This window comes from Streptomyces griseicoloratus (assembly GCF_014534645.1).
GTDB lineage: Bacteria > Actinomycetota > Actinomycetes > Streptomycetales > Streptomycetaceae > Streptomyces > Streptomyces griseicoloratus.
Genome location: NZ_JACVQF010000217.1, coordinates 1 through 56338, shown reverse-complemented (window position 1 = coordinate 56338; position 56338 = coordinate 1). Strand labels below are relative to the sequence as shown.

The window sequence follows — 56338 nt, the reverse complement described above, 5'->3', positions numbered from 1 at the left end:
CGCCGCCTGGAGGCGCCGGGCGAGGAGGACTATGTCGAAGATGTTGTGGCGGTTCACTTGCTCCTCCTCGGCCAGCAGGTCGAGGAGCAGAGTGCCCAGGCCGGCGCGGTGGAGTCCCGCAGCGACGGCCTCGCTGCGGAGGCTGTGCCGGCCACAGCCGCCGTGCGCGAAGACCACCACGGCCTCGGCCGAGTCGGGCAGCGCCAGCCGGGCGTCCAGCCCTGCCGGACCGGCTGCCACCTCGACCTCCTCGTCCCGCGGCCTCCTGCCCGGGCCGGTCGGCCGGGCGACCGTCCGGGGGGCCGAAGCCCAGGAAAGCCTCGGCTGTTCGATGCCACGGCCCAGGCGCTGTCCGGCGTCCGTGCGGTTCTCGGAGCACATGTGCCACCTCCTGGATCGATGGTCCGGCGGCGCAGGGGCCGCACACCGCCTCACTGCCAGTGCAGCTCATGCACGTCGCACCGGACAGGGGCCTGCGGCCCTTCTCAAGGGCCGTTCGGGCCTTCCGCGGACTGTGCAGAACGCGGCCCCGGTGTTGCGCGTGCGCTGAGACCGGCTCGGAGATGTCCGGGCACGCCCCTACTGGGGCCGACCGGCCCAAGCGGGTTCCCGGCCACACCGGACATGGTGGAAGTACAGGCAATGTCCGCCGAGAGGGCGAGGTCTGAGATGAAGGGTTATGTGTTCCACGGGCCCGGGCAGGCCGCCTGGGAAGAAGTCTCCGACCCGGACCTCAAGGAGCGCACCGACGCGGTGGTGCGGGTCGATGCCGTCACGATCTGCGGCACGGACTTGCACATCCTGAAAGGCGATGTGCCCGAGGTGCGTCCGGGCACAGTCCTCGGCCACGAGGCGGTCGGCGAGGTGGTCGAGGTCGGCGGCGACGTACGCACCGTACGTCCGGGAGACCGGGTTCTGGTCTCCTGCATCACCGCCTGCGGCCGGTGCCGCTACTGCCGGGAGGGCGCCTACGGCCAGTGCCTCGGCGGAGGCGGCTGGATCCTCGGGCACCTGATCGACGGGACGCAGGCGGAGTACGTCCGGGTTCCCCACGCCGACCTCTCCGTGCATGCCCTGCCCGGCGCGGTCACCAACGAGGACGCCGTGCTGCTGGCCGACATTTTCCCGACGGCCTACGAGGTCGGCGTCCTCAACGGGCGCGTACGTCCCGGAGACACGGTCGTCGTGGTGGGCGCCGGTCCCATCGGGTTGGCCGCCATCGCCACGGCCCGGCTGTTCGCGCCCGAGCGGATCGTGGCCGTGGACATGGCCGCCGCCCGGCTGGAGGCCGCGCGAAAACTCGGCGCCGAGGCCGTGGCCGACGCCCGTGAGGAGCCCGGCCAACTGGTCTCGGACCTCACTGAGGGCCTCGGCGCGGACGTCGTCATCGAGGCCGTGGGCGTGCCGGAGACCTTCGAGATGTGTACGCGCATGGTCCGCCCCGGAGGTCACGTCGCCAACGTAGGCGTGCACGGCAAGCCGGCCACGCTGCACCTGGAAGACCTGTGGATCAAGAACCTGACCATCACCACCGGTCTGGTCGACACCCACTCCACACCCACACTGCTGCGGATGGTGGCGGCCGGCCGGCTGCCCACGACTCAGCTTGTGACCCACACCTTCCCGCTCGACCACATGGCGGAGGCGTATGACGTCTTCGCCCGTGCCGCCGATACCGGAGCGCTGAAGATCGTACTCGGCGGGCCTCAACGCGAGGTCGTCGCCGTCGGCGCGGCCTGACGTGACACGGCCCGACGGGCAGGACGGCGACGGGTCGTGTCAGAAGTACCATGCCGGGCCCCGGCCGCCCCGGGCCGTTCTCCGACAGGTCCGGGACGGATGGGCCTGGCCCATGGCCACCGTCGCGACAAGCATGGAAAGCGGCACGAGGACGACACCCGAAAGACAGCCCGCTGATGTATCGCAACGACGGATTCCGCGAACTGGAGCGACAGGAGTGCCTGCGTCTGCTGGAACAGGCGGCCGTGGGCCGCATCGTCCACACCCGCGAGGCCCTCCCCGCTGTGCTGCCGGTCAACTTCCTCCTGGAGCAGGACGGCGCCGTACTGCTGCGTACCTCGGCGGCCTCCGAGCTGGTCCGCGCCATCGACGGGGCCGTCGTCGCCTTCGAGGCCGACGAATTCGACGCAGCCGCCCATTCGGGCTGGAGTGTCGTCGTCATAGGTCCCGCCTCTGTGGTGACCGACCCGGCCGAGCATGAGCGTCTGGTCCGGACCGGCCCGCGCTCCTGGGTCCGCTGGCCCGTGGAGGTCTTCGTCCGCATCAAGGCGGAACTGGTCACCGGGCGAGAGCTCGCGGGAGGCCGCACCATGTACGGGATGGACCTGGCATCCCGGCCCGTCACGTGAGCCCGCCGCCTCTGTCCTCGTGCTTCTTGACCGCAGCGGGTCGAGTGGCCAGAAGGGGGGCTCACCATTGGCTTCCGCTGCCGTAGGGGGCGAAGAGGTCGAGCAGCCGCCTCCGGGCCGCGTGCAGCCGGTCGGCGACCACGTTGCCGACCCAGACGGCGACCGCACGGCCGAACTCCGGGTCGTCGGCGCACATGGCGCGCACGGTGGCCGCGTCGAACTCCCAGGCCCTGACGGGGCTCATCGCTTCACAGCCCAGATGCCACTGGTAGGGAGGGAAGTGCCAGGACCAGCCGACCAGTTCACCGGGCCCCAGGGACTCGATGACGGCGGCGCGACGGCCGGGGACGCGAAGGTCGAGGGTGACAGTTCCGGTCCGGACGATCCAGAAACGGTCGGCCCTGCTGCCCTCTTCGAACAGACGCGTGCCCGCGTCGATGGACACCTCGCGGGCGATCCGCATGAGTCGCTCGCGGTGGTCGGCCGGCAGGGCCCTGGCCAGTGTGGTGGTGGAGGTCATCGCTCCGGTTCCCTTCGTTCCTGTTGTTCGCCCCGATCAGTCGGGTCGGCGCTCCTGAGGCTTCGGTGCCATCGCTGCCTTCAGGCGCCGCAAGGGTCGCTGATTGCAGCCTGACGCCGAGTGGGACGGGAGACCACGGGCCACTCAGACCCGACCGAGGGCCGTTCGGCCCTCTTCGCCCGCCGGTCGGCGCGGTTCACCCGGAAGCCGTCGGGAGCAGCTCCCCGGCGACCGTGTTGCTCGAGGCCGAAACATCCACCCGGCTGGGGCCCAAAGGCCCCTCCTGCTGCCGGGGCCCCGGTGAGACCTTGGACAGGGGAACCCACTGCTGCACGACGTGGCAGCCTCGCGAAGGCGGTGAGGACCCATGGAACTGCCCCTGGTGGTGGGCGTCGACGGATCGAACGGCAGCCTGCTCGCGGTCGACTGGGCGGTCGACGAGGCCGCCCGGTACGGTCTGCCGCTGCGGCTCGTGTACGCCTCCCTCTGGGAACGCCACGAAGGTGCCGTACCGAGCAACAGCCCCGAGCGCCCTGGCGAGCGCGTGCGGGCGGACCATGTCCTCGCCTCCGCGGCGGAGCGCGCGCGGCGGCGCAACCCCGATCTCGAGGTCTGCACCGAGGCAGTTCTCGCGGAAGCGGTCTCAGCACTCCTGAGCGAAAGTCACCACGCCTTCGCCCTCGTCACCGGATCGCGAGGCCGGGGTGAGCTGAAAGGGATGCTCCTCGGATCGGTCGGTCTCGCTGTCACTGCCCGTGCGCACTGCCCGGTCGTCGTGGTCCGCGGGGACGGTCCCGGTCTGGCCGGCGCCCACAACCGCGTACTCCTCGGTGCCGGTGACCCGGGCACGTGCGGCGAAGCGGTGCGCTTCGCCTTCCGGGAGGCCGGCGTACGCGGGTGCGTCCTCGACGTCGTGCGCACCGGTCGCTGGCCCGCGCGTGAGGCTCTGGAGCATCCGGAACGGGCCCGCGAATCCGACCACCGGCATGAGCAACAGGCTTCCGCCGTACTCGACGCACTGATCGCGGAGGAGGCGGTCGCCCGTCCGGACGTGCGGGTGCAACGTGCGACGGTCGAGGGACCGGCCCGCAAGGTGCTCGTCCACCGATCGGCCGCCGCGGACCTCGTCGTGGTCGGGGCACGGCGCAGGACCGGTCCTTTCGGCCTGCAGCTCGGACGCGTGAGTCACACCCTGCTTCACCACGCTGCCTGCCCGGTGGCGGTCGTGCCCGAACGCGACTGATCGGCTGTCGTGCGTGAAGAGTGGCGACAGGTGGCACCTACGACGGTGGTCATCGGGTGCCCGAGGCGGCGTCGGCATGGGCGAGGCCCCATCGTCGGTGCCTGCCGCGAACCGGCACCGGGATGAGCCGCCCCGGCGCCCCCGGCCATCATGCGCTCTGCCGCTCCCAAGGCCGGACAGAGCGGGACAGTGACCGCAGTCTGCTCCCAAAGCGGACTGTACGGCCGGCCAGTTCCGCGTTCGTACGGTCGGAGTCAGGCTTTGGGGGGAGGGCCGGTGCGCAGCGTGTTCAGGCGGCGCTGGTACTCCTCCTCGTCGATCTCCCCGCGGGCGAACCGCTCACCGAGGATCTCTTGAGGTGTCGGTGCGGCGGGAGTGTGGGTGTGTGCGTGGGGCTGGTTGACGGCACGGAGGACCAGCACGAGGGCTGCGATGATCAGCGCCCAGAACAGGACCATGCCGACCGACATCCCGAACCAGGCCCACCCGCCCATGCCGTGGGCGTACCAGAACATCATCGCCACTCACCTGCTTCGGCTTATCGGCGACCGGGCGCCGGAAGAGCTCCCCGTGGGTCCTCGCCTTCACGTCCATCGTCGCTCTGCCCCGTGAGGCGGTCTGGGGCCGGACGGCCCAGGACCAGCGGGCCGTTCAGCCCCTACCCGGCGGGGGTACCCGGGCGCAGGCTGGTGAGTGACCCGCCAAGGAGGCGAGAAGCCCATGGCTGCCATCGATCTCGTTGTGGTCCTGACGTCTGCCGCGCTGGTCTCCATGCTGGGGTGGTACTTCTTCGGGCCGCGCCGGGCCGGTGCGGCCCGGCTGGAAGGCGGCGTACAGCGGGTGGAAGTGACGGTACGGGGCGGCTACAGCCCCGACGTGATCAAGGTCCGCCAGGGCACGCCGGTGGAGCTGGTCTTCGACCGGCAGGAGGCCGGCGAATGCACCTCCCGCGTGGTTTTCCCCGATCTCGAAGTCGGCGCGGGCCTGCCCGCCCACAGCCGCACCACCGTTCGGCTCAATCCTGACCGGCCGGGCTCCTTCGGCTTCGCCTGCGGCATGAACATGATCCACGGCACGCTGCTTGTCGAACCCGCGGAAGGGATGGCACCGCCCGCCCCGGACGGCGACGGTGCCACGGCCGCCTCCCCTCCGGCGGACGGTGGGCCGCCGTCGGCGGGTGAGGAACGGACGGCGGCCGAGGCGGAGGCCGTGGACACCGCCGAGCGGCAGGTGGAGATCAGGGACCTCACCCGCCGAGTGCTGACGGGCGCGGTGCTCACCGCTCCGGTGCTCTTCGCCGTGATGGCCCATGAACTGTTCGGTGCGGGCTGGGTGCCGGGCTGGATGCTGAACCACTGGCTGCAGCTGGCGCTGATCACGCCGGTGATGTTCTACACCGGGTGGCCGATTCATGTGACGGGCTGGCTGACCCTGCGCCACCGGGCCGCCGACATGAACTCCCTGATCACCCTGGGTACGAGTGCTGCCTACGGCTACAGCCTGCTGGTCACGCTCGCCCCAGGTCTGCTGCCCGAGGACGTGCGGGAGGTCTACTTCGAGGCCGTCGGCGTGATTCTGACTCTCATCCTTCTCGGACGGTTGCTGGAGGCGCGGGCGAAGGCCGGCACCGGTGAGGCCATCCGTGCCCTGCTGGGCCTGCGGGCCCGCACCGCTCGAGTGGTGCGCGACGGCACCGAGTCCGAGATCCCCGTCGAGGACGTCGTGGTCGGCGACGAACTGGTCATCCGTCCCGGAGAGAAGATCCCCGTGGACGCCGACGTGCTCTCGGGTTCCTCCCCGGTCGACGAGTCGATGGTCACGGGCGAGCCGATGCCGGTGACGAAGAACGCTGGGGACACGGTCATCGGCGCCACCGTCAACGGCACTGGGTCCTTGCGCGTCCGGGCGGCCAAGGTCGGTGCGGAGACGGTGCTCGCCCAGATCATCCGTCTCGTCCAGCAGGCCCAGGCATCGAAGGCCCCCATCCAGCGGCTGGCGGACGCGGTGTCGGCGTACTTCGTGCCCGCGGTGATCGCCATCGCGATCGGCACCTTCGCGGTCTGGTTCACCCTCGGGCCGTCGCCCGCGCTGACCTTGTCCCTGGTATCGGCGGTGGCCGTACTGATCATCGCCTGTCCGTGTGCCTTGGGCCTTGCCACTCCGCTGTCGGTGATGGTCGGTACGGGTAAAGGGGCCCGGGCGGGCATCCTGATCCGCTCCGCCGAAGCCCTGGAGACGGCGCACAAGCTGGACACGGTGGTCCTGGACAAGACCGGCACGGTCACCGAGGGCAAGCCCGTCCTGACCGACGTCCGTCCCGCCGAGGGATTTGACGCGACGCTGCTGCTGCGGCTGGTCGCGGGGGCCGAGGCCGACAGCGAGCACCCGCTCGCCCAAGCCATCGTCACCGGTGCCCGCGCCCGCAGCCCAGGCCCGCCGACGGCAACGGGCTTCGACTCGGTCACCGGCAAGGGCGTCCAGGCCACCGTCGACGGACGCGCCGTCCTGGTCGGCACCACCCGGCTCCTCGGCGACGCCGGCATCGACACTGCCGCCTTGGCCCCGGTCGCGGCCAGCCTCTCAGTCGAGGGCAAGACCCCCGTGCTCGCGGCCGTCGACGGACGCCCCGCAGGCGTGCTCGCCGTCGCCGACACCGTCAAGGACGACTCCGCCGCAGCCATCGCCGCCCTCAAACGCCTCGGCATCGAGGTCGTCATCATCACCGGCGACAACGCCCGCACGGCTGCGGCCATCGCCGCCCAGGTGGGCGTGGGCCGGGTGCTGGCCGAGGTGCTGCCCGAACACAAGGCGGACGAGATCCGCCGCCTGCAGGGCGAGGGCCGGACCGTGGGCATGGTCGGCGACGGCATCAACGACGCCCCTGCCCTGGCCGCCGCCGACGTCGGCCTGGCCATCGGCACCGGCACCGACGTGGCCATCGAAGCCGCCGACATCACCCTCATCTCGGGCTCCCTCAGCGGAGTCGTCACCGCGATCCGTCTGTCGCGGGCCACCATGCGCAATATCCGCCAGAACCTGTTCTTCGCACTGGCCTACAACGCCGTCGGTGTCCCGCTCGCCGCAGGCGCCCTGTACCCGCTGTGGGGACTGCACCTGAGCCCGGTCATCGCTGCCGCCGCCATGGCGCTCAGCTCGCTGTCGGTCGTCACCAACGCATCCCGGCTGCGTCGCTGGCGCACTCAGCGGCTCCCCGAGGCCCGGCCCGCCCGCGTCCAGCCCCGTGTGGAGTCCGCAGCCGAGCGAGCCCAGGCCGGCACCACGGCCGCCACAGCGGACTCCGGGTACCACCCACCCGCCTCCCACGGCGGCGACAGCGTGGCCAAGGACCCGGTGTGCGGCATGCAGGTGGACAGGACCACCGCCGCCGAACACCGCGAAACCGAGAACGGCACCTACTGCTTCTGCTCCGGTCACTGCGCCGCCACATTCGACGCCGCTCCTGACCGCTACATGGACCCCACGTCCGGCAGTGCACAGGAGGGAGGTGAACACCGATGACCACCGCCTCATCCTCCCCGGGCGACGTTCGAAGGCAGCACGCACGGTCCAACGAACGGCACACCAAGGCACCCGGTTATGCCGACCACGAGACCGGCCACGTGGCCCGACCGGAGAAGATCGGGAGCCGAGGAACTGGCGCGCGACGGATCCGGAGAGCTGCTCTCAAGCGTGCTGAGGCAGGGCCGGAACCGTGCAGGCCACCCGGTTCGGCCGTCGGCTCCGTCTGCCAAGCCGCGAGCAGACGCGCTGCCCTCACGTCGCTCCCGGCCCCACTACTGACGATCACCGCACCCGCTGGCCGGTCGTCGGTCATGGTCTCCTGGCATGGCGGCGGACTGCCTGGTCCGCCGAAGCGGCCGGAACTGGGCCTGGGCGTCGACGAGGCGGGACGCCGTGGCCTGCCGCCGCGGCTCGTCCACGCCGAAGGCGTACCGACCCGCGGATACCGGCCGGGGGAGGCAATGCCGCCCTGGGCGGAGTGGAACCGGGCGCTGCACGGCTTGGCGACCAGGTCCTCAGGAATGCGGTCGCCCTTGTGGAGTTCCGGCAGCCGACGGTGGAGGTGTCGACGCTGCCGGCGGAGGGCGAGCCGGCGTGGGTCGTGCGCGAGGAAGGCGCGCAGAGCTTGCCTGGTGGTGGGCTCCCGGCACCTGAGCAGGCGGCGCGAGATGTGCACCTGCGCCTCGGGGCGCTCCCGCTGAGCGCCCATTGGGTGGCAAGATCGGCCACTCCCCATGACTGGAGTCCTGCCGCACCCGGCTACCCGCCACTGGCGCCCTCAGTCGTCCCTTGCCCCTCCCCGCACCACCACGACCGGACAGGCCGCGTGGTGCAGCAGGGCCTGGCTCACTGACCCCAGAAGCAGCCCGGCGAAACCACCGCGCCCCCGCGCACCGACCACCACCAGTTGCGCGGACCGACTCGCCTCGATCAACGCTTCCCGTGTCCTGCCGTGCACCACCCGCTGTTCCACCACGACGCCCGGGTATTGCTCCTGCCGACCGGCGAGCGCCTCGGACAACAGCCGCTCCTCCTCGTCGGCCAGTGCTCCCGGCGGGTTCGTGTACGGCATCGACGCATCCGGCGGTGCGGGCATCGGCGCGTTCCACGTGGTCCAGGCGTGCAGCGCCACCAACGGCGCCTGCCGCAGGGAAGCCTCGGCGAAGGCGAAATCCACTGCCTTCGCCCCCGCAGCCGAGCCGTCGACGCCCAGGACGATCGGACCGTCGGAGTGTGGCTGCTCGCGCACCACGAGAACGGGACACCGGCCGTACGCCGCCAGATGCACCGCCGACGACCCCACCAGCAGTCCGACGAATCCGCCCATGCCCCGGGACCCGACCACCACCAGCTCCGCGGCGCGTGACTGCGCCCCTCCAGAACCGTCAACGGCTCGCCCGTCACCACGACATGACTGACATCGACCTCCGGCGCCACCGCCCGTGCCCGCTCCAGGGCCTCGGCCACGAGGCGATCGACCATGTTCTGCAGGCCGCCCTCCGGCGGTCCCAGCGGTGACGGCCCCAAGGGCACATGCATCGCGGGCCAGACAAACGCATGCACCACCCGTAGCCCCGCCCCGCGCAACCACGCCTCCCGCGCGGCCACCTCCACTGCGGCAAGACTCGACGCCGAACCGTCCACCCCTACGACCACGAGACCACTCACCATGCCTCCCACGCACAGATGCTTTGCCACTCACCTCCAGCTTCACCCTGGTACCCGTCCACCGTGTGGTCGTGAAGCCGGCGGCGTGAGTCTCAGCTGGCTGTGGGGGAGAGGTGCCTACTTCGGGGCAGTGACGGCAGTGAACCCCGATCGCCGAGGCCTGACCGGACTGCCTGGCCCTCTGGGCGCGGCAGGGCCGGCAGCGCGCATGGCGTCGTACACGTGCGGGGCCTTACCTGCGCGTTCCTCCGCTATGTCGACGCGAGATCGGAGGATCGTCGCTGGTGGCGAAACCCCCATACGCCCTCTCCAGATAGAGACGTGAATGCTTGCGTGCGACGTGATGATGGGCGCATGGACGTGAACGAAGTGCTGCTGCCCGGGGTGGGGATGCGTTACGAGTTCGTCAACCACGAGGGGGACCGGATGGGGGTCGTCGCCCGTCGGTCGGGCGATTTCGAGCTGATGGTCTATGAGAGCGTGGATCCGGACGAGGCGCGGCTCGTGTTCCGGCTGACCGGCGAGGAGGCGGACGCTCTCGCCGAGATTCTGGGCGCTCCACGCATTGCGGAGCGTTTCGCGGACCTGGCCAAGGAGGTGCCCGGGCTCAGTGCCGGGCAGGTCGAGGTGCGGGCGGGCGGGCCTTTCGTCGACCGTCCGCTGGGGGAGACCAGAGCACGGACCAGGACCGGCGCGTCGATCGTGGCGGTCGTGCGCGGCGGGGAAGTGATCGCCTCCCCGGGGCCGGGCCAGGTGTTGTCCGCGGGGGACGTGCTCGTGGTGATCGGAACCCACGACGGGATCGCCGCGGTGGAGCAGATCATCCAGGCTGACCGGTGAAGGTCTCGGTCGCCCTGCTGCTGGAGCTGGGAGTCATCCTGGCCGCGCTGAGCCTGCTCGGGGCGCTGGCCCGGCGCTTCGCACTCTCGCCCATTCCGCTCTACCTCTTGGCGGGGCTGGCTCTGGGCGAGGGGGGCATCGCCCCGGTTCCGGCCGCCGGCCCGTTCGTGGAGACCGGGGCGGGCATCGGGGTGGTCCTGTTGCTGCTGGTGCTCGGTCTTGAGTTCACCGTGCCGGAGTTCACCGTCAGCTTGCGCCGCCATCTGCCCTCCGCGGCGGTCGATCTCGTGTTGAACGCGGCCCCTGGAGCCGTGGTGGGATGGCTGCTGGATCTGGACGCCGCCGGGATCCTGGCACTTGCGGGAGTGACCTACATCTCCTCCTCGGGCATCATCGCCCGGCTCCTGAGCGACCTGGGACGGCTGGGCAACCGGGAGACTCCGGCCGTGCTGTCCGTGCTGGTCCTGGAGGACTTCGCGATGGCCGCGTACCTTCCGCTGCTCGCCGTCGTCGCCGCCGGCGGCACCTGGCGGCAGGCACTGCTGGGAGTCCTGCTGGCCCTCGGCGCGGTCCTGGCCGCGTTCGCCGTGTCGTATTGGTGGGGACACCATCTCGGGAGGGTGCTGCTGCGTCTGCGTCCCGACGCCGAGCAACTGCTGCTCCGGGTGCTCGGCGTCACCCTGATCGTCGCGGCGCTCGCCGAGGCTGTGCACATCTCCGCCGCGGTCGGCGCCTTCATCGTGGGACTGGCGCTCACCGGTGAGGCGGCCGACCGGGCACGGCAGGTGCTGAGCCCGCTGAGGGACCTGTTTGCGGCCGTCTTCTTCCTCGCCATCGGCCTGTCCGTCAGGCCGGAGACGCTGCTGCCGGTGCTTCCCGTCGCCCTGCTGCTGGGGGTGGTCACGGCGCTGACGAAGGTGGCGGCCGGCTGGTACGCCGCGCGGCGGGAGGGCGTGGGACGCCGGGGTCGGCTGCGGGCCGGTACGGCACTCATCGCACGCGGCGAGTTCTCCCTCGTCATGATCGGTCTGGTCGGCGTGCGCCAGGACCGGCTCGGCGCCCTGGTGTCCGCCTACGTTCTCCTGATCGCCGTGGCCGGACCAGTGGTCACCCGCTTCGCCGGCACTCGCCCGGCCCTCCGTGCCGAGGCGGCTCGGAAGGGGGACACCCGCGTCGCGGCCGAGCAGGGGCAAGGAAGTGGCACGGCCGGGTAGAGCCGCTGGGGACACAGGAGGTCGTCGTTGGCGATGACGAGCGCGATGAGCGCGGCGATGCCGAGGAGGCGCAGCCACGCCTGGCCTGCGATCGCCGTCGGCCGTCTCCGGGACCATGACCTCCTTGGCCAGGTCATCTCGCCCGCGGGGTCGTGGGCTGGGGGCTTTGGCCATGGCCTTTTCGAGCTGGCGGTCGACGCGGAGTCTCTCCAGGGCCGCGTCCTGTACCCCGCAGGAGGCGTTCCCTGCGCGGAGCGCTCCTGAGTGCTGACGGGTGCGCACCGTTCAGCCCGCAGCGGTGCAGGGTCGACCATGGGACGGGTTTGCCGGGCAAGGGCAGGCAGGCGCTGTGCATTGCCCACATTGAGAAGCGCCAAGGAGATTGATCACTGCGGGGTCTGGGGCGGGGCGGGGAAGGCGCGGGCGGCGCCGCGTACGCGCAAGCCGACTTCGCCGCCCATGACGTGGGGGAGCGAGGCCGGGTCGAAGATGCGGGCGACCACCGGTGTCCCGTCCGCCAGCCGCAGGGCGAGCAGGGCATCGTGGCCCTGGAAGTCATGGCCGACGACGGTTGCTGTGACCGCTGCCCGGGCGACGGGTACGACGACCTCGATCTGCTCGGGCCGCAGCAGCACCTGCCCTGCCATGGCCGGCGGACGGTCGCCGGTGGCGACGACGGGCACCGGACCGAGCGGCGTGTGGGCCCGGTCACCGGTCATCTCGGCGGGCAGCCACACCGCTTCACCGACGAAGCCGGCCACCCAAGGGTCGGCAGGGGCGCTGTAGACGAGGTCCGGCGGTCCGCTCTGCACGATCCGCCCGTCGTGCATGACGGCGACCTCGTCGGCTACCGACAGGGCCTCGGCCTGGTCGTGGGTGACGAGGACGGCCGTCGCGCCGTCGGCGCGCAGGGCGCGGCGTACATCCTGGCGTACCGCGGTGCGCAGTGCGGCGTCCAGGGCGCTGAACGGCTCGTCCAGCAGGACGACCCGCGGGTGCGGGGCGAGGGCCCGGGCGACGGCGACGCGTTGTTGTTGGCCGCCGGAGAGGTGGTGCGGCATCCGGTCCTCGAATCCGGCGAGGCCCACCAGCGCCAGTACGGATTCGACCCGTCCGGTCCGCCGACTGTGCCGGTCGAGCCCGTAGGCGACGTTGCCACGCACCGGGAGGTGGGGGAAGAGGGCGCCTTCCTGCGGGACCACCGCGATCCGCCGCCGCTCGGGCCGCACCGTGCGGCCGGAGGCGGCGATCTGCTGACCGTCGAGCCGGATCTCTCCGGCGTCCACGGGTTCGAATCCGGCGATGCAGCGCAGCAGCGTGGTCTTGCCGCTGCCCGAGGGCCCGAGCACGGCCATCAGCGTCCCGGAGCGGACCGTCAGGTCCGCCCCGCGCAATGCCCGCACGGGGCCGAAGGACTTGTGCACCGCGGTAACGCGCAGCTCGGCCATGTCAGCTGCCTCCTCCAGCGAGGACGCCGGTGCGGGCCGACAGCCACCAGGTCGGTGCCGCGGCCAGCAGCACCAGCAGCGCGGCGTAGGGCGCGGCGGCCGCGTAGGCGGAGACCGATGTCTGGCTCCACAGCTCGGTGGCGAGTGTGTCCATCCCCGTCGGCCGCAGCAGCAGGGTCGCGGGCAGCTCCTTCATACACGTGAGGAAGACCAGGACCGCCCCGGCCCCGATACCCGGCGCTGCCAGAGGCACGGTGACCGTGCGAAGTACGTGGAATCTGCGACGTCCGAGCGAACGGGCCACCTCCTCCAGCGCCGGCGGGGCCTGCAGCACGGCGGCACCGACCGCTGCGACGGCCAGCGGCAGGAACAGCGCCGCGTAGGCCAGCGCGAGCAGCCAGACGCTCTGGTAGAGCGGGTAGGCCACGTTGATGCCGAAGAACACCAACGAGAGGCCGATGACCAGCCCGGGCAGCGCGTGCGAGAGATAGGCCAGGCGGTCGAGGACGACGGCGACGGGGCCGGGTGTGCGGGCGCCGAGCAGGCCCAGTGGCAGGGCGAGCAGTATGGTCAGGCCCGCTCCGGCGGCGGAGAGGGTGAACGAGTTCCCCGCCGCCGTGGCCAGTCCGGTCAGTGAACCGGGCCGGGAGACGCCCTCGCCGAACCATCGCGCGAGACTCGCTGCTGGAAGGCCGAGCGCCAGCGCTCCCATGCCGGCGAGGCCGGAGGCGGCAAGCCACCGCAGGCGGCCCAGGCGCAGCCGTGTCGGTGGGCGGCCCGCGCCCCCGAGCCGGGCGTAGTGGGCGGCACGCCGTCGGGTCAACTGCTCGCCGGAGACGATGAGCAGGGTGATGACGACCAGCACAGTGGCCAGTACCAGCGCGCCGGTGCGGTCGAAACCGAGGCTGACGGAGGTGAAGACGGCCCGGGTGAAGACATCCGTCCGCAGGACGGAGACCGCCCCGAAGTCGGACAGCACATAGAGCGCCACCAGGAGCGCCCCCGCTCCCATCGCGGGGCGGACCTGGCGCAGCGTCACTGCGCTGAAGGTGTGCCACGGGCCGCTCCCCAGTGACCGGGCCACTTCCTCCTGCGCCGGGTCGGCCCTCGTGAGCGCGGCGGCGACGGGGAGGAAGACGTACGGGTACGACACCAGCGTCAGCACCAGCGCGGCTGCCCAGAAGCCCTCGAACCCGTCCACCGTGGAGACCCATGCGAAGGCCGCCACGTAGCTGGGCACCGCCAGCGGTAGCGCGGCGAGCACCCCGAACAGCCGACGCGCCGGCAGGTCGGTGCGTGTGACGAGGAACGCCGACGTCACGCCGAACACCGTACTCGCCGCGGTCACCAACCCCGCCAGCGCAACGCTTCGGGCGGTGAGCTGCCCGGTCCGGGAAGTGAAGACCTCCGAGCTGATGCGGGGCCAGCCCGCGTCACCGACCCGGACGCTCAAATAGACGAGGGGTAGCAGCGCGACACCGACGGCTGCCGTCGCCGCAGCCGCCAGTGCCGGGCGCGGCAGCATCCGCCGTACCCGGCGGCGTACGCCAGCCGCCGGCGCCATCGTCAGGCCAGCCCCGATTCCTTGATCATGGCGATTGTGGTCTGCAGGTCGTCCAGGTCGCCGAGGTCGATATCCGGTGTCTTCAGCGAGGGCAGCTTCGGCAGGCCGGGCGCACTGGCCACGCCGGCCACCAGCGGATACTCGTACGTTTCCTGGGCGAAGTAGGTCTGTGCCTGCGTGCCCAGCAGGTAGTCGGCGAACGCCCGCACGTCGGGATCGTCGCCGGAGTCCTTCAGCACGCCGACGCCTGAGACGTTGACCAGGCCGCCGATGTCGCCGTTCGCGAAGAAGTGGTTCTTCGCCTTGAGCGTGTCGACGGATGTGCCCTTCTCCTTGGCCAGCTCGTACACGTAGTAGTGGTTGACCAGTCCGGTGGCGAGCGTGCCGTTCTCGACGTCGGCGACTATGGCCCCGTTGCCCTCCCTGATCGGAGCGTCGTTGGCCTTCAGCCCGTGCAGGAAGTCCTGGGTCCGCTCCTCGCCGTGCTCCACCCGCATCGCGGTGACGAACGCCTGGAACGAGCCGTTGGTCGGCGCGACGCCCACCTTGCCCTTCCACTCCGGCTCGGTCAGATCGAACACCGACTCAGGCAGATCCTTCTCGGCGACCTGGTCGATGTTGTAGACCATGGTGCGCGAACGGCCGGTCACCCCGACCCACTCCCCGCCTTCGTCCCGATAGGCGGCCGGCACTTTGTCCAGCAGCACATCCGGCAGTGCGGCGAACAGATCCTTCCCGGCGACCGCTCCCAGAGCCCCGGCATCCTGGGCGAGGAAGACGTCCGCCGGAGTCCGGCTGCCCTCTTCCTGCAGCTGGGCCGCGATGGCTGCGGTCTCGCCGTAGCGTGCCTCGACGGTGATGCCGCTGGTCTCCTGGAAATCCTCCAGCAGCGGCTTGACCAGGGATTCGCTGCGGCCGCTGTACACCGTGATCTTCTTGTCGGAAGCCTTCGGAGTTCCTTCGCTCCCGCCACCACAAGCCGCGGGGCCCAGAGTCAGCAGAGTGACTAGGGCAACCGATGCGGCACCTCCTGGACGGGTTGTACGCATGGGCGCTCCCAGGTCGCCTGGCTGACTTAGGACAGCCTAACTTTACATGCCTTATGGGTGTATATCAGCGTCTGTCTGTGCCCAGCGCCGCCGGATGTTGTCCTCGTGCTCGTTCTGCTCCAGGGCCAGGTCGCTCCGGTTCAGGGCCTCCCGCAGGCGGGGGATCCAGTGGCGCCGCAGGGCACGGGCCCGGTGCCGTGTGCCGACGACTTCCGCGCCCACCAGCTCTACGGCGGCGTGGGCTGCCGCGTACTCGGCGGCGTGCCGCACGGCACGGCCGTAGGCGGCCTCGGCGTGCGCGAGGGCCGTGTTGGCCGGCGCGGCGGCGGTGGCCGGACGGGAGGGTATGGACGTGGAGACCGCTGCCGGATGGCGCACCCCCATGGAGGTGGTCCAGTGAACCGTGATCTCGGCGGAGCCGATGCCTGCGGTGGCCGAGTCGAGGGCCTGTTCACCGCCCAGGAGCAGTCCGCGCAGCAGCCAGCCGTCGGCCTCGGACAGCAGGTCCCGCCAGGCCCGCGCGGCTTCCTCCTCCGTGCGCAGCAGCCGCTGGTGCTCGGAGCGGAGGATGCGCAGCTTCTGTTCCAGCAGGTCGGCCCCACGCTCGGCGACATCGAGGCTGTGCCGCAGCCTCAGGCGGCCCGCACGGCCGGGCGGTGTACGGCGGGCGCCGGTCATCAGGGCGCCTCCCGAACGTCGGGTGCGTCGAATTCCTTCGCCCCGTGGGCGTCGAGGAGCTGGGCGGGGAGCATGGACAGCTGGCTGCGGGGCAGGGTGAGCAGGGCCTGCCAGCCGCGTTCCAGCGAGGTGTCGAGCTCGCGTGGTTCGTCGCTGCGCTGGTCGGCGAAGTCCCGCAGGAATGCCTCCTCGAAGTCCAGGTAGCGGCGGTCGGTGGGGCTCAGCGCCGCCTGGCCGACCAGGTCCGCGAGATCGCGGACCTGCCGTGCGTGTGCCAGGGCGGCCAGCAGTTGGGCCGCGACGTGGAGGTGGTCGTCACGGGTGCGACCGGGACCCGCTCCCTTGCGCATCAGCCGGGAGAGGGAGGACAGGGCGTCCAGCGGCGGGTACGCGCCCCGCGCGTGCGTCTCGGGAGAGAGGACGATCTGGCCCTCGGTGATGTAACCGGTCAAGTCCGGCACGGGGTGGGTGATGTCGCCCGCGGGCATGGTGAGCACCGGCAGCACGGTGACCGAGCCGGGACGGCCCTTGATGCGTCCGCAGCGTTCGTACAGGGAGGCCAGGTCGCTGTAGAGGTAGCCGGGGTAGGCACGGCGCGCGGGGATCTCCCCGCGCGCCGCGGAGACCTCGCGCAGGGCTTCGGCGTACGTGGTCATGTCGGTCATCACCACCAGGACGTGCCGTCCCTCGTTGAAGGCGAGGTTTTCGGCGACGGTGAGCGCGATGCGCGGGGTGAGGATCCGCTCGATCACCGGGTCGTCGGCGGTGTTCAGCAGCAGGACCAGTTCTCCGGCGGCGGACCGTTCCTCCAGGGCGTCGCGGACGAAGGAGGCGTCGGCGTGGGTGAGGCCCATGCCCGCGAAGACGACGCTGAACGCCTCTCCCGCGGCGGTAGCCTGCGCGGCGATCTGGGCGGCCAGTTCCAGGTGCGGCAGCCCGGCCACGGAGAACACCGGCAGCTTCTGCCCCCGCACCAGTGTGGTCAGGACGTCGACGGCCCCGACTCCGGTGAGCACGGGCTCGGACGGCGGCTCGCGCCGCACCGGGTTGATGGGTGCGCCACCCACCTCGGCGGTGTGGGAGCCGAGCACGGGCGGGCCGCCGTCGAGGGGCTCGCCCCGGCCGTTGCAGACCCGGCCGAGCCAGTCCGTCCCGACGGGGACGCGCAGGGGGCTGCCCGAGAAGGCTGCGCGGATTCCCTCCGGGTCCATGCCCGCGGTGCCCTCCAGCACCTGGACGACCGCCAGGTCGCGGTCGGCATCCAGGACGACGCCGTGGCGCCGTTCGCCCGAGGCGAGAGTGATGCGTACGTACTCGTCCCAGCCGATCCCCGAGACACCCTCGACGATCGCGAGCGGCCCTCGCAGTCCCCTCACCTTCGTGTACTCGATCTCATCGGCGGGGCTCATGGCCGCATCTCTCCCAGACCGGCGAGCATCGCGTTCCGCCGTGCCGCCACCCCGGCGGCGTCGTGCGGGCCGGTGTCCTCCCGGGCGCGCAGCAGCGGGCCGAAGTCGACCTCCTCGACCGAGGACGCGGAGATGCCGGAGTCGACCAGCTCGCGGCAGCGGTCGGCGACCGCCAGGAAGGCGTCGGCCAGAGCGGCGGTCTTCTCCGGGCCGCAGTACGCGTCCCGCTCCGACAACGCGCTCTGCTGCAGCACGCCCTCGCGGACCAGCCGACCCGCCAGGACGCTGATGCGCTCCCGCGGGGGCAGGGCCGCGATGCCGATCAGGTCCACCAGATCGGCCAGCCGGTCGGCCTCCGCCAGCACCGCTCCCACCCGGTCGCGGCGCCCGGACCACGCGGGATCGCCGGCCGCCCGGTGTCCGGCCGCCAGGACCGGTACGTCCCGGGAGAAGGACCCGGCCCAGGAGACCGCCGGGTAGTGGCGGGCGTAGGCGAGGTCGCGGTCGAGACTCCACAGGCAGCGGACGAACCGTTCGGTGTGCGCGGTCACCGGTTCCGTCATGTCCCCGCCGGGCGGTGACACCGCGCCGATCACGGTCACCGAGCCGCGGTCGCCGCCGAGGGTGGTCACGGCGGCGGCCCGTTCGTAGAAGGCCGCGATGGCGGAAGCCAGTCCGGCCGGGTAGCCCTCCTCGGCGGGCAGCGCGCCGGTACGGGAGGCGAACTCGCGAAGCGCCTCCGCCCACCGGGAGGTCGAGTCGGCGATGACCACCACGTCCAGACCCATGTCCCGGAAGTACTCGGCGACCGTCACTCCCGTGTAGATGCTCGCCTCGCGGGCCATCATCGGCATGTTGGAGGTGTTGGCGATCGTCACGGTCCGGTCCGCGAGGCGTCCGCCCGTACGCGGGTCCTGCAGTTCCGACAGCTCGGTGATGACGTCGGCCATCTCGTTGCCGCGCTCCCCGCAGCCGACGTACACGATGACGTCCGCGTCGCACCACTTGGCGATCTGCTGCAGCAACACGGTCTTGCCGGTGCCGAAGCCGCCGGGCACCGCGACGGTGCTGCCCCGGGCGACGGGGAAGAGCAGGTCGATCACCCGCTGGCCGGTGCTCAGGGCTTCATGGCTGTCGACGCGTTCCCGTACCGGGCGCGGCCGACGCACCGGCCACAGCGCGCTGACCGTCACCTCGGTGCCGCCCACCACGGCCACCGGCACGTCGCGCGGATGGTCCCCGGCGTCTGCGATCCCCTCGACGGTGCCCCGGCAACCGGGGGGCACGAGGACCTTCACCGGCACCGGCCCCGCATCGCGGACCTCCCCGAGCGCCTGCCCCTCTGCCACCTGCTCGCCCTGCGCCACCGAGGGGGAGAAGAACCAGGAGGGTGCTTCGGCAACGGCCTGCTGCGCGCCGGGCAGCAGCCAGTCGCCGGCACGGGACAGGGGGCGCAGCAGGCCGTCGAAGATCCCGCCGAGCAGACCGGGACCGAGCCGGACCGAGAGCGGACGGCCCCGGGGCAGCGCCGTCTGTCCCGGAGCGAGGCCGCCGGTGTACTCGTAGGCCTGGACCGTGACCACGTCACCGGTGATGGCCACGACCTCGCCGGGCAGCCCGGCGGGGCCGATCGAGACCAGGTCGTACATCGCAATGCCGCCCGTGTACTCCATCTCGACCAGCGGCCCGGTGACCCGCAGGATCCGGGAGACCAGCGGCTGGGCAACGGTCCTGCGACGCGTCCCGGTGGCGTCCGTCACGGCTCCCACAGGCTCCGCACCTCCGCTCCTGTCCGGTCCAGTGCGTGATCGGCCAGCGCGGTCAGCGAGAGGTCGGCCCGCTTCCCCGGCGTCCGGGCCACCACACCCCCGTCGGCGTGCTCGCTCACCTCGGCGTCGGGACCCAGGAGGATCCGGGCCCGGTGTTCCAGCCGCTCCCGCAGGGACGCGTAGCCGTCGGTCCCGCGTAGCCCCCGGACTCGTTGGGCGGCCTCGCGGCGCAGCTCCTCATACGCCTCCCGGCGGGCGGCGAGCGTGCGCGACCTGGCCTCTCGCCGGGCCCTGACAAGGAGGTCGCGGGCGGCGTTCGCGCCGTCGGCCTCGCCTTGGCGGCGGGCCCGGACGAGGATCGCCTGGGCCTCGGCACGGGCCTGGTCGAGCAGAGTGGCGGCCTCCCGCTCGGTGCGGGTCAGGAGCGCTTCGGCGTCGGCGTGAGCCTCGCGCAGCAGGCCCGCCCGGACTGGGGCGAGCGTGTCCGCCGTCTGGTCGGGGGCCGGGATCGTCATGGCGGCATCACGGCGGTCAGCGGGCGGCGGGCCCTCGGCGCGGCGGGGTCCGAGCTCAGCGCAGCGGCCGCGGCAGGCGTGAGGATGACCAGGTCGATGCCGTCCGGCAGGGCCCGCCAGGCCCGGCGCACAGCCTCGGGGTCGTCGGCGAGGAGGACGACGGCTCCGGCCAGGGCCAGGCCGGCGACACGGGTCCGTTCTCCGAGGGCGGCGACGCGTCCCATGGTCATGCCTTCCCGATCAGGATCACGGCGACGACCAGGCCGTAGATGGCGATGCCTTCGGCCAGGCCGACGATGACCATGGCCCGGCCGAACAGTTCGGGCCGTTCGCTCAGCGCCGCGAGGGCCGCCGCACCGGTGTAGGCGACGGCGATGCCCGCCCCGATCGTCGCGCCGGCCACCGCGATGGCGGCGCCGATCAGGGCGGATGATCCGGAGCCGGACTCCTGGGCAGTCGGTGTCGAGGCCTGCGCGGATCCGCCGGAGAGTGCCAAGGTCAGTACAACGGCGGCGGCCACCAGGAATACGGCGTCGGCGGCGACCATCCACCACAGGGCCGTCCTGCGATCCGAACGCCGCAGCACAAGGCGTGCGGCGACGAACCCCGCCGCGATGACGGGCAGGGCCAAGAACCAGGTGATCACGATGACTCCTCCCTCGCCGGACCTTGTCGGACGGCCTCCACCGCTGCAGGCGGTCCGGCGCCGGCGGCCGACTCCGTGAGGTGCTGCACGGGCAGATGCCAGGCGCTGAAGGGGCGGCCCTCGCCCTCGAAGAGCCGGGAGAACAGTTCGTAGAACTCCAGACGCAACGCCTGGACACCCGCCACCAGTGCCTCCAGCGAGAAGGCGAGGGCGTTGCCCACGAAGAACACCGGCAGCGCGGTGGCGACCCCGACCGGGCCCCTGACCGCCAGAGCCGTCGTGCCGTCCCAGACGATCGCGCCGAGCGCCGCATGGGTCAGGCCGAAGGCTGCGAGCCGAGCGAAGGACACCACATTGGAGCCGATCCGTACCACCGCGTCGAAGAGCTGGATGCCGGTCTGAACGGCGCCGCCCGGACCGCCCGCCGTGGTCGCGTACAGACCTGCCCCGGCCAGCGCCAGTCCGACGGCGGCGATCAGGGCTCCCACCACGCCGTACACCCCCTGGCCGAGCCACACGTACCCGGCGACGACGGCGAGACCGACATAGAGCGCCGCCCCGGCGATCCCGGTCGTGGCGTAGAGGGCCGCCGAGGGTCCGCCCTCCCGCCACCGGTTCACGATCCCCGCGGCGTAGGCGACGGCGAGCAGCACGGCGCCGAGCCCGACGGCGGCGGCCAGCAGCCGCATGGGCTCCTGAAGCGGCTCCAGCCACAGCACGGGCAGAACTCCGGTCGGGCCGAAGAACTCGCCGTACGCCACCCCGGCCATGGTGGCGGCCAGCCCCGCCCCGGCGACGAAGGGCCAGAGCGGTCGCAGCGCCGCCATGCGGCGCGGCCGGCCCGCCCGCAGCAGCAGCGCCATGGCGACGAGCAGCAGCCCGTGCCCGGCATCGCCGAACATCAGGCCGAACATCACCACGTAGACGATTCCGGCCGCCATCGTGGGATCGAGGTCGGCGTAGGGCACCGTCCCGTACGTCGTGACGAGAGGTGTGAACGAGCGGCGTACGGGCGTCGCCGCGAATGCCGGGTGCCCGGTGTCCGCTCCGGTCAGCAAGGTCGGCGGATCGACGCCACGCGGGGTCCGCAGGGGTACCAGCGCGCCCCCGGCACCGGCGATGAGCGCTGTCGTGCGGCCCAGCTCTGTCTCGGGGCACCACCCGGCCAGTGCCGCGACCGTACCGTGCCGGACCGCGCTACCGAGTCGTTCCTCCAACTGGGCCTCGCCCGCCAGCAGGTCCCCCCGGCCCTCGCGCTCCAGAGCGTCAAGGTCGGGGCGGCCCTCGCTGAGAACGGGTTGTGCCGGCTCGGCGCGCAGCCGCTGCAGGCGCGTCGCGGCGGGCCCGCGGACATCGGGCCCCCCGTCCCCGGCCAGATCGACCTCGACGCAGCCCGCCTCGGCGATCCGCACCAGGCTCTCCCGCAGCACCTTTTCGGGGGCCACGATGGCCACCCTGCGCATCCGCACCGGGATCGCGGCCTCAGCCCGGAGCACCGAGCACCTCCACGGGCCAGTTCCCGGGTCCGCCGCCCCGGGCGGCCAGTTCCAGCGCGCCTCGGATCCGCCACGCGTCGGCGGACAGCAGTGCCACTGCCCCCACGACCGGCTGCGGTCCGCAGGGGGACCGGCGCAGCAGTTCCCGGCCGTCGCGGTCGACGGCGTCCCACCACCGTGCCTCGGCCCGCCACAGGTCCGCCGCCTCGTCGACGTCGTGGAGCAGCCACCGCGCAGTGGCCGGCAGCGCCTGCCGGAAATCGGCGTACGTTCCCGCGCCCACCGCCCGCGGGCCGAGCAGGCGGGCCGCCCGGCGGACGGACACTGCCGGCATCCGGCGGCCGACGACGAACACTTCACGGGCGAACAGCAGGGCGAGCCGTGCCGCCGCCCAGCGTGCCGCGTCGGGAGCGGCGGTGGTGAGGCGTACGGCGGCGGAGACCCGCATACCGGTGGCGACCGCGGCGGGGGAGTCGCCCCCGGGGTCACCCCAGGCGGACGACGCCAGGGCCGTACGCAGCTCCGACGGCGTACGGGTGCGGGCGAGCCGGGTCCAGGCGATCGCCAGCGCGCCCAGGCGGTAGGGCAGGAGGCGCGGGCGTTGCGTACCGGGCTCTCGCGGCCCGGCCACGAGAGCCCTCGAGTGGTGCTCGGTGTTGGAGATCTCGAATCCCGCGGCGAGCGCCCGGATGGCCTCCGCGCCGGTCGCCGGCTGCCAGCCGGCGAGGACCCGCAGGTGCCACAACAGTGTCGCCGAGACGGCCCGCTGGGCCTCGGCCGGCGTGGCGCCCGGCGAGACGTCGCGTCGGTAGGGGGTGGCCGCCAAGTAGCGCAGGGCGTCATCGAGGGTGGGGGACGCGGCCACCTCCCCGATGCCCTCGACGGGCAGGCACCTGGTCCGCAGGGCGCGTGCCCGGGTCACGCCTGCCACCCATCCGGCGCCCATCAGGGACCGCCCTCGCGCGGCCTCCCACGGCCCGGCGACCGATGCCCTTCCTGTGGCGCAGGAGACACCTGCCCCGCCGTGAGATCTTCCAGAACCAGCGCGACCACATGTTCGGCGAGCGCGGGCGTTCGGCTCCTGGCACGATCGCGTACAGCGATGGCCTCGCGTTCTGCCTCGGCCAGCAGCGCTGCCGCCTCGCCCTCGGCCGTACGCAGCACCTGGTCGGCGGCGCGCTCCCGCACATGGGTGGCCTCCGCGTGCGCCTCGGCCACGATCTCCTCGGCCTGCCGCTGGGCTTGTCGTCGGCGTGACGCGGCGGCCACGTCGGCACGCTCGCGTACGGTCCGGGCTTCCGCCTCCGCCTGTTCGAGCAGGGCCAGCGGCGGTGCGAGTTCCGCACGGAGTTCGGCGGAACGGTCCGCGGGCACACCACCTGGTGCGGCCCGGCCGGGCGACGCCGCCGGCCGGAACCGGGTCAGAAAGTCTCGGAAACCCGTCACGAACTTCCTCCAGTGAGACCAGGTCCCGCCTTCCAGTCTCCTTGGTATGCGTTGACGTGTCGCGCCGCGCCGGGCCACCAGTCCCTCATACGGTGCCGTTCGGCCCACAGGCCGCACCAGTCGATCGATGCGAGACTGACCCCGTAGGTGGACGGCATCCCAGGAGGCAGCCGTGAGCGATTTCGAGCAACGCTCCGCTGAGAAGGAAGCCCGCAGCACCACGCCGGGCCGCCCCTGGACCCCCCGGCAAGAACCGCACCAGGACGCGCTGCGCCGCTACCTCACGGCAGTCGCCGCCGCCGCGTCGGCCAGGAGTGCCGAGGAGCCCGAGCCTGCTGCCGGACGGGAGAAGCCCGAGCCGCCCGCCGCTGCGGCACCCGAGCCGCCGGCCCGGGAACCGGCCGGCCTCCGTGTGCGGGACGTCATGCAGGTGCCGGCGGCCTCCGTCCCCGGTGACATGCCGTTCCTGGACGTGGCCCACGCCCTCGCCCGCGAGCAGGTGAGTGCCGTACCGGTGGTCGACGCCGACGACCACGTGATCGGCGTCGTCTCGGAGTCGGATCTGCTGGCCAAGGCCGCCGTCATGGCGGAGCCGCGCAGGCACGGACCTGTCGGCAGGCTGTGGCAGCACCGCCTGTATGACAAGAGCCACGGTGATACGGCGGCCACGTTGATGACTTTTCCGCCCGTCACCGTCCACCCGGCGGAGCGCGTGGCGGATGCGGCGTGGACCGCCGCCCACGCCCGGCTGAAGCGCCTCCCCGTGACCGACCACCGCGGCCGGCTCGTCGGCGTGGTCAGCCGGAGTGAGCTGTTGCGGGCCCTGATCCGTGACGACACCGAGATCCAGACCGAGGTCGAGTCCCTGGCCGCTCAGCACCTGCTCGTTCCACACTCCGTCCAAGTCGCCGTGGAGAACGGAGTGGTGACGATGACGGGGCGACTGGACAGAGCTCTCGTCCCTGCACTGCTCGCAGCCGTGCGGGACATCGACGACGTGGTCGCAGTCGTCGACGAGATCGAAGCGGCCTGAGCCGTCGAGGCCCGCCTCCATGTGGCCGCCCGGCCCAGCGGCTGACGGTACTGCCGCCGGGACCGGGGCGGGCTCAGGCGGAGGGAGAGGCGGCGCAGGGGCCTTGGGGAGCTCGGAGGGTTCGGGAGGCGCGCTCTTCACCGGTGCGTGACGGCGGGCCGTCGTTCCTCGGCGGGCCCGATCAGTGCGAGCGGCGTGCCCACGGCACCGTCGTCCCGGGCTCGACGAGCAGCTCCCTCATGGTGCCGGTTTCGAAGCACTCCACCTCGATCGTCGACTTCGCGGTCTCCACGACCGCGACCGGATCCCCTTTGTGCACGAAGTCCCCGGGCCCGACCAGCCATTCCAGGAGCGTGCCCTCGTCCATGTCGGCGCCGAGGGACGGCATGGTGAACTCGGCCATGATCAGTCCACCGCCCGGTGGGCGGCCGCGACGATGTCGGCGACCTGGAGCAGGGCGGCCTCTTCCAGCCGCCGGGCGTACGGCATGGGCACCTCGGCGCTGCACACCCGCTCGACGGGCGCGTCCAGGTCGTAGAACGACTCTTCGGCGATGCGGGCGGACACCTCGGCGGCGAGGCTGCCCGTCCGCCACGCCTCGTCGATGACCACCGCACGATGCGTTCGGGCCACCGAAGCGGTGATGGCCGCGTCGTCGAGGGGACGCAGCGTGCGCAGGTCGATCACTTCGGCGCTGATGCCCTCGGCGGCCAACTCGTCCGCTCTGCGAGGGCGTTGGGCAGCGAACCACCATACGTGATCAGGGAGACGTCCGTGCCGGCGAGGCGGATCGCGGCGTGGTCGATGTTCAACGGATCTGCAGGCGGGAGGAGTTCGCCGGAGACGTTGTAGAGGCTGCCGTGCTCGAAGATCAGTACGGGGTCGGGGTCGGCGAGCGCCGGGGCCAGCATGTGGCGGGCGTCCTCAAGGGTGGCGGGGGCGAGGACACGGATGCCGGGGGATGTGCGCGTACCAGCCTTCCAGGCTGTGCGGGTGCTGAGCGGCGAGCTGCCGTCCGGCGCCCGTGGTCATGCGGATCACGATCGGCACAGGCAGCTGGCCGCCCGACATGTGCAGCAGGGTGGCGGCGTTGTTGAGGATCTGGTCGAGGGCGAGCAGGCTGAAATTGACGGTCATGATCTCGACGATGGGCCGCATCCCGGCCAGGGCCGCGCCGATGCCGGCGCCCACGAACGCCGACTCCGACAGCGGGGTGTCGCGGATGCGTTCGGGGCCGAACTCCTCCAGCAGACCGAGGCTGACACCGAGGCATCCGCCGTAGCGGCCCACGTTCTCGCCCATGAGGAAGACGCGGTCGTCGGAGCGCAGGGCTTCCCGGAGCGCCTCGCGCATGGCCTCACGGTAGGTCGTCTTCGCCTCCTGCGTTCCGCCGGCGCCCACGGTCATCTCACCGCCTCTGCCGAGGAACTGGTGACGTGGTCGAGCAGGTGCTCGCAGCACAGTGCACTGGCGATCACCAGGGCCGAACGGCCCAGGGACCGGCCGGAAGAGTCGGACGCGGCTGCTCGGCTGTTCCCGGCTCGGGGCTATTCGCGGTAGAGGCCGATCTTGAGAGCGCCGGTGTCGGTGCCGCGGGAGAAGACCTCGTAGGCGTCTTCTGCCCGGTCGAGGCCGAAGGTGTGGGTGACCAGGTGGGAGACGTGCAGGCGTCCGGACGTCACCAGGTCGAGCAGCCAGGGTGTGGAAGAGGTGTCGACCTGGCCGGTGCTGATCGTCATGTTCTTGTGCCACAGTGCCTCGAGGTGCAGCGTGGCCGGCTTGCCGTGCGTGCCGATGTTGGCGATGTGCCCACCCGGGCGTACGACTCGTGTGCACAGGACGAAGCTGTCCGGATCTCCGGCGGCTTCGATGGCGACGTCGGCACCGGGTCCCTCGGCCAGGTCGGCGATCAGCCGTCCGGGCAGCTCGGCGGAGTCGGCACCCAGCCGGGTGGCGGCTTCGAGTCGGGTGCGGGAAAGGTCCACAGCGATGATCCTGCGTGGCGAGTAGAGCCGCGCCGTCATGACCGCGGCGAGCCCTACGGGACCGGCGCCCACGACGACGACGGTGTCACCCGGCCCCACGTGTCCGTTCCGCACGCCGACCTCGTAAGCGGTGGGGAGGACTTCGGAGAGCAGGACGGCGTCCTCGAGCGCCAGAGCGCCGGGCCGCCGTCGGGTGGAGTAGTCGGCGAAAGGAACCCGGACGAACTCCGCCTGGGTTCCGTTGGTCAGGTTCCCGAGAATCCACCCGCCACCGCCGTGGCACTGTCCGAACATGCCGTCCCGGCAGAACTGGCAGCGACCGCAGGCCGAGATGGACGACACGATCACCTGATCCCCGACGGTGGTGGAGTGGACCTCACGACCCACTTCCACAACCTCGCCGACGGCCTCGTGGCCCAGGACTGTTCCTGGCTTCACCTCAGGCAGTTCTCCGCGCCGGATGTGCAGATCGGTGCCGCAGATCGTGGTGGCGTCGACGCGCACCACGGCGTCCGTCGGGTCCTCGATCGTCGGATCCGCGACCGTGTCCCAGGAGATCCGTCCGGGGCCGTGGTAGACGAGGGCTCGCATGGTCATCCAACTCCCTGGCCGGCTCGGCCGCCTCTCTCCACCGTCGCCCTGGAACGGTGCCCGGGCAACCGGGGACCAGCTCCGAGGCCGGGCCGCCTGCCGGTCAGCGCGGCCGAGTCGACGGTCGCTAACCGGAAGCCGGCATGCCCGTCGGGGCGGACGGCCGCCAGAGGGCAACCGCGTCTGTTCATCAGCCGGACGCCGGAGGCCGGAGGACGCTGCGGTCGCGTCCCAGCAGTCGTTCGCCGGCGAGGTGCCTCATGTAAGCGCGGTGTCTCTGCTCTGGTCAGGGCTTGTCACAGTAGTTCACCAGAAGCAGGTGCAGGGAGGTGAGACGCTGTGTGCGTGAGGTCGAGGGGCCGGCGGGCCGACGCCTGGTGCAGGCCGGCTCGCCTAGTCAGGCTCCATATAGGGCGGCGGAAGACCGGCGCCTGGCCGGTCCCCCACGGGCGTACGACAGCCAGCGCCTGGGAGACGGCGGACTCCAACGGTCCACTGGTGTCGACCGAGACGGCCTCGGGCCACGGCGGTTCCCCGGCCGCCATGGCGGTGACGATGTCGAGGCCGGCGTCCGACGTGCCCGGCGCGCGCGTGCTCAGACGAGCCGCCGACACGTCGCCCGGAACCTGACAGTGCAGGGCCACCAGATGGGCGTGGGTGCCCTCGGCGATGCGCAGGGCGGACTCGCGCTGTCCGGGGTCGTGCCAGGTGGCGTCCAGGACGACGGACTCACCGGAGGACAGCAGGGCGGAAGCGCGGTCGAGGAGGGTGGCGTAGGTCCTCGCGGTCCACTCCGGTGTGTACAGCCCCTCGCCGTAGCCGGCCGCCGCGGACTGCTCCGCGGGGATGCCCGCCAGTTCCTTGCGGAGGCGGTCGCTGCTGAGCAGCGTGACTCCGAGCCGGTCGGCCAGGGCACCGGCGAGTGTGGACTTCCCACTGCCCGGCAGACCGCCGACGAGCGTGAGGCCGACGGCGGAGGTACGCAGGTGGCGCAGTGCCGTCGAGACCAGTCGTCGCGATGCCGTCTCCGCGGCCGGAGTCCCCTGATGCGCCTGGATCAGGGACACCTTGGCACGCACGAACGCGCGGTAGGCGACGTAGTGGTGCCACAGGGAAGGGGGTGCGGGGTCGCCGGAGTACTCGCTGTACTGGGCCAGGAAGTACGCCGCGGCCTCGGATGCGCCGAGTTGTTCCAGGTCCATGGCGAGGAAGGCGGCGTCGTCGAGGCCGTCGACGTAGCGCAGGCGGTCGTCGAACTCCAGACAGTCCAGGATCCGGGGCCCGTCGTCGAGGCAGAAGATGTCCTCGGCGAGCAGGTCGCCGTGGCCGTCGACCACCCGTCCCTGCTCGATGCGCGTGTCGAAGAGCCGCTCGCGGCCGGCGAGGTAGCGGCGCACCAGCCGCTCCACCTCCGTCACTCCGCCGGCCACGAAGCCGTCGTCGGCCAGCGCGCCGACCTGCGCGAAGGAGGCTTCCCAACGTGATGACAACGCGTCCCGTGTGCCTTGTTCGGCCACGTCGGGGCTGCGGGGTGCGTCCGCGTGCCACGCGGCGAGGTGCCGGGCGACGGCCCTGAGGGCGTCGTCGACGGCGGCGCCCTCCCGTACGAGGCGGGAGAGGCGGCGGTCCGCCGGCATGCGGCGCATCACCACGAGCGGTTCGGCCCCTTCGGCGTCAGGGCCCCGGATCTCGCCCACGCCCAGGTAGACATCGGGGGCGAAGCGGCGATTGAGCGTGACCTCGCGTTCACACGCGGCCCGGCGAGCCGGCGGCGTGGTGTAGTCCAGGAACCCCAGATCCACCGGTTTCTTGAGTTTGTAGGCGCGGTCGCCGGTGAAGAACACGACCGCCGTGTGGGTCTCGCGTACTTCTGCGCGCGTCGGCGGCGCGCCGCCGTGCAGGGCACTGGACGAGAGCTCGGACGCGTCGGCCCGCGGTACCGACCGCTGGGATGCCCCGCGGAGACCAGGCTCAGTCATGGGGGACGACGGCGACGGGGCAGCGCCCGTGATGGATGGCGGCCTGAGCGACGGGCCCCAGGTGGGGAGCCGGCCCACGATGGTGCCGACGTCGGCCGACGACCAGCAGCGCCGCGTCCCGGGCGGCCTGCACGACGGCCTTGGCAGGGCTTTCGAGACGGATGCTCTCGGCCACGTCCACCTGCGGATACTTCTCGCTCCAGGGCCGGAGCACCGTGCTCAGTTCCTTCAGCGCGTCCCGCGTCATCTCCTCACTGATGTCGTGGTCCACACGCCAGGGCACCCGCGCGTGGAGTGGCACGCTACGGCCGTGTACGGCCAGGAGCGGCACGCCCCTGGCCGCGGCGGTGTGGAACGCGAAGTCGAGCAGATCGTCGCTGGGTGCGTGCAGTTTCACAGCCACGACGACGCGGATCGCGGCCTCTGTAGGCAACCCCTCGTCGCGGGCCCCGGCACGGACGAGGACCACCGGCCGCTCGGCCCGCGCCACGACGGGCATGCTCACGTCGCCCAGGAAGTAGCTCTCCACGGGCTCCAGCCCCCGCGAACCGAGCACGATCAGGTCGGATTCCGACGCCGCCTGGAGCAGCGCGTTCTGAGCATCGTCGGCGACCAGGCTCCCGACGATGGACAGGCCCGGGTGGCGTGCTTGGAGCTCCGCCCGTGCGGTGTGCACGAGACGCTTCGCCCAGTAGTTCTGGTCGACTTCCGAGGGGACGCGGGCCGGTTCCGGCGCCAGGAGCGGCCAGGCGTGCAGCAGGCGCAGGGTGAGCTTGCGCTTCTCGGCCTCGTCGGCGGCCCAACGGGTGGCGGCAAGACTCTCGGGTGAGCCGTCGAGCCCCACGGTGACGACTGGTTGCATGGCGGCGGCCTCCGTCTCGTACGAAGCTGTAGATGACGGTGAATGTCGGTGAACGAGTCCGATGGTGTGGACTGACCGGACGGCGCCGGCATGCAGGGCAAGGTGCGGCGTTCCCTCATCCGAGGAGTACCCCAATCCCCTCCACGGCGCATGTGAAAGCGGGGGCCGGTGGCGGGGAGTCCGGCGCGAGAGGAGACAGGGGCGGTGGCGATTCCCCTGGTGGCCGGCATCGACGGGTCCGAGGCGAGCCTGGAGGCGGTGGACTGGGCTGCCGAAGAGGCGGTCCGGCACGGGGTGCCGCTCCACCTCCTGCACGCGGCGGCAGGGGGCCGGGGGGCATCCGAGCTGATCAACGCCGCCTCGGAACGTGCCGGACAGCGCGCTCCCACGGTCCAGCTGACGAACGAGGTGCTGCCCGGGAACGCGGCCTTCGCCCTCGTGGACAGGGGACGTAACGCCTTCGCGCTCGTACTCGGGTCCAGAGGACGGGGAGACCTCGCCGGAATGCTTTTGGGCTCGGTCAGCCTGGCCGTGGCCGCACGAGCGGACTGCCCGGTCATCGTGGTGCGGGGAGCGACGGAGGACAGGGACGCCTCGTTCGAGAACATCGTCGTCGGGGTCGAGGACGGAGAGGGCAGCGACACGGCTGTGCAGTTCGCGTTCCGTGAGGCACATGTGCGGCGCTGCCGGCTGATGGCAGTGCACGCCTGGAGTGCACCGTTCGGTGCTTCCACCGCACCTCAAGCCTCGTCCTGGTCCCTGGACTCCCACCGGCGCCCGCCGGCGCAGGTGCTCGACGACGCGCTGCGCGACCCGTCGGAGCATTACCACGACGCCTCGGTGAGCCGAAAGGCGATCGAGGGGCCGGCGCGCCAGGCACTGTTGGAGGCCGCCTCAGAGGCGGACCTTCTGGTCGTCGGCGCTCGCCGACGACAGGGACACCCGGGCCTGCAACTGGGACTGATCAATCATGCGGTACTCCATCACGCGCCGTGCCCGGTCGCCGTCGTCCCACGGATATGAGCGCGACCGCCGGGGACGGACCAGGGCGACGTCGGGTCTCGGGGCCGGAAGTCCGTCTTCCCGGGACCTTCGGCCCTGTGACCCGAGTCGGCTGCCGCTCGATCGTGGGACCAAGGAGTGGGGGAGTGGACCAGCGACCTGCTGGAGGCTGACTCATGAGCGCACGAGATCCGCAGCACGCATCAGGTCCGCTCCCGCCGCGCAAGGAGCACACCTCGAAGAAGGCGAACCCCCTGAGGCGTCCGTCCGACCGGTTCGAATCCTGGTTCCTCCGCTTCCTGATGTCCGTCCTCGTCCTCGGACTGCCGGTGGCCGCGATCGGCGCCGGGCTGACGGCGTACGAGTCCTCGATGCGCACCGTGCACGCCCAGGCGGCGGAGCGACAGGAGGTCACCGCCCGACTGACATCGGACGTCAAGGGCGACGCCGAGGTGCCGCTGCAACAGGCCCAGGTCCGCTGGACGGACGGGGACGGTGCGGCGCGGACCGGAACGGCGCTGGTGAAGTCGGGAACGCCCAAGGACGCCGCCGTGCAGGTGTGGGTGGACCGGGAGGGCCGCCTCACCAGTCAGCCGATGACCGAACTCCAGGCCAGGTCGAAAGCCTGGTTCGTCGGCGGTATGGCGGCGGTCGGTGTGGGCGCCGGGGTCTTCGCGGCGCGGTCCGTCACGCGCCACCTGCTGGACCGCGGACGGTACGCGCGGTGGGACGCCGAGTGGGATCTGGTCGAGCCCCTGTGGTCCGCGCGCTTCCGCCGGTGACGGCCAGGAGATGGGACGGCAGCCGAGGAGGTGAGGGCGATGTCCGACGCGACGACCACCGATCTGTACGAAGTGACGATGGCCATGTCCTACCTGCGGGAGGGGATGACCGGTCCGGCGACCTTCAGCCTGTTCGTCCGTGACCTGCCTCCTGAGCGAGGTTTCCTGGTCGCCGCGGGGCTGGAGTCGGCACTGGACTACCTGTCCGGACTCCGCGTCGGTCCCGAGGACGTCGACGCCTTCGCCTCCGCGCTGCACCGGCCGCGGCGGGATCTGGAGCCGCTGCTCGACCTGGAGTTCACGGGCGAAGTGCGGGCAGTACCGGAGGGGAGGATCGTGCTCGCGGGAGAGCCCCTGCTGGAGGTGACCGCGCCTCTTCCGCAAGCGCAGTTGGCCGAGACGTTCGTGCTCAACCAGCTCAGTCACCAGACGGCGGTCGCCTCGAAGGCAGCGCGGTGCGTGCTCGCGGCGGCCGGGCATCCGGTCGTGGACTTCTCCCTGCGGCGGACCCACGGCACGCAGGCCGGGTTCCAGGCCGCCCGTCTCGGTGCGATGGCCGGCTTCGCCGGGACCAGCAACGTGGCCGCGGCCACCGCCCTGGGCATACCCGCCGTCGGCACGATGGCCCACTCCTTCGTGGAGGCGTTCGCCACCGAGGAAGACGCCTTCCGTGCCTTCGCACGCTCCCACCCCGGCCCGGTGACCTTCCTGGTGGACACCTATGACACCGAGAAGGGCGTCCGCGTCGCCGCGTGCGTCCTGCGGGACCTGGACCGCGGGCCCGGCTCTGCCGTACGGCTCGACAGCGGCGACCTCGGTGCCCTGGCGGTACGGGCGCGGGCCATCCTCGACACCGCGGGCCTGGCGGACGTACGGATCGTCGCCAGTGGCGGGCTCGACGAGTACGGCGTGGACGAACTGGTCCGCTCCGGAGCACCGATCGACACCTACGCCGTCGGCACCCGCGCCGGGGTCTCGGCCGACGCACCGTATCTCGACTCCGCCTACAAGATGGTCGAGTACGACGGCCGGCCAGTCATGAAGCTGTCGTCGGCGAAAGTGACGGCCCCCGGCCCCAAGCAGGCCTTCCGCCGACCCGGCTGCGCCGACCTGATCGCTCTCGCTGACGAGCGGCCACCCGACGACGGGACTCCGCTGCTGGAGACGGTGATGCGGAACGGGCGGCGCACCGGCAGGCGGCCCACACTCGCCGAGTGCCGGGAGAGATTCACCGCGGACCTGGACCGACTACCCTCGGCGGCCCGCCGGATCCGGGCACCGGCCGCACCTCACGCAACGGTCTCCGAGCGGCTGAGCGCACTCACCGCCCGCACGAGGCGCCGCATCGAGGAACAGACGTCGGCCGAGTCCGCAGGGCTCTCGGTCCGAGAACGAACCGCCTGCGGACCACTTGGATCTCCATAGCGTTGAGGAGGAAAGCGATGCCACACACGGCGGAGTGGAAGGTTCCACTCCAGCTCTTCGGCCGGGCCGTGAACAACCTCGCACAACAGCTGCTGCACATCGCCGAGCGCGACATCGACGGCGTGGGCGCACCTCGCCGGAGCACCCGTCAGGCTGCCGGACGGCCCATGTGACCGACGGCGGTACACCGAATCGAGGAGGATCACTCATGACACACCCCGTACGACACAGCAGAGGTGGGCTCTCGACAGCCCTGCACGAGTTGGAGGATCTCCGTAACCGGATGGACCAGCTCATGCACGCGGCCTTTCCCGTCGGTGGTTACCCCGAGCTCGGTACGGCCGAGCCATGGGCGCCGCTGGCCGACGTCGTGGACAGCGAGGACGCCTACCTGGTGGAACTGGAGCTTCCCGGCGTGGACAAGGACCAGATCACCGTGGAGGTCGGTGAGGGTGAGCTCGACATCCACGGCGAGATCAAGGAGAAGGAACACACCGGGATGGTCCGCAGGCACACCCGCCGCATGGGGCAGTTCGACTACCGCACCACGCTGCCGCCGAACTCCGACACCGAGCACATCAGCGCGGACCTGACCAACGGAGTCCTTACGGTGCGTGTCCCGAAAACCGAGACCGGGAAGGCGCATCGCATCGAGATCACCGGCTGAGCCGGGGTGAGGCCGGCCGCCGGAATCCGTACCGGGTTCCGTAGGCGACCGCCTCCCCCTCACTGAGGGGCCGGCGGTTCCACCGCCGGCCCCTCGCGGCAACGGTGCCGCCCTCATGAGGTGCCGGTGGGGGAACGTCCGGCGTCGTCGGTCCGGTATGCGAGATGCTCGGAAACCGAGACCACGCCGTCGACGCTCCGGCACAGTCGCTCGATGACGGGGATCAGACTCCTGAATTCGACGGCGCCCCCGAGGTCGACCCGCCCGTCGCGCACCTCGACCGTCACCTCCGAAGGAGCCAGCCCCATCGTGCGCCGCAGCACGTCCTCGGTGATCTCGTCGCGGATGGCGTCGTCCCGGCGCAGGAAGATCCGCAGCAGGTCGCCACGGCTGACGATGCCCAGGAGCCGGTCGGTCTCATCCACGACAGGCAGCCGCTTGACGTGCTGGGCCTCCATCAGCCGGGCGGCCTCGACCACGCTCCACTCCGGACGTGCGCACACGGCGGGAGCCGACATCAGTTCCTCGGCGCGGGAGCCCTCGGCCTTGGCCCGCTCCCATGCCTCCAGGTGCGGCACGGGCACCCTGCCCGACGGGTCGGCCTGGTCAGCGCTCTTCCGCAGCAGGTCCGCCTCGGACACCACCCCCATGGGGCGGTCCAGGTCGTCCACCACGGGAACAGCGGTGACGTCGTTCTCCGCCAGCAGCCTGACGATCTCCTTGAACGGCAGGTCACGCCGCGCCTTGACGACGTCTCGGGTCATGAGTTCCGCGACCGTTCGGTGCTGCATGTTGCGTCTCCCGTCCGGGTTGTGACCGTTGACATCCGGCCGCCTCGTACCCGCCCTGCGGATACGGGCCCGTCGGCCCGTGCGGCGACGTGCCGTGCGTGGCACGTTGGATACAGCACCATTCTGAGGAGAGGGCGACGATCATGCGAGCTCACCTCGGCGACCAACTCGTCATCGAAAGCCCGGCGACGGGCGCCGCCAGGCGCGACGGCGAGATCGTCGGACTCCACCACGAGGACGGGACGCCTCCCTACGACGTGCGCTGGTCGGACACGGACGAAGTGACGCTGGTGTTCCCCGGGCCCGACGCACACATACGCCATGTCGGGCATGCAGAGCCCGGAACCGCTCCCGCCTCCTCCTGGCCAGACACGGGTGAGGCGGAGGCCGGGTCCGTGACCGCTCCGCCGGGGACTCCCACCCCCGGAGACATCGGCCGGCGCGTGGCCGCCGAACGCCGCAGGCAGGGGCTCAGCCGGGAGGAAACCGCCCGCCGCGCCCGCATGTCGCCCAGCTACCTCGCCTACCTTGAGGAACAGGCCGCCGATCCCAGCGTGGCGACTCTCATAAGGCTGGCCGACGCACTGGGCACCACCGCCGCAGCTCTGCGTGGCGGAGGGATGGACCTGCCACCGGGCCAGGGCCACGCGCTGCTGCATCCGCAGCTGCGGGACCTCGGCCCGGAGGAGTGCCGCAACCTCCTGTCCACACACGGCGTGGGGCGCATCGCGGTGACGGCGCCCGATGGCCGTCCAGCGGTCGTCCCGGTCAACTACGAGACCGTCGACGACGCGATCGTCTTCCGCACCGCGCCCGAGTCCGTGCCCGCGGCGGCCGTGGGGACGGAGGTGGCCTTCGAGGTCGACCAGGTGGACGAGGCCCTGAGCCAGGGCTGGAGTGTGCTCGCCGTCGGCCCCGCGAGCGTCGTCACGGACGCCGACGCCGTGCGCAGGCTCACCCAACGCGCCCACACCACGCCCTGGGCGGGCGGTGAACGCGAGATGTGGGTGTCGATCCGGCCCACCAGCCTCACGGGCCGCCGCATCACTCCGGCCGACCAGTAGGCGGTCACGGGCCTCCGAGGAGTGGCCCCGCCCGGCAGGTCGCCGCATCGTGAGGGGAGGCTCCGGTGAGCCTACAAGCACCATCCGACGCGCAGGTGACGGCCTTGGTCCACGACGCTGCCGCCGCCCCGTCGATGCATAATGCACAACCCTGGCGCTTCCGCTACTTCCGGCACAGCCGCACCTTCGAAATCCACGCCGACTTCGAGCGCACTATGCCCCACTCCGACCCCGACACCCGCGGCCTGCACATCGGCTGCGGTGCCGCCCTGCTGAATCTGAGGGTCGCCGTGGTCCACAGCGGCCGGCACCCGGAAGCACAACTGCTGCCGGACCCCACCGACCGGGCACTGCTCGCGACCGTACGGCTGGCCGGCTCCGCAACCGACGACAGCGACCTGGGCGCGCTGTATCCAGCGATCCATCAGCGGCACAGCTGCCGCTTCCCGTTCGAGGACAGGGAGATCCCCGATCCCGTCCGGGAGGCTCTCAGCGAGGCCGCCCGCGCCGAGGGAGCAGCACTGACGTTCCCGGCTTCATGGCATCTGAGGGAGGTGCTGGAACTGGTCCAGGAAGCCGAGGCACGCAACATCACCGACCGCGGCAGCGACCAGGACCTGGCGCACTGGACGCGTATCGACACTCCGGCAGTGGACACCGCGGACGACGGAGTCCCCCACTACGCCTTCGGGCCGCGCAGGCGCGGAGGCAAGGCCCCCATGCGCGACTTCGCGGGCTCCCGGACGGTGGCGGGCCGCGACGCAGCGGACTTCGAACGGAACCCTCAGCTGGCCCTGCTCAGTACGGACCACGACCGTCCGGAGGACTGGCTGCGCGCAGGCCAGGCCCTGGAACGCGTCCTGCTGTCCGCCACCCTTGAGGGCCTGTCCAGCTCCTTCGCCACCCAGCCCATCGAATGGACCGATCTGCGCTGGCCGCTGCGCGACCCGATGACCGGGACGGGCTGCACCCAGATGCTCCTGCGTCTGGGATACGGTCCCAGAGGTTCCAGGACACCGCGCCGCCCGGTGTCGGACGTACTCGACATCCAGCCCTGACGAGGATCACTGATCTCCCCCCCGGCGCCCTCGATCAGCTGACTGGCTGGCCGGTGAGCTGGGGCTGGACGTCCACGACTCCCTCCACGGCGCGCACGAGGCGCACGGCGACCGAGATGAGCGAGGTGTCCCGGATGTGTCCGCGGAGCGTGACGACGCCCTCGTGCACGTCCACGTGGATGGCATGGCTGAAGCCCGGGAAGAGGTAGGACACCACGGTGCGGCGGACCTCCTCCTCGATCTCCTCGTCGGAACGAAGGAAGACCTTCAGCAGGTCGGCACGGCTGACGATGCCCTGAAGCATGCCCACGTCGTCGACCACGGGAAGCCGCTTGACGCGCCGCACGGCCATGATCCTGGCCGCCTGTGCCAACGTGGCGTCGGGGTGGACGGTGATCGCCGGGGTGCTCATGAGCTCCCCCGCCGTCACCGCCCCGGCCTTGCCGATGTCTGACAGGCGCCTGCGCTGTTCGACGAGGCTCGGGTCGCTGTCGTGGAACTCCTCCTTCGGCAGCAGATCGGCTTCGGACACGACGCCGATGACGCGCCCTTCGCCCTCCAGCACCGGCATGGCGCTGACCTTCCACTGCTCCATGGTCCGGACGATCTCCTTGAAGGGCGCGTCGCGCCCCACAGCCACGACCGTCTGGGTCATCACGTCGCTCACCATGTGCGGGGTCTCAGGCACCTCGGGCCTCCTCGTCTCGCCTCGATCAGGGCACCTCGCCGGCACCGTGGGGCGCATACGGGTCGAGCAGCCGCATCAGAGGGGGACCCGGGCCGGCCCGCAACCACTGGAAACGGGCCACGACAAGCCCAGCAGACGCCCGGCACCGAGTGCTTCGACGACCGATGCGCGGCAGCCGGGCACGTGACCGTCGAGCGCGACGGAGCCTGTATGGCTGATCCAGAACCGGTCGGCTTTGCCACAATCGCCTTCCCCCTCGCCCTCCGGGCCCCATGACACCACAATCGCCGCAAATCAACACAGCGCAACCCGGGCAGAGGTCTCTTTGCCCGAGAGCCGGTGCATGGGTCGCGACGAGCCCTCAGCGGTGCGACGGTATTGACAGGAGGGGCTTGCGTCAGTGGCCGGGCAGGAAAGGCGGTAGCGACCATGGAACTCCCGCTGGTCGTGGGTGTCGACGGATCGGATTCCAGCCTGCAGGCCGTGGACTGGGCTGTGGACGAGGCGGCCCGCCTGGGGCTGCCGCTACGGCTCGTCCACGCCTCTTTGTGGGAACGGTACGAGGGAGGTCGCCCGTCCTTCAGCACAGACCGTCCGGCCGAAGAGATCATGGTCCAGCACATCGCCGCGTCCGCCGCGGAACGCGCCCGGTTGCGCAATCCGGAGGTGAAGGTATCGAGCGACGTACTGCCCGACGACGCCGTGTCCGCGCTGCTGCACGCGGCCCACGAATCCTTCGCCCTGGTCACGGGCTCCCGCGGCCGCGGCGAGATCGCCGGGATGCTGCTGGGATCAGTCAGCCTCACGGTGGCCGCCCGTGCCGTGTGCCCGGTCTTCGTGATCCGCGGCGGGGAGCGCAACCAGAAGGGCTCCTTCGGCCGGGTGGTGGTCGGCGTCGGCGACTCCACCGAGGGCTCGGCCGCCGTGCGGTTCGCCTTCCGCGAGGCTGAGGCCCGCGGCTGCGCCCTGACGGCCGTACGGGCCTGGCGCCGCCCGGCCCACGGGCACATGCAGGACCAGCCTCTGGTCGCGGTTGCCACCGAGGTGCACGAAGAACAGGCCTCGGACCGCCTCACCGATGCTCTGCGCGAGGCCGGGCAGGAGCATCCCGGCGTCGAAGTGCACCGGCGACCGGTCGAAGGTCCCGCCCACCACGTCCTGCTGGAGGAATCCGCCGATGCCGACCTGATCGTCATCGGCGCTCTGCGCCGGCACGGCCTCGGCGGTCTGCAACTCGGCAGTGCCGCCCACGCCCTGCTGCATCACTCCCGGTGCCCGGTCGCCGTCATCCCCCAGCGGGCCTGAGATACGCATGTCCGAGTGGACGTGGGTGTGGGAGGGCTACGACCCCAATGCGGAGCGATTGCGCGAATCGCTCTGCACGCTCGGCAACGGATACTTCGCCACACGCGGCGCGGTGCCCGAGTCCCGGGCGGGCCTGGTGCACTACCCGGGAACCTACGCCGCCGGATGCTTCAACCGCCTGGAATCGACCGTGGCGGGACGGCAGGTGGTGAACGAGGACCTGGTCAACCTCCCGAACTGGCTGCTCCTTCGGTTTCGTCTGCGCCTCGGCGAGGGCGCATGGGGCCCGTGGTTCTCCCCGGACACGCACGCCCTCCTGGACTACCGGCACACCCTCGACCTGCGCCGCGCCACGCTCACCCGCGCGTTCCGCCACCGGGACGACTCCACCGGGGTGCTCGGCGTGGAGCAGACCCGCCTGGTGCATATGGACGACCCCCATCTGGCTGCGCTCCGGACGGTCTTCACCGCCGAGGACTGGTCGGGAGAGATGGAGATCGAGTCCTGTCTCGACGGTGAGGTGATCAACGGAAACGTGCACCGGTACCGCGCCCTCAACAGGAGCCACGTGACCCATATGCGGACCGGTGCCGAGAAGCCCCACACGGTGTGGCTGAGCTGCCGGACCAGCGCCTCGGACATCAGCGTCGCCATGGCCGCCCGGACGGTCGTCACCGGTCGCACGCCGTCCTCGTCGGCGCTTCGCCCGGCCCGCCGTCGCGCCGTCCACCGCCTGGTGGTCCCGATCGCTCCTGGCCGACCCGTCGGCGTGGAGAAGACCGTGGCGCTGCACACCTCACGCGACACGGCGATCAGCGACCCGTTGGGGGCAGCCGTTGACCGGGTGGCCACGGCGGCGGACTTCTCGGCCCTGCTGCACTCCCACGGTGCGGCGTGGGAGAGATTGTGGCGGCGCGCGGATCTCCAGGTGCCCGGCCGGGCCGGCCGAGTCCTGCGCTTCCACCTCTTCCACCTCCTGCAGACGCTGTCACCGCACACCGGGGACCTGGACGTGGGAGTGCCGGCGCGGGGTCTGCACGGTGAGGCGTACCGGGGCCATGTCTTCTGGGACGAGCTGTTCGTCCTGCCGTACCTCAACCTGCACTTCCCGGAAATCTCCCGGGCGCTGCTGGACTACCGGTACCGGCGCCTCCCACGGGCCAGCCAGGCCGCCGCAGCGGCCGGCCGGGCCGGGGCGATGTACCCGTGGCAGAGCGGCAGCGACGGTCGCGACGAGACGCAGGAGTGGCATCTCAACCCCCACTCGGGGCGCTGGCGGCCGGACCATTCGAGGCTCCAGCATCACGTGGGCTCCGCGATCGCCTACAACGTGTGGCAGTACGGCGAGGCCACCGGTGACATGGAGTACCTGTACACCAGAGGTGCGGAGATGCTGATGCAGATCGCCCGGTTCTGGGCGGACCTCGCGGTCTTCGACACGGGCATGGGCCGCTACCGCATCCGCGGCGTCGTGGGCCCTGACGAGTACCACGACGGCTACCCGGATGCCGCCCTCCCCGGACTGGATGACAACGCGTACACCAACGTCACCACCGCCTGGGTCCTCACCCGTGCCCTGGAGCTCGTGCGGCGCCTTCCCGTATGGCGAAGGGAGGAACTGTCCGACCGGGTCCAGCTGGACGGAGACGAGCTGCCCAAGTGGGAGGAGGTCTCCCGGCGGCTGCGGGTGCCGTTTCACCAGGGGGTCATCAGCCAGTTCGAGGGCTACGACGACCTCGCCGAGCTGGACTGGGACGCCTACCGGGCGCGGTACGACAGCATCCGGCGACTGGACCGGGTCCTTGAGGCCGAGGGTGACACGGTCAACCGCTACAAGGCGTCGAAGCAGGCCGATGTCCTCATGCTCGGCTACCTGTTCTCGCCCGCCGAACTACGGGACCTGTTCCGGCGTCTCGGGTACGCGCTGGACGACGAGGTCTGGCGCAGGACTGTGGACTACTACCTCCAGCGCACCAGCCACGGCTCCACCCTCAGCGGGCTCGTCCACGGCCTGGTCCTCGCCAGGGTGAGACGGGTTGAGGCGTGGAGTTACGTCCACGAGGCCCTGGAGGCGGACATCGCGGACATCCAGGGGGGCACGACCGGCGAAGGCATCCACCTCGGGGCCATGGCCGGGACCCTCGACCTGGTCCAGCGCGGCCTGACGGGACTTCAGGCCCGTGAGGACGCCCTCTGGCTGGACCCGGTGCCTCTGCCGGCGCTTTCCGAGTACGGATTCTCGCTGCGCTACCGCGGTCACTGGGGTCTCGGCGTACGGCGCCGGAGCGGGCAGGTGCAGATCCGTGTCCCCGACTCGGAGGCGTCACCGATCCGCGTGATGCTGGCCGACCGGGCCGTCACCATCGCGCCAGGAGAGACCTGCACGCTGGTGCTGCCGACCGGTTGATCCGATGTTGATGCGACCCGGCCGGCGGCGATTCGGCCCCGCGACGGTGCTGCCGTCAGCCTACGCTCCGAGAACGGGGGTTCGGCTTGAGAAAGAAGAGCAGGTCCGTGGGAGACACGCATGGAATGGTTGGTCTCGCTGGTGGGCGCGGGCCTCGTCATGGTCACCCTGCGGGACCTGTTCCACACCCTGTGGCACCCGACCCGCCACGGCGGCCTGAGCCGCCTCGTCATGACGGCGCTGTGGCGACTGGCCCGGCGCTTCCGTCCCCGCAGGCGGGCAGTGGGGCTGGTGGGTCCGCTCGCCATGGTGACGGTGGTGGGCATGTGGGCCGGCACCGTCATCCTCGGCTGGGCCATCGTCTACTGGCCCCACATGCCCGGAGCGTTCACGTTCTCTCCCGGCTCCAGGGCGGCGCAGGAGCCGGCGCTGCTCGACTCCGTGTACCTGTCGCTCGTCACGGTGGCCACGCTGGGCCTGGGGGACATCTCGCCCGGCGAGGGCTGGCTCCGCCTGGTCTCGCCGCTGGAGGCCCTGATCGGCTTCGCCCTCCTGACCGCCACGGTCTCCTGGGTACTGCAGATCTTCCCGGCTCTGACCCGCAGAAGGGTCCTGGCCATCCGCCTGGCGCTGCTGCGCGACGCGGACCCGACGACGCAGCAGATCGACTGCACGGCAGGGGCCCTCCTGCTGGACAGCCTGGCCACCGAGGTCGTTCGTGTCCGTATCGACTTCACTCAGTACGCAGAGGCCTACTACTTCCATGACGGTGGGGACCACTCGTCGCTCGCGGCCACGGTCGGCTACGCCGCTGCTCTCGCCGAGCGCGGGCAGACAGCGGGCCGGCCGGACGTACGCCTGGCCGGCGATCTGCTCGCGGGCGCGCTACAAGACCTCGCGGCCATCCTGGACCAGCGCTTTCTCCGCACGGGTGGCGCACAGGCGGACATCTTCGCGGCCTATGCCGCCGACCACGGGCGAACCTCGTGAACCGGCGTGAGGGCAGCCGGACTCGCGACTCGGACATGGGCGGCCCCCGAGGCGCGGTACCCACGACGGGTCCGTCGGGCCTGTCGTCGGACGAAGCGGCGCGGCGACTGGAGCTCCACGGGCCGAACGAGATCCCCTCGGAGCCGCGGATCCCGGTGTGGCGGCGGGTCGTGCAGCAGCTGCGCGACCCGCTGATCCTCGTCCTGCTCGTGGCTGCTGCCCTGACCATTGGTACCGGCGATCTCTCCGATGCCGCCGTGATCCTGTTCGTGATCATCGTGAACACGGTGGTCGGCGTCGTACAGGAAGTACGGGCGGAACAGGCGGTGCGGGCCCTGTCCGCTATGAGCGCCCCGGCGGCCAGGGTGGTGCGCGACGGCGAGGAGCGCTCCGTCCCCGCTGCCGAGGTGGTCCCTGGTGACCTCGTCCTGCTGGCCGAGGGAGACATCGTGCCCGCGGACGCGGACGTGCTGGCCGCGGCGATGCTGCTGGCGGACGAGTCCTCGCTGACAGGTGAGTCCGTACCGGTGGAGAAGGCCCCCGGCGGTGACGAAGCGCGTGGGACGGTGTCGGCGGGCACGATCGTCGTCCGAGGCCACGGACGTGTCGTGGTCACCGCCACCGGTGCCGACAGCGCGCTCGGCCGTATCGCGGCACTGATGGGCGCCGCGCCCGGCCTGACTCCGCTCCAGCACCGGCTGGCGAGGTTCGGGCGGACACTGGCCGGAGTCATCGTGGCGCTGTGCGCGGTGGTGCTCGCTCTCGGGCTCGTGCGCGGACAGCCCGTGGAGCTGATGATCGTCGCGGCGATCAGCCTCGCCGTCGCCGCTGTTCCGGAGTCCCTTCCCGCGGTGGTGACACTCGCCTTGGCCCTGGGAGCACGGCGGATGGCCGACCGGCATGCCGTCGTCCGGCGGCTGCCGGCGGTGGAGACGCTGGGCTCCGTGACCGTGATCGCCACCGACAAGACCGGCACCCTGACCGAGGGCCGGATGGTGGCCGAGCAGCTGTGGACGCCACGCGGAGAGGCAGTGATCGTTGGTACGGGCTATGACCCCGAGGGCCGGGTGGTGCGCGATGGCGAGACGGTGACCGCGGACGACGCACCCGACCTGGCAGCCCTGCTGCGCGCAGCCATGCTGTGCAACGACGCGGCACTGGAACCTCCCTCGGACGGATCCACGCAATGGGGTGCACTGGGCGACCCCACAGAGTCCGCTCTGCTCGTGGGCGGGGCGCGGCTCGGGCTCGACCGGGCGGCACTGGACCGAGAGCTCCCGCGGTCGGACGAGATTCCGTTCGACAGCGACCGCAAACGCATGACGACCGTGCACCGCCGGCCGCAGGGCGGGGTCCTGGTCGCGTGCAAAGGTGCGCCGGAGTCGGTGCTCCGGCCGGAGATTCTGGGCGACGCCCCCGACACTGTTGCCCGGGCAGCCGAACGGGCGGAGCTCCTGGCACGCCGTGGATACCGGGTGCTCGCCGTCGCCTCGGCCGACCATGACGACCCGGTGCAGCGGCCCCCGACACAGGAGTCGGGCCTGTCACTCCTCGGGCTCGTCGGCATCGTGGACCCGCCTCGTATCGCATCCGAGGCGACCATCGCCGCCTGCAGACGGGCCGGCATCGTCCCCGTACTCATCACCGGCGACCACCCGCTCACCGCCCGGGCCATCGCCGAACGTCTCGGTATCGCGTCGCACGACGAGGAAGTCACCACCGGCGGACACATCCGGGAAGGTACCGCGGGCGACCTGACAGACGTACGGGTCTACGCCCGGACCACGCCCGAGCAGAAACTGGACATCGTCCAGGCATGGCGCGGGGCGGGGCACGTGGTGGCGATGACGGGGGACGGTGTCAACGACGGCCCCGCCCTGCGGCAGGCGGACATCGGTGTCGCCATGGGCCGACGTGGCACCGAGGTCGCACGTCAGGCCGCCGATCTCGTGCTCGCCGACGACAACCCGGCCACGATCGTGTCCGCTGTCGAGGAGGGACGCCGCGTCTACGCGAACGTGCGCCGATTCCTGCTCTACGGCCTCGCCGGCGGCACCGCGGAGATCCTCGTCATGCTCCTCGGTCCGTTCCTGGGGATGCCGCTGCCGCTGTTGCCCGCGCAGATCCTGTGGATCAACCTGCTCACCCACGGCCTGCCCGGTGTCGCCCTGGGCGCGGAACCCGTCGCGCCGGACGCGATGCGCCATCCGCCCCGGCCTCCGGAGGAGAGCGTGCTGGGCGCCGGCCTGTGGCCGCGGATCCTGCTCATGGGGGTCTTCGTCGCCACGGTGACCCTGGCCGTCGGCGTCTGGGCCCGGGAGACCGGACGGCCCTGGCAGTCCATGGTGTTCCTGATCCTCGGTGCCACCCAGCTCGGCGTGGCGCTCGGCTCCCGGGCCCGCCCCGGCAGCCTGGCCAACCCCTTCCTGCTGGTCGCCGTCGGCGCGGCACTGGGTCTCCAGGCAGCCGGCGTCTACCTGCCGCCCCTGCAGGAACTGCTGGGCACCGACCCACTCCCGCCCACCGACCTGGCCATCGCCTGTGCGGTGTCCGGTCTCGGCCATCTCGTCATGCGCCTCCAGGCCCGGCTGAAGCCGGAACGCCCACCCCGCGGGGGCCCACCGAAGCCGGCCCAGGAGCGTTGAGCCCGTCGTACGCACGGGAGACGCGGAAGCCCCACCCGCCGACCGCCTTGTGACCTTCACGAGAGGGTGAGGCCGGCCCGCGCTGAGCGAAGGTGCTGGTCGCGGCTTACAGGGCCGACCGGGCCGTGCACGAGGACCGGTCGGCCCATGCGCCTCATGGCTCGGAAGGGTGACCCTGGACACGGAGAAGAAGGAGGAGCCAGAGATGAGCAGCACGATCGAGCGGCTCTCCGGTCGGCCCGCACTGCCCGACCTGCCCGGCCCGTCCGACTGGGCGGAGGCGGGATTCCCCGTACTGGACGCCATTCCTGCGACGCACGGCGTCCACGTCGAAGAACGTCTGGCGGACGGGCGGTACGTGCTGCAGGCCGAGCTTCCGGGGATCGACGCCGAGGACATTGAGATCATCGTTGCGGGAGGGCGCCTGACCATCCGTGCCGTGCGCGGCGGTGAGCGGCAGGGCCGCGCGGAATTCTCGTACGGCCACTTCACTCCGCTGCCGCCGGGGGCAATGAGCGACGAGGCGACGGCTGGGTACAAGCATGGTGTCCTGACCATCACGATGCCGGTGCTGGAGCCGAAGCCGGGCAAGAGGACGACGCCGGTGAGGGAGCCTCTGAGCGTAGGTGCGCATTGAACCGCACCACCGTGCGCGGCCGATCAATCCGCGGCTGCGCGCTCTTGTCTCTGCGCGGCCCTCTGGCCCGTACGACCGGAACTCTGACCACCCTGTCCGATGCCGTCACGGCGCGCTCACGCGCACGGCCGTGACCTTGTACTCGGGGCAGGACGTGACGGTGTCGCCGTGGTCGGAGGTGAGGCGGTTCACCCCGTTCGAGGGGAAGTGGAAGGAGCAGAAGACCTGGCCAGGGGCGGTCTGCTCACTGATCCGGGCGACGAGCCGAGCTTGGCCGTGCCGACTCTCCACGGTGAGCCGCGCGCCGTCTCGGACGCCGTACCGGAGGGCGTCGTCGGGGTGGAGGTCGAGAAAGTCGACCGGGTCGAGTGCGAGGTTGCCGCCCCGACGGGTCATGCTGCCGGAGTTGTAGTGGGCCCAGCGCCGCCCGGTGACCAGGACCAGCGGGTAGGCGTCGTCGGGTTGTTCACCGGGTGGGAGGTAGGGGGCTGCAGTGAGGTGGGCCCGGCCGTCCGGGGTGGCGAACCGCTCCTCGTAGAGCTTGGCCTTCCCCGGACGGCCGGGGTCCGGGCAGGGCCACGGCACGGCCCCCTCCCGGTCCAGCCGGTCGTGGGAGAGCCCCGCGAAGACGGGCGCGACCTGCCCGCATTCGGCCAGGGTATCGGCCGGAGTGGGGCAGCCCAGGTCGGTTCCCATCGCGTCGGCGAGGGCGTGCACGACGTCGAAGTCGCTGCGTGCCTCGCCCGGCGGGGGCACGGCGGGGCGGACTCGCTGGAAGCGGCGGTCGAAGTTGACGAAGGTGCCGTCCTTCTCCAGCCAGGACGTGACGGGGAGGACGACGTCGGCGTGGCGGGCGGTCTCGGAGAGGAACAGTTCGTTGCACACGACGAGTGGGCATGCGTCCAGGGCCGCGGCCACCCGGTCGCTGTCGGGGTCGGTGGCGCAGACGTCTTCGCCGATGACCCACAGTGCCCGCAGACCGCCTGCGCGTGCGGCGGCGAACATCTCCGGGATGCGCAGGCCCGGGCGCCCTGGAACCGGTACGCCCCAGACCGCTTCGGCGCGGGCTCGTGCGGTCGGGTCGGTGACCTTGCCGTAGCCGGGCAGGAGGTCGGGCAGAGCACCCATGTCGGAGGCGCCCTGGACGTTGTTCTGGCCGCGCAGCGGGTTGACGCCGTACCCGCGGTCGGTGCCGACGGCGCCGCGCAGGATGGCGAGATTGGCCAGCGAACGCACCCCGTCGGTGCCGTGCAGGTGCTCGGTGACGCCCAGGCCGTAGACGATCGCGGGCTGTCGGGCGCGGCCGTACAGGCGGGCAGCGGCGACAAGGTCCTCGGCGGGTACCCCGGTGATCTCCGCGACTCGGTGGGGCGGGTAGTCGTCCAGCAGTGCGATGAGTTCCGGCAGGCCGGTTGCCCGCTCGCGCAGGAAGTTCTCGTCGGCCAGTCCTTCCGCGAGCAGGAGGTGGGCGAGCCCGTGGAAGAGTGCGACGTTGGTGCCGGGCCGGGGCCGCAGGTGTACGTCGGCGTGCAGGGCGAGGCCCACGGCGCGGGGGTCGGCGACGACCAGCCTGGCTCCGCGCAGCACGCGCTGGAGGAGGCGTGCGCCGACCACCGGGTGGGCTTCGACGGGGTTGGCGCCGACCACGAGCACGCAGTCGGACCGCTCGACGTCGTCGAAGCAGTCGGTGCCGCCGGAGAGTCCGAAGGAGGCGGTCAGTCCTGCGGCGGAGGGGGAGTGGCAGAGGCGGGAGCAGTTGTCGACGTTGTTGGTGCCGATTGCGGTCCGCATGAACTTCTGGACGAGGTAGTTCTCCTCGTTGGTGGCGCGAGCCGAGGAGATCGCCGCCACGGCGTCCGCGCCGCCGTCTGCGACAGCCGCGCGAAGCCCTCGGGCCACATGGCCGAGCGCTTCCTCCCAGCTGACGGGCTCCAGGCCACCGTCGCGCCGGAGCAGGGGCCGGGTGAGCCTCTCGGGCGATGTCAGGTAGCCGTGGGCGAAGCGGCCTTTGACGCAGGCGTGGCCGCGGTTGACCGGGCCGTCCCGGGCGGGCAGTACAGCCGTGACCTCGCCGCCTGCGGTGACGACGTCCAGGGCGCAGCCGACGCCGCAGTATCCGCACGTCGTACGGATCGCGGCCGGCCGGTGGGCAGAGGTGAGCCCGTGCCCGGGACCGGGCTGGGCGATCGCACCGGTGGGGCAGGTGTCGACGCAGCCGCCGCAGGCCACGCAGTCCGACTCGGCCCACGGGCCCCCGGTACCAGGGGCGACCACGGTGTCGGCGCCCCGGCCGACCAGGGTCAGGGCGAAGGTGCCCTGCACCTCGGCGCACATGCGCACGCACCGCCCGCAGGCGATGCACAGGTCCGGGTCGAGGTGCACATACGGGTGTGAGTCGTCCGCGCCGCGGCCTTCGGTGCCCTGTGCCGTCTCGGGGCTGATGTCCAACGACCGGCAGACCCGAGCGAGTTCGCTGGGGTTGTCCTCGGTGAGCGCGCGGGAAGGCAGGGCGGAGGCGATGAGCTGCACGGCGTCCCGGCGCAGCTGCCGGAGGTCTTCCGTGGCGACTTCGACGCGGACGCCGGACGAGGCCGGAGTCACGCAGGCCGCCACGACCTGTCCGTCGGCGCGCACGAGACACGTACGGCAGGAGCCGGCCGGGCTGAGCCGTTCGTCCGAGCAGAGCGCGGGCAGCTCGCCGCCGGCCGCCCGCACCGCCGAGAGCAGCGAGGCTCCCTCGGGAACGGTGACCCCGATTCCATCGACCTCGATTCCTGTCATGGTTCCCATCCCGCGAGTCGGTCCCCGTAGGCGCGGGCGAGGCTGTGCACCGCGGGCGGGATCCGCCGTCCGAAGGCGCACAGGCTCGCCTCGGCCAGGACACGGGCGAGCCGCCCCCATTCACGTCCGGGCGGGGTGTTCGCGGAGGCCAGCTCCAGGCCGCGGCGCGAGCCCACACGGCAGGGAGAGCAGGCGCCGCAGCTCTCTGCCGCCGCGAACTGCCAGATGTGCCGAAGCACCTCCTCCGGTGCGACGTGCTGGTCGAAGGCGACCAGCCCGGCATGGCCCAGGGCGGCGCCCCGGGCCGCGAGGCTGGCGGTCGTCAGGGGCACATCCAGCGTGTCCGGACCGAGGAATCCGCCCAGCGGTCCGCCGATCTGCACCGCGGCCAGCTCGCTGCCGTCCTTCAGGCCACCGCCCAGCTCGGTGACGACCCTCAGTAGCGGGGTGCCCAGTTCCACCTCGTACGCCCCCGGCCGGGCGAACCGCTCCGACAGGCACACCAGCTTCGTCCCGGTCTCGCCCCGAGCCCCGCGCCGGGCGTACGCCTCTCCGCCGCGGGCGATGATCCACGGGACGGATGCCAGGGTCTCGACGTTGTTCACCACCGTCGGCGCGTCCCACAGGCCGCGCTGGGTCGGGTAGGGCGGGCGCGGCCGGGCGCAGCCCCGGTCCCCTTCCAGGCTCGCGATCAGTGCGGTCTCCTCACCCGCGACGTACGATCCGGCGCCCTCCACCACTTCGACGTCCAGGCTCGTGGCCGTGCCGTGCACAGACGTACCGAAGTGACCGTCTGCGTACGCCTGGGTGACCGCCTCCCGCATCCGCGCCAGCGCACGCGGATACTCCGAGCGCACCAGCACCACACTGCGTCGTGCGCCGCAGGCGAAGCTCGCCAGAGCGAGGCCCTCCAGCACACGCTCCGGTTCCGCCTCCATCAACAGCCGGTCGGCGTAGGAGCCGGGATCGCCCTCGTCGCCGTTGGCCACGACCACGGTGCCAGGCTCCCTGCCGACCGCTTCCCACTTCGCGGCCACCAGGAACCCCGCGCCGCCACGCCCCCGCAGCCCGGATGCGGCCACCTGACGTCGGACCTCGTCAGGAGTGCCGGTCGTCACCACCTGCGGCCACACCTGCCATGAAGGCTCGCCGGCCACCACTCCTCCCAGCAGCACAGGGTCGCCGGTGTCGTCGGCCGCCGGAATCCCGGGCGCCCGTGGAGACTCGCGACCTGCGAGCTGGCCGGCCAGCGAGGGTCCGGCGCAGGGCGTGTCACCGTCGAGCGCGGCGGGACCCGCGTAGCAGTACCCCAGACAGCGGACGGTCTGCAGCGAGGTCTCTCCATCGGCCGACACCGTGCCCGCGGAGACGCCCAACTCGTCCTCCGCCTCGGTGAGATGCTGTCCGGCTCGGGCGGCGAAGCACGCCGTCGCCGCGCAGACCCGGACGTGACGACGGCCGTGCGGGGCGGCGAGATCCGCATAATACCCGGCTGGTCCCAGCGCGGCGGCAGCGGGCAGACCCATGCCGGCGGCGACTTCCGGAGCCCAGTTCCCAGGGGTGTCCGCCGTTCCCGCCCGGACGTCGGCCAGCGCCTCGATCAGCCGGCCTCCCGGCCGCCCGCGCCGGTCGGCCAGCGCCCGGAACGCGTCGAATCGGCCCGCAGAACCCACCGGAACCATGACTTCATCGTGGAGTCGCCGACCGAGGCCCGCAATCCGGGCGCCGGCACTCATCCCGGCTCCCCACCCCTGGCGGGAGCCCCGCGCCGGAACAGGTAGCCGACCGGAGTGTCGAAGACGTGGACGAGCAAGGTGGATGGCTGATTGCGCCGGGCAACATCACCCGGAGTGGCGGGCGCGTCGACCGGATGAGGGGGCGGCTACGCACGAGCATCGTGAGATGAATCGACAATCCGCCGAGCGGCCGGGGAAACCCGCCCTTTGAGCACGGAGGAGGCCCCTTGAGTCGCGCCCCGACGCCGCAGACCGGCGGGAGGGCGGCAACCGCTCAGTCGCGGCGGATGCTCGCCCTGGCCACGGCCGGATTCATGCTCTGTTTCTGGGCTTGGGCGCTGCTCGCGCCGCTCGGGCCGACGCTCCGTGAGGACATGGATCTCACCTCGTTCCAGCAGTCCCTCGCGGTGGCGGTACCCGTGATCGTCGGCTCGCTCGGCCGGATCCCCGTGGGTGCCCTCACCGACCGCTTCGGGGCGCGCCGGATGTTTCCTCTCGTCGCCGCCCTCACCATCCTGCCGGTTCTCTACCTCGGCCACCTGGCCGATTCCCTGCCCGAAGTACTGGCCGGCGGCTTCTTCCTCGGTCTGGGCGGTACGACCTTCGCGATCGGCGTGCCTTTCGTCAACGCCTGGTATCCGCCCGAGCGGCGGGGACTGGCGCTGGGAATCTTCGGCATCGGCACCGGCGGCACGGCACTGTCGTCCTTCACCACCGTCCAACTGGCCGACGCCGTCAGGTACGCGTTCCCCTTCGAACTGGTCGCAGCGCTTCTGTTCGGCTACGCCGTGGTGGCACATCTCCTCCTGCGTGACAACCCCGACCGCGCCGTACCGCCCGGATCACTGCTCGCGCGCACCAGGGCGACCCTGCGCATGCCCGCCACCGCGCAGCTGGCTTTCCTTTATGCTGTGGCCTTCGGCGGGTTCGTTGCCTTCAGCGTCTACCTGCCCGCCTATCTCACCACCGCCCACGACCTCGGACGGTCCGACGCCGCGCTGCGCACCGCCGGCTTCGTCGTCCTCGCCGTCGCCATGCGACCGGTGGGCGGATGGCTCTCCGACCGGTTGCACCCCGTGTCCGTGCTCGTGGTTGCTTACACCACGGTCGCGGCTTTCGCTCTCCTCGCCGCCTTCGAGCTGTCGCTGATCCCGATCGGAACCCTCGCCTTCCTCGGCATGGCGGCCGGCCTGGGCGCAGGGTCGGGCGCCGTGTTCGCACTCGTCGCGCGTCTTGTGCCTCCCGATCGCGTTGGCTCGGTCACCGGAGTCGTCGGGGCCGCCGGAGGCCTGGGCGGCTTCTTCCCGCCCCTGGTCATGGGCGCCGTTTACGGCGCCACGGACGACTACACATGGGGATACGTGTTGCTGGCGGTCACTGCCGGTGCTGCCGCGACATTCACGACCACGGCGGTACGGCGCGAAGCCGGGCGGGCATCGAGCACACCGTAGGCTGCCGCGCTGGGGGCAGAGTGCTGGTCTTCCGCGCGGAGACTTGGCTGCCACAGGCGACGTGCCGGAATGCTGCTGGCTGGATGGGCGCAGAGAGCGTCGACATGGGACCGTGCTCCTGACAGCCCACTGGTAGCTGCTCGGCACCTGGGCGCGGCTATGCATGAGTATCGCGCACTATGATGCAGCGGCTCGGCGAGGCGTAGGCGATCTTCAGTGGAGCATCCCGGGTGAACTGAAGCAGGGGGAGTGCAGCGAAGGCGATGGCGATCGGTCGGACACGATTGCTACCAAACTATCGGCCGAAGTGCGGGGCTATGAGGATGATCCTCGGCGCCGAGTTGCTTGGCGGACAGCACCGGCAACACGCCGACTGCGCCGTCACCGATCACCGTTAGGGTCCTGCGTGGGTTGTCCTGTGCCTGCTCGGTGGCGTGGTAGCCGATGCTGTACGTCAGACTGCGTCGGCAGGGAGAGCAGCAGCTCGGAGTCCTCGTCGACAGGCAGTTGGACCAGCGTGCCCTGGGCCTGCGGGCGCCGCCGGGGCTCACCCCTGTCCCTTGACCGGGCGCACGCTCGGGCGCAGCTCCGCGTACCGCCAGGTCGCAGTGGCGGCCACCGCAGCCAGCACCACGACCACGCCCGACGGCTCGGTCAGCGGCAGCACAGCCGCCGTCGGCAGCCAGGCGAGCATCAGACACAGGGCGGCCAGGCCGAACCGGCTCCATACCCGGCGGAGATACGGCCGAAGAGCAGCAGCCCGGAGAAATATGGGGGCTCCGCCGCACAGGTCGCCAGCATCGGGTGCCCGCCGGAAGTCGCCGACGTGTGCTGCAGGGATTTCCCGAACCGTCTGGCCTACAGTTCCTGCGCAGCTTCCTATGTGATCTTCACAAATTCCGAAGACTCTCGGCGAAATAATCCGGGTCCGGCTCGCCGTTGATGATCACTCCGAAGAAGAGGGGAAGGTGTCGGGCCTGAAGCTGTTCCACACGACGGAAATTGGCGTGACCGAGGTGGTGCCGCGACTAGCTGAGGTCGAGGCGGCTGTGCAGGGCCTCGTCGAGGCACACATGGAGACCGTGTTGGGTGTGAAATTCCTGGCGAGCGAGTACAGCACGGGGCCGGTTCACGGAGGCCGGGTCGACTCGCTCGGCCTCGATGAGAACGGGTCCCCGGTTATCGTCGAGTACAAGCGGGGCGTCGACTCGGGCGTGATCAACCAGGGCCTATTCTATCTCAGCTGGCTGATGGATCACCGGGCGGAGTTCGAGCACCTGGTCCGCGACCGGCTCGGGGTCACGGTCGCGGCCCAGGTGCTGTGGAGCAGCCCGAGGCTGATCTGCATCGCCGGCGACTTCACTCGCTTTGACATGCATGCCGTGCGCGAGCATCGGCGCAGCATCGACCTCGTCCGCTACCGACTTTTCGGCAAGGACCTGCTCGGTCTTGAGACCGTGGCCTCGGTCAGCGGCCGATCGCCGGTGGTCCGACGCGTTCGACGGCAGGTGGCCGTTCCTGGCGGCGGCCAGAGCGTGGCCCTGGTCGAGCTGGCGCAGGCGGTTGACGAGACGCTGCTGGGGCTGGGCGACGGCGTGAACTGTGTTCAGCACAAGACTTATCGGGCCTACCAGCGCCTTCGGAACTTCGCCTGCGTATGTCCGCCTCAGAGGACCAAGCTCCTGGTCTATCTGAAGGCCGACCCGAAGCAGATGGACCTCGTCCCCGGGTTCACCCGGGATGTGACGGGCCTCGGCCACCACGGCACGGGCGACCTGGAGGTACAGCTGCGAACAGAGCGGGACCTGGACCGTGCCCAGCGCCTGTTCCGCCTCAGCTACGCCGCGGCGTAAGGGGGGCGGTGAAACGGTGTGCGGTTGTCGTTGTGTGGCGCGGGTTCCTTTCGTCGTATGTGGACGGGGGGGGAAGTGGCGGCGGACCGCCAATGATGCCGTGGCTCGCCGGTTTGGCTAACCGGCGAGCCACGGCAGTCCCCGCGCCCGCCATGGCGTGTTCACTTGGATTTCGACGCTGACGGCTGCTCCAATGCATCTGAAGGTCAGGGAGCACCCGGCCGCGCGATATGCCGCCCCCGTTCCGGCAGATCGCCCCAGGCGGTCAGAAAGCTCTCCCTTACGTTCTGCCAAACGCAGTTGAGCCGACGATGCCATGTCGCACGGCGGCCGGGATGGCGCGAAAGACTTCACATGGCTATCTGCACCCCTGCCCTTCGGAACGCCCTGAAAGACCGGCAGCGCTGCACCGGTGAGTCCTGGCAGGACCTGTGCGCGCACCTTGTGCCGGCCATTCTGTCGCCGGTCCACCCTGACCAGGTTGAACTGGAAGCGGCCGTGCTTTTGAGGGCCGCCGGCATCGGTGGTCTGTCCTGCCATCCGCTGGGTATTCGTGCGGTGAGGCCAGAGCCGCACCGGTTGACCATTCGCCGCTTGGCGAACCGTGAGTAGCCGCTTGGTGGAGTCAAAGGCTCCTGCCCACCCAAGACGCCGACTGTGCACCCGCAGATGCAGTGAACGGGATTCCTGGGCTGCGCTACGAAGCGGCGGCACACAAGGTGCGCCTGTTCCGGCCCGGTCGTCGAGCTGAGGTGGTCCTGACCGGAGTGCGTCCGCGCTGGTGGCAGCGGTACTCGGAGGCGCGGGTCAAACAAGACCCTGACGGTGCTTTGTTCACCGCCTCGGACTGGCAGCCGGCCGAACGCCTCGCGCCCCCCTTCGTCGGCGAGGCTGCTGTCGGCTCCGCACTTCTGTGCAGCATCCGGGCGACCGCAGGCCCCGGACCGTGTAATGGCACGGACGTCTGGCGTGCCACTATCGGCGAGGGAGGAAGCTGGGAGGTGGAAATGACTGATGGGCCCGCTTGCGCGATTTGCTGCCGTTGCTTACCGAGCCGTTGGCCGCAGCGCCCTGGCGCGTCGAGCGCCACTCGTGTCATTGCGGCACACCAGGTGGCGATTGCTCGACGTACTTGGACACGCCTGAAGGAGACCGTGTCCACCTGAGGCAGGCACGCTGGGGTCGAGTCCAGGACGACGAACGGGCGCGTTCTTACCGCGGGCCTGGAATGATGAGGTCACAGCGGAATGTCGCCGATGCATTGCTGGTAGCGCGTCGTCAGTCCGCGACGGCGCCGGGGGCGTCCGTGCGGTGCCGGTCCTGCTTGCGGAGTGAGCTCGTTGGCCGGGGGCCTGCTGACGGAGGCCGGTACCGGGGGGAGGTTCTCGATGTCGGCGAGCAGCGACGTCGGCGTGTGGGGGATGCGGTGAGGTCCAGGGGGCTGTTCGATGCCGGGGCCTGCTCAGATGGTTCAGGTGACGAGGGTGCTGTGCGGCTTGTGGGCGGCGAAGGCCACGAACTGGACGCCGGTGTCCTCGGTCGGATTTGTCCAGCGGATCCAGCGTCCGTCGATCGCGTGTCGCCATCCGGCGCCTGTGAGGCGCTTCGTGGCGGCGGTTACGGTCTTTTCGTCGATGGGTCTGCCGGTGGGTGTACCCCAGCCGTCGCCTTCGGCGAGGTGATCCAGCAGGGTCTGCAGCACAGGGGCTGGGTGGGCCCGGTCGCGGTCAGGTGCCACATTCGTCCGACACGGGAGTCTCGTACGCGGCCACAGTCCAGGCGGTCTCGCGGGGTTCGGTTTCGTGTACACGTTCGATACGCAGAGTCTGTGACTCGTGGTCGCGTGGGTAGTGTCGTCTGACCACGCCCTCCACTTCTCCCAGTCGCCGTGAGCGGCCAGGAAGCGGTCAAGGACGACGTCGTGGTTGCCAACGCCGACGACGTAGGAACGGGACAGTTTCGGTTTCCACGGCAGGTGGTTGTGGGCCTGCGGCCTGTGTGCCGATCGGGGTGCGAGCGGCTGCCGCCTCGTGTTCTGCGGGGGTGGCTAGTGCTGGGCCCGGGCGCATGGTGTCGCCGTGGAGGCGCTCGAAGGACGCCAGGGCTTGCGCGGGCGAGTCGAAGGTGTCGGCGACCTGCCGCACGTGGTTATTGCCGTGGAGGTAGACGCTGCTGCCGCTGTCGCGATACGTGCCGATCGTTACCACGGTGCCGGCGTCGTCGGCGTGGGCGTGGATGACCAGTCGCCCGTGACCGATGCCGTCGGAGATCTTCTGGGCTTCGTCGGGGAGGTAAGGCTTGAGCGGCCTTTTCGGCCCAGTAACTGGCCCTAACAAAAGCGGGTTGATCATGTGACTGTCGGCTTGGTCGCTCGTTGATGGGGGCATGGGGAAGCGTCAGTCGCGGCCATGGATCGTGTCGGACGAACTGTGGTCGCTGATCGAGCCGTTGCTGCCCGAACCGGCACCGAAGCAGGTTGAGGGACGGCCGCGGCTGCCCGACCGTCAGGCCTTGTGCGGCATCCTGTTCGTCCTGCACACGGGTATCCAGTGGGAGTACCTGCCCCAGGAGCTCGGCTTCGGATCGGGCATGACGTGCTGGCGGCGCCTGGCGGCCTGGAACGAGGCCGGCGTCTGGGACCAGCTGCACCAGCTGCTGCTGAACAAGCTGCGGTCGAAGAACCAGCTGGACTGGTCCCGGGCGGTGATCGACTCCTCCCACGTCCGGGCCGCACGCAGGGGCCCAAAAGCGGACCCAGCCCGGTCGACCGCGCACGACCGGGCAGCAAGCACCACATCATCACCGACGGTCAGGGCATCCCGCTCGCGGTGTCGCTGACCGGCGGAAACCGCAACGACGTCACCCAGCTCCTGCCCCTGCTCGACAAGATTCCAGCGGTCGCGGGAGTCGTCGGCCGGCCACGACGCCGCCCGGACATGCTCTTCGCCGACCGCGGCTACGACCATGACAAGTACCGCCGGCTCCTTCGCGAGCGGGGCATCCGACCGGTGATCGCCGAACGTGGCCAGCCGCACGGCACCGGCCTGGGCACCTTCCGCTGGGTCGTCGAGCGGACGATCTCCTGGCTGCACGGCTTCCGCCGCCTGCGCATCCGCTGGGAAAGACGCGACGACATCCACGAGGCCTTCCTCGGCCTCGCCGTCTGCCTGATCACCTACCGCCACGTCCAGAGGCTTTGTTAGGGCCAGT

Annotated in this window: 51 protein-coding genes and 2 pseudogenes (1 of these 53 cut by a window edge); 24 read left to right on the top strand and 29 right to left on the bottom strand. The window is 71.2% G+C overall.

Annotated elements, in window-relative coordinates; all coding sequences use genetic code 11:
- Positions 1–240, bottom strand: the start of a protein-coding gene (locus H0H10_RS26805) for a dienelactone hydrolase family protein (protein WP_188183693.1). 393 nt of this gene lie to the left of the window's left edge; 240 of the gene's 633 nt are visible here — the first part of the coding sequence; the start codon lies at positions 238–240; its stop codon lies off the left edge, out of view.
- Between the two features lie 429 nt (positions 241–669).
- On the opposite strand from H0H10_RS26805, the gene H0H10_RS26800 reads away from it, so the two are divergent.
- On the top strand, positions 670–1740 hold the full coding sequence (locus H0H10_RS26800) for a zinc-dependent alcohol dehydrogenase family protein (RefSeq protein ID WP_188183692.1): 1071 nt from the start codon (positions 670–672) through the stop codon (positions 1738–1740).
- A 176-nt stretch (positions 1741–1916) separates the two neighbouring features.
- A complete protein-coding gene (locus tag H0H10_RS26795; protein ID WP_188183691.1) occupies positions 1917–2369 on the top strand; it encodes a pyridoxamine 5'-phosphate oxidase family protein in 453 nt (150 codons plus the stop codon).
- A 61-nt stretch (positions 2370–2430) separates the two neighbouring features.
- Here the strand turns inward: H0H10_RS26795 and H0H10_RS26790 are convergent, their stop codons facing one another.
- Positions 2431–2889, bottom strand: coding sequence for a Crp/Fnr family transcriptional regulator (locus tag H0H10_RS26790; protein ID WP_188183690.1), 459 nt, complete (start codon positions 2887–2889; stop codon positions 2431–2433).
- 367 nt (positions 2890–3256) lie between these two features.
- Between H0H10_RS26790 and H0H10_RS26785 the strand changes: the two genes are divergently transcribed.
- Positions 3257–4132 carry a universal stress protein gene (locus H0H10_RS26785; protein ID WP_188183689.1) on the top strand — a complete coding sequence of 292 codons (876 nt, stop codon included), beginning with the start codon at positions 3257–3259 and terminating at the stop codon, positions 4130–4132.
- Positions 4133–4386: 254 nt separating this feature from the next.
- Here H0H10_RS26785 and H0H10_RS26780 read toward each other — a convergent pair whose 3' ends face one another.
- Complete coding sequence (locus H0H10_RS26780) at positions 4387–4650, bottom strand: SHOCT domain-containing protein (RefSeq protein ID WP_188183688.1); 264 nt, start codon at positions 4648–4650, stop codon at positions 4387–4389.
- A 202-nt stretch (positions 4651–4852) separates the two neighbouring features.
- On the opposite strand from H0H10_RS26780, the gene H0H10_RS26775 reads away from it, so the two are divergent.
- Positions 4853–7651, top strand: coding sequence for a heavy metal translocating P-type ATPase (locus H0H10_RS26775; protein ID WP_188183687.1), 2799 nt, complete (start codon positions 4853–4855; stop codon positions 7649–7651).
- A gap of 781 nt (positions 7652–8432) precedes the next feature.
- On the opposite strand, the pseudogene H0H10_RS26770 reads toward H0H10_RS26775, so the two are convergent.
- A pseudogene (locus H0H10_RS26770) lies at positions 8433–9325 on the bottom strand (universal stress protein).
- A 351-nt stretch (positions 9326–9676) separates the two neighbouring features.
- Here H0H10_RS26770 and H0H10_RS26765 point away from each other — a divergent pair.
- On the top strand, positions 9677–10162 hold the full coding sequence (locus H0H10_RS26765; RefSeq protein ID WP_188183686.1) for a cation:proton antiporter regulatory subunit: 486 nt from the start codon (positions 9677–9679) through the stop codon (positions 10160–10162).
- Complete coding sequence (locus H0H10_RS26760; protein ID WP_309141905.1) at positions 10159–11376, top strand: cation:proton antiporter; 1218 nt, start codon at positions 10159–10161, stop codon at positions 11374–11376. The genes H0H10_RS26765 and H0H10_RS26760 overlap by 4 nt, the downstream gene beginning before the upstream one ends.
- Before the next feature lie 386 nt (positions 11377–11762).
- Here H0H10_RS26760 and H0H10_RS26755 read toward each other — a convergent pair whose 3' ends face one another.
- The 12 genes from H0H10_RS26755 to H0H10_RS26700 form a co-directional block, all read right to left on the bottom strand.
- Positions 11763–12824, bottom strand: a complete 1062-nt coding sequence (locus tag H0H10_RS26755) for an ABC transporter ATP-binding protein (protein ID WP_188183685.1) — start codon at positions 12822–12824, stop codon at positions 11763–11765.
- A 1-nt stretch (position 12825) separates the two neighbouring features.
- On the bottom strand, positions 12826–14145 hold the full coding sequence (locus tag H0H10_RS26750) for an ABC transporter permease (RefSeq protein ID WP_309141904.1): 1320 nt from the start codon (positions 14143–14145) through the stop codon (positions 12826–12828).
- Between the two features lie 245 nt (positions 14146–14390).
- The gene (locus H0H10_RS26745; RefSeq protein WP_309141903.1) at positions 14391–15314 is read right to left on the bottom strand and encodes an iron ABC transporter substrate-binding protein; all 924 of its coding nucleotides are present in this window, start codon (positions 15312–15314) and stop codon (positions 14391–14393) included.
- 174 nt (positions 15315–15488) lie between these two features.
- Positions 15489–16115: a V-type ATP synthase subunit D gene (locus H0H10_RS26740; protein ID WP_188183682.1), complete on the bottom strand. Its 627-nt coding sequence runs from the start codon at positions 16113–16115 to the stop codon at positions 15489–15491.
- The gene (locus H0H10_RS26735) at positions 16115–17524 is read right to left on the bottom strand and encodes a V-type ATP synthase subunit B (protein WP_188183681.1); all 1410 of its coding nucleotides are present in this window, start codon (positions 17522–17524) and stop codon (positions 16115–16117) included. Before H0H10_RS26735 ends, H0H10_RS26740 begins: the two co-directional genes overlap by 1 nt.
- Positions 17521–19293: a V-type ATP synthase subunit A gene (locus tag H0H10_RS26730; protein ID WP_188183680.1), complete on the bottom strand. Its 1773-nt coding sequence runs from the start codon at positions 19291–19293 to the stop codon at positions 17521–17523. Before H0H10_RS26730 ends, H0H10_RS26735 begins: the two co-directional genes overlap by 4 nt.
- A complete protein-coding gene (locus tag H0H10_RS26725; RefSeq protein WP_188183704.1) occupies positions 19281–19808 on the bottom strand; it encodes a V-type ATP synthase subunit E in 528 nt (175 codons plus the stop codon). Before H0H10_RS26725 ends, H0H10_RS26730 begins: the two co-directional genes overlap by 13 nt.
- On the bottom strand, positions 19805–20038 hold the full coding sequence (locus H0H10_RS26720; protein ID WP_188183679.1) for a hypothetical protein: 234 nt from the start codon (positions 20036–20038) through the stop codon (positions 19805–19807). The genes H0H10_RS26725 and H0H10_RS26720 overlap by 4 nt, the downstream gene beginning before the upstream one ends.
- Positions 20035–20454, bottom strand: a complete 420-nt coding sequence (locus H0H10_RS26715; protein ID WP_188183678.1) for an ATP synthase subunit C — start codon at positions 20452–20454, stop codon at positions 20035–20037. The genes H0H10_RS26720 and H0H10_RS26715 overlap by 4 nt, the downstream gene beginning before the upstream one ends.
- Positions 20451–21950 (bottom strand): V-type ATPase 116kDa subunit family protein, encoded by a 1500-nt coding sequence (locus H0H10_RS26710; protein WP_309141902.1) that lies wholly within the window; start codon positions 21948–21950, stop codon positions 20451–20453. Before H0H10_RS26710 ends, H0H10_RS26715 begins: the two co-directional genes overlap by 4 nt.
- Positions 21937–22872 carry a V-type ATPase subunit gene (locus H0H10_RS26705; protein WP_309141901.1) on the bottom strand — a complete coding sequence of 312 codons (936 nt, stop codon included), beginning with the start codon at positions 22870–22872 and terminating at the stop codon, positions 21937–21939. The genes H0H10_RS26710 and H0H10_RS26705 overlap by 14 nt, the downstream gene beginning before the upstream one ends.
- Before the next feature lie 23 nt (positions 22873–22895).
- Positions 22896–23324 carry a hypothetical protein gene (locus tag H0H10_RS26700; RefSeq protein WP_188183676.1) on the bottom strand — a complete coding sequence of 143 codons (429 nt, stop codon included), beginning with the start codon at positions 23322–23324 and terminating at the stop codon, positions 22896–22898.
- A 244-nt stretch (positions 23325–23568) separates the two neighbouring features.
- On the opposite strand from H0H10_RS26700, the gene H0H10_RS26695 reads away from it, so the two are divergent.
- Positions 23569–24429, top strand: a complete 861-nt coding sequence (locus tag H0H10_RS26695) for a CBS domain-containing protein (RefSeq protein ID WP_188183675.1) — start codon at positions 23569–23571, stop codon at positions 24427–24429.
- Between the two features lie 181 nt (positions 24430–24610).
- Here the strand turns inward: H0H10_RS26695 and H0H10_RS26690 are convergent, their stop codons facing one another.
- From H0H10_RS26690 to H0H10_RS26670, 7 genes are all read right to left on the bottom strand, one after another.
- Positions 24611–24832 carry a biotin/lipoyl-containing protein gene (locus H0H10_RS26690; RefSeq protein WP_223180473.1) on the bottom strand — a complete coding sequence of 74 codons (222 nt, stop codon included), beginning with the start codon at positions 24830–24832 and terminating at the stop codon, positions 24611–24613.
- A gap of 2 nt (positions 24833–24834) precedes the next feature.
- A complete protein-coding gene (locus H0H10_RS40240) occupies positions 24835–25143 on the bottom strand; it encodes a transketolase C-terminal domain-containing protein (protein WP_223180472.1) in 309 nt (102 codons plus the stop codon).
- Positions 25113–25340: a hypothetical protein gene (locus tag H0H10_RS40610; protein ID WP_262506314.1), complete on the bottom strand. Its 228-nt coding sequence runs from the start codon at positions 25338–25340 to the stop codon at positions 25113–25115. Before H0H10_RS40610 ends, H0H10_RS40240 begins: the two co-directional genes overlap by 31 nt.
- Positions 25341–25353: 13 nt before the next feature.
- Positions 25354–25836 carry a hypothetical protein gene (locus H0H10_RS26685; RefSeq protein WP_262506313.1) on the bottom strand — a complete coding sequence of 161 codons (483 nt, stop codon included), beginning with the start codon at positions 25834–25836 and terminating at the stop codon, positions 25354–25356.
- A gap of 140 nt (positions 25837–25976) precedes the next feature.
- Positions 25977–27005, bottom strand: a complete 1029-nt coding sequence (locus H0H10_RS26680; protein WP_188183702.1) for an alcohol dehydrogenase catalytic domain-containing protein — start codon at positions 27003–27005, stop codon at positions 25977–25979.
- A gap of 296 nt (positions 27006–27301) precedes the next feature.
- A complete protein-coding gene (locus H0H10_RS26675) occupies positions 27302–28984 on the bottom strand; it encodes a bifunctional aminoglycoside phosphotransferase/ATP-binding protein (RefSeq protein WP_188183674.1) in 1683 nt (560 codons plus the stop codon).
- Positions 28977–29846 carry a universal stress protein gene (locus tag H0H10_RS26670; protein WP_188183673.1) on the bottom strand — a complete coding sequence of 290 codons (870 nt, stop codon included), beginning with the start codon at positions 29844–29846 and terminating at the stop codon, positions 28977–28979. Before H0H10_RS26670 ends, H0H10_RS26675 begins: the two co-directional genes overlap by 8 nt.
- Before the next feature lie 204 nt (positions 29847–30050).
- Here H0H10_RS26670 and H0H10_RS26665 point away from each other — a divergent pair, with 204 nt between their 5' ends.
- From H0H10_RS26665 to H0H10_RS26645, 5 genes are all read left to right on the top strand, one after another.
- Entirely contained in the window at positions 30051–30869 is an 819-nt protein-coding gene (locus H0H10_RS26665) for a universal stress protein (RefSeq protein ID WP_188183672.1), read from the top strand.
- Between the two features lie 155 nt (positions 30870–31024).
- Positions 31025–31630 (top strand): Rv1733c family protein, encoded by a 606-nt coding sequence (locus H0H10_RS26660; protein ID WP_188183671.1) that lies wholly within the window; start codon positions 31025–31027, stop codon positions 31628–31630.
- Between the two features lie 39 nt (positions 31631–31669).
- Positions 31670–33055 (top strand): nicotinate phosphoribosyltransferase, encoded by a 1386-nt coding sequence (locus tag H0H10_RS26655; protein WP_188183670.1) that lies wholly within the window; start codon positions 31670–31672, stop codon positions 33053–33055.
- 17 nt (positions 33056–33072) lie between these two features.
- Entirely contained in the window at positions 33073–33228 is a 156-nt protein-coding gene (locus tag H0H10_RS26650) for a hypothetical protein (protein WP_188183669.1), read from the top strand.
- Between the two features lie 35 nt (positions 33229–33263).
- Complete coding sequence (locus H0H10_RS26645) at positions 33264–33722, top strand: Hsp20/alpha crystallin family protein (RefSeq protein ID WP_188183668.1); 459 nt, start codon at positions 33264–33266, stop codon at positions 33720–33722.
- 113 nt (positions 33723–33835) lie between these two features.
- Here H0H10_RS26645 and H0H10_RS26640 read toward each other — a convergent pair whose 3' ends face one another.
- Positions 33836–34513 carry a CBS domain-containing protein gene (locus H0H10_RS26640; protein ID WP_188183667.1) on the bottom strand — a complete coding sequence of 226 codons (678 nt, stop codon included), beginning with the start codon at positions 34511–34513 and terminating at the stop codon, positions 33836–33838.
- Between the two features lie 143 nt (positions 34514–34656).
- On the opposite strand from H0H10_RS26640, the gene H0H10_RS26635 reads away from it, so the two are divergent.
- Complete coding sequence (locus tag H0H10_RS26635) at positions 34657–35577, top strand: pyridoxamine 5'-phosphate oxidase family protein (protein WP_188183666.1); 921 nt, start codon at positions 34657–34659, stop codon at positions 35575–35577.
- Between the two features lie 65 nt (positions 35578–35642).
- Positions 35643–36635 (top strand): Acg family FMN-binding oxidoreductase, encoded by a 993-nt coding sequence (locus H0H10_RS26630; protein ID WP_444875696.1) that lies wholly within the window; start codon positions 35643–35645, stop codon positions 36633–36635.
- A gap of 34 nt (positions 36636–36669) precedes the next feature.
- On the opposite strand, the gene H0H10_RS26625 is transcribed toward H0H10_RS26630, so the two are convergent.
- Positions 36670–37323 (bottom strand): CBS domain-containing protein, encoded by a 654-nt coding sequence (locus H0H10_RS26625; protein WP_188183664.1) that lies wholly within the window; start codon positions 37321–37323, stop codon positions 36670–36672.
- Between the two features lie 429 nt (positions 37324–37752).
- Here H0H10_RS26625 and H0H10_RS26620 point away from each other — a divergent pair, with 429 nt between their 5' ends.
- The 5 genes from H0H10_RS26620 (at position 37753) to H0H10_RS26600 (ending at position 45307) form a co-directional block, all read left to right on the top strand.
- On the top strand, positions 37753–38628 hold the full coding sequence (locus H0H10_RS26620) for a universal stress protein (RefSeq protein ID WP_188183663.1): 876 nt from the start codon (positions 37753–37755) through the stop codon (positions 38626–38628).
- A 7-nt stretch (positions 38629–38635) separates the two neighbouring features.
- Positions 38636–41035, top strand: coding sequence for a glycoside hydrolase family 65 protein (locus H0H10_RS26615; RefSeq protein WP_188183662.1), 2400 nt, complete (start codon positions 38636–38638; stop codon positions 41033–41035).
- 120 nt (positions 41036–41155) lie between these two features.
- Complete coding sequence (locus tag H0H10_RS26610) at positions 41156–42025, top strand: potassium channel family protein (RefSeq protein WP_188183661.1); 870 nt, start codon at positions 41156–41158, stop codon at positions 42023–42025.
- 35 nt (positions 42026–42060) lie between these two features.
- A complete protein-coding gene (locus H0H10_RS26605; RefSeq protein ID WP_188183660.1) occupies positions 42061–44670 on the top strand; it encodes a cation-translocating P-type ATPase in 2610 nt (869 codons plus the stop codon).
- Between the two features lie 205 nt (positions 44671–44875).
- Complete coding sequence (locus H0H10_RS26600; RefSeq protein ID WP_188183659.1) at positions 44876–45307, top strand: Hsp20/alpha crystallin family protein; 432 nt, start codon at positions 44876–44878, stop codon at positions 45305–45307.
- 105 nt (positions 45308–45412) lie between these two features.
- Here the strand turns inward: H0H10_RS26600 and fdhF are convergent, their stop codons facing one another.
- Positions 45413–48088, bottom strand: coding sequence for a formate dehydrogenase subunit alpha (gene fdhF, locus H0H10_RS26595; RefSeq protein ID WP_223180470.1), 2676 nt, complete (start codon positions 48086–48088; stop codon positions 45413–45415).
- Positions 48085–49770: an NAD(P)H-dependent oxidoreductase subunit E gene (locus tag H0H10_RS26590; RefSeq protein ID WP_188183657.1), complete on the bottom strand. Its 1686-nt coding sequence runs from the start codon at positions 49768–49770 to the stop codon at positions 48085–48087. The genes fdhF and H0H10_RS26590 overlap by 4 nt, the downstream gene beginning before the upstream one ends.
- A gap of 341 nt (positions 49771–50111) precedes the next feature.
- On the opposite strand from H0H10_RS26590, the gene H0H10_RS26585 reads away from it, so the two are divergent.
- The gene (locus tag H0H10_RS26585) at positions 50112–51275 is read left to right on the top strand and encodes an MFS transporter (protein WP_188183656.1); all 1164 of its coding nucleotides are present in this window, start codon (positions 50112–50114) and stop codon (positions 51273–51275) included.
- 547 nt (positions 51276–51822) lie between these two features.
- Here H0H10_RS26585 and H0H10_RS26580 read toward each other — a convergent pair.
- A complete protein-coding gene (locus H0H10_RS26580; protein ID WP_188183655.1) occupies positions 51823–51969 on the bottom strand; it encodes a hypothetical protein in 147 nt (48 codons plus the stop codon).
- A 274-nt stretch (positions 51970–52243) separates the two neighbouring features.
- On the opposite strand from H0H10_RS26580, the gene H0H10_RS26575 reads away from it, so the two are divergent.
- The gene (locus H0H10_RS26575) at positions 52244–53128 is read left to right on the top strand and encodes a DUF5655 domain-containing protein (RefSeq protein ID WP_188183654.1); all 885 of its coding nucleotides are present in this window, start codon (positions 52244–52246) and stop codon (positions 53126–53128) included.
- A 354-nt stretch (positions 53129–53482) separates the two neighbouring features.
- Entirely contained in the window at positions 53483–53740 is a 258-nt protein-coding gene (locus H0H10_RS26570; RefSeq protein ID WP_188183653.1) for a hypothetical protein, read from the top strand.
- 859 nt (positions 53741–54599) lie between these two features.
- Here the strand turns inward: H0H10_RS26570 and H0H10_RS26565 are convergent.
- Positions 54600–54830 carry a hypothetical protein gene (locus H0H10_RS26565; RefSeq protein WP_188183652.1) on the bottom strand — a complete coding sequence of 77 codons (231 nt, stop codon included), beginning with the start codon at positions 54828–54830 and terminating at the stop codon, positions 54600–54602.
- Between the two features lie 376 nt (positions 54831–55206).
- Between H0H10_RS26565 and H0H10_RS40235 the strand changes: the two genes are divergently transcribed.
- Both H0H10_RS40235 and H0H10_RS26555 read left to right on the top strand, forming a co-directional pair.
- The gene (locus H0H10_RS40235; RefSeq protein WP_223180469.1) at positions 55207–55461 is read left to right on the top strand and encodes a hypothetical protein; all 255 of its coding nucleotides are present in this window, start codon (positions 55207–55209) and stop codon (positions 55459–55461) included.
- A gap of 52 nt (positions 55462–55513) precedes the next feature.
- A pseudogene (locus H0H10_RS26555) lies at positions 55514–56331 on the top strand (IS5 family transposase).
- Positions 56332–56338 lie beyond the last annotated feature (7 nt).

Excerpts from the sequence above, each read along its gene's own strand:
- H0H10_RS26635 (WP_188183666.1), top strand. The coding sequence starts at position 34,657 with ATGCGAGCTCACCTCGGCGACCAACTCGTCATCGAAAGCCCGGCGACG.
- H0H10_RS26585 (WP_188183656.1), top strand. The coding sequence starts at position 50,112 with ATGCTCGCCCTGGCCACGGCCGGATTCATGCTCTGTTTCTGGGCTTGG.
- H0H10_RS26645 (WP_188183668.1), top strand. The coding sequence starts at position 33,264 with ATGACACACCCCGTACGACACAGCAGAGGTGGGCTCTCGACAGCCCTG.
- H0H10_RS26650 (WP_188183669.1), top strand. The coding sequence starts at position 33,073 with ATGCCACACACGGCGGAGTGGAAGGTTCCACTCCAGCTCTTCGGCCGG.
- H0H10_RS40610 (WP_262506314.1), bottom strand. The coding sequence starts at position 25,340 with ATGCTGGCCCCGGCGCTCGCCGACCCCGACCCCGTACTGATCTTCGAG.
- H0H10_RS26690 (WP_223180473.1), bottom strand. The coding sequence starts at position 24,832 with ATGGCCGAGTTCACCATGCCGTCCCTCGGCGCCGACATGGACGAGGGC.
- H0H10_RS26785 (WP_188183689.1), top strand. The coding sequence starts at position 3,257 with ATGGAACTGCCCCTGGTGGTGGGCGTCGACGGATCGAACGGCAGCCTG.
- H0H10_RS26780 (WP_188183688.1), bottom strand. The coding sequence starts at position 4,650 with ATGATGTTCTGGTACGCCCACGGCATGGGCGGGTGGGCCTGGTTCGGG.
- fdhF (WP_223180470.1), bottom strand. The coding sequence starts at position 48,088 with ATGACAGGAATCGAGGTCGATGGAATCGGGGTCACCGTTCCCGAGGGA.
- H0H10_RS26675 (WP_188183674.1), bottom strand. The coding sequence starts at position 28,984 with ATGACTGAGCCTGGTCTCCGCGGGGCATCCCAGCGGTCGGTACCGCGG.
- H0H10_RS26640 (WP_188183667.1), bottom strand. The coding sequence starts at position 34,513 with ATGCAGCACCGAACGGTCGCGGAACTCATGACCCGAGACGTCGTCAAG.
- H0H10_RS26755 (WP_188183685.1), bottom strand. The coding sequence starts at position 12,824 with ATGGCCGAGCTGCGCGTTACCGCGGTGCACAAGTCCTTCGGCCCCGTG.
- H0H10_RS26670 (WP_188183673.1), bottom strand. The coding sequence starts at position 29,846 with ATGCAACCAGTCGTCACCGTGGGGCTCGACGGCTCACCCGAGAGTCTT.
- H0H10_RS26735 (WP_188183681.1), bottom strand. The coding sequence starts at position 17,524 with ATGAGCCCCGCCGATGAGATCGAGTACACGAAGGTGAGGGGACTGCGA.
- H0H10_RS26660 (WP_188183671.1), top strand. The coding sequence starts at position 31,025 with ATGAGCGCACGAGATCCGCAGCACGCATCAGGTCCGCTCCCGCCGCGC.
- H0H10_RS26620 (WP_188183663.1), top strand. The coding sequence starts at position 37,753 with ATGGAACTCCCGCTGGTCGTGGGTGTCGACGGATCGGATTCCAGCCTG.
- H0H10_RS26615 (WP_188183662.1), top strand. The coding sequence starts at position 38,636 with ATGTCCGAGTGGACGTGGGTGTGGGAGGGCTACGACCCCAATGCGGAG.
- H0H10_RS26580 (WP_188183655.1), bottom strand. The coding sequence starts at position 51,969 with ATGCTCGCCTGGCTGCCGACGGCGGCTGTGCTGCCGCTGACCGAGCCG.
- H0H10_RS26765 (WP_188183686.1), top strand. The coding sequence starts at position 9,677 with ATGGACGTGAACGAAGTGCTGCTGCCCGGGGTGGGGATGCGTTACGAG.
- H0H10_RS26725 (WP_188183704.1), bottom strand. The coding sequence starts at position 19,808 with ATGACGATCCCGGCCCCCGACCAGACGGCGGACACGCTCGCCCCAGTC.
- H0H10_RS26600 (WP_188183659.1), top strand. The coding sequence starts at position 44,876 with ATGAGCAGCACGATCGAGCGGCTCTCCGGTCGGCCCGCACTGCCCGAC.
- H0H10_RS26655 (WP_188183670.1), top strand. The coding sequence starts at position 31,670 with ATGTCCGACGCGACGACCACCGATCTGTACGAAGTGACGATGGCCATG.
- H0H10_RS26800 (WP_188183692.1), top strand. The coding sequence starts at position 670 with ATGAAGGGTTATGTGTTCCACGGGCCCGGGCAGGCCGCCTGGGAAGAA.
- H0H10_RS26795 (WP_188183691.1), top strand. The coding sequence starts at position 1,917 with ATGTATCGCAACGACGGATTCCGCGAACTGGAGCGACAGGAGTGCCTG.
- H0H10_RS26720 (WP_188183679.1), bottom strand. The coding sequence starts at position 20,038 with ATGACCATGGGACGCGTCGCCGCCCTCGGAGAACGGACCCGTGTCGCC.
- H0H10_RS26680 (WP_188183702.1), bottom strand. The coding sequence starts at position 27,005 with ATGCGAGCCCTCGTCTACCACGGCCCCGGACGGATCTCCTGGGACACG.
- H0H10_RS26740 (WP_188183682.1), bottom strand. The coding sequence starts at position 16,115 with ATGACCGGCGCCCGCCGTACACCGCCCGGCCGTGCGGGCCGCCTGAGG.
- H0H10_RS26775 (WP_188183687.1), top strand. The coding sequence starts at position 4,853 with ATGGCTGCCATCGATCTCGTTGTGGTCCTGACGTCTGCCGCGCTGGTC.
- H0H10_RS26605 (WP_188183660.1), top strand. The coding sequence starts at position 42,061 with ATGGGCGGCCCCCGAGGCGCGGTACCCACGACGGGTCCGTCGGGCCTG.
- H0H10_RS26790 (WP_188183690.1), bottom strand. The coding sequence starts at position 2,889 with ATGACCTCCACCACCACACTGGCCAGGGCCCTGCCGGCCGACCACCGC.
- H0H10_RS26590 (WP_188183657.1), bottom strand. The coding sequence starts at position 49,770 with ATGGTTCCGGTGGGTTCTGCGGGCCGATTCGACGCGTTCCGGGCGCTG.
- H0H10_RS26570 (WP_188183653.1), top strand. The coding sequence starts at position 53,483 with ATGGCTATCTGCACCCCTGCCCTTCGGAACGCCCTGAAAGACCGGCAG.
- H0H10_RS26610 (WP_188183661.1), top strand. The coding sequence starts at position 41,156 with ATGGAATGGTTGGTCTCGCTGGTGGGCGCGGGCCTCGTCATGGTCACC.
- H0H10_RS26685 (WP_262506313.1), bottom strand. The coding sequence starts at position 25,836 with ATGACCGTGGGCGCCGGCGGAACGCAGGAGGCGAAGACGACCTACCGT.